Origin of the sequence: Brevundimonas sp. (assembly GCF_046299595.1) — a bacterium.
Taxonomy (GTDB): Bacteria; Pseudomonadota; Alphaproteobacteria; order Caulobacterales; family Caulobacteraceae; genus Brevundimonas.
Genome location: NZ_JBKBHQ010000001.1, coordinates 975,119 through 1,031,719 on the forward strand (window position 1 = coordinate 975,119; position 56,601 = coordinate 1,031,719).

Sequence of the window (56,601 nt, forward strand, 5' to 3'; positions counted from 1 at the left end):
CAGCAGGCCATAGCTGAGCGCCGCAAAGGCCGCGCCCAGCACGAACAGGATGAAAAAGCCCGCAACGCCTGCGGGCGGGCGCGTCATCAGCCGCGCGACGGGCGCACCAAAGGCCAGGGCACCGACCGCATTCATGCCCGCGTGCAGCCAGTTTCCGTGGAGCAGGGCGTGGGTGAACAGCCCGCCATAGGCCCCGCGATCCAGATCGGCGGGGCGAAAGCCATAGCTGTATATGAGCGCCATCTCATCGGCGCTGCGCGACTGGAACCAGTAGGACGCCAGTATGGCCGCGGCCACCAGCAATGAAGCCACGGGTGCATTGAACATGCGTTCGCGCGGCGGGCGCGGCGGGCTGTAGCCCGATTCGCCCCTGGGACTGCCCCTGGGACTGCCCTTGGGATCGCCCCCGGAATCGGAGAGCTGGGGGCGTGCAGCCTGCCTGTCTGGCCTGTTGTCGGGGTCAGGTGATGTCATCAAATCTCAAATGAGGACGAAAGGGCGGAATCTCAAGCGGTTCTTAACGACCCTGTCTCACCTTGGGGCCCACGATGCTTATCGCGCGTCAAGCTTAACGACCGCGCGCAACCGGAGGCCTGAGACGTCATGGCACACCATATATATGCATTTACCGCGCGCAGAGCCCTCTGGGTGGTGTCTGCGGCGCTGATTGCGGCGGGTGCAGGCCCGGCGATGGCCCAGTCGAACGGCTCTGGCACGGCGGGCCAGTTCCAGGCCGGCTACGGCGGCGCGCGCTACACCACCGCCAGCCCCCAGCGCTACGGAATGCGCGACGAGAACGGCAACCTTCTGGTGGTCAACGGCCTGATCCAGGCGGGCGCCAGCGCCTATTCCAACACTTCGGGCGGCGCGGGCGTGTCGGGCGGGCGCTGGGGAATCAACAGCTCCACCGCCATCGGCAACAATCTGAATGTCGTGGTCCAGGGCAACTGGAACACCGTGATCGTCAACTCCACCCAGATCAACAATGGCAACGTCACCGCCGGAAGAGAGCTCAATGGCAGCGTCAACATCGACTAGGCGCTCTCTGGCGCGCCCCATCGCCCTCGCCTGTGCAGCGGTGCTGGCCCTAGGCGCCTGCGCCAGCCCCTCGGCGGGGCCGGGCGGGCTCTATGCCACGCCCATCGGCAATGCCCCGGTGACGGCGAACCCGACGCCCTACTCCACGGCCCTGTTCTGCCTTGCGGACTATGCCCGGCGCTACAACCTGCCCTCGCCGCGCATCGCGGTCGGGCGCATCAGCGACTACACGGGCACGGTATCGAGCGACGGCGGGCGACAGATCACCCAGGGCGCGTCGCTCATGGCCATCTCGGCGCTGGGCAAGTCAGGTGCGCGGGTGGTCGAGCGATTCGACACCTCGGTGTCCGAGCTGGAGCTGCGCTACGCCAACAACCGCCTGATCGGCGACGGCGTGCATCCCGAGACGCCCGACGATCCGGGCTACCGGCGCATTCTGGCCGGTCAGGTGCCGGGGTCGGACTTCTACATCGTCGGCGGCATCACCGAGGTGAACTACAACATCCGCTCGTCCGGTGCCGATCTGGGCGGCGGGCGCGCCGACGGCGCAGGCTTCTCGGGCGTGTTCCGCGGGCGCACCTTCGTGATGAACATCGCGCTGGACCTGCGCCTGGTGCAGACCACCTCGATGGAGGTGGTGGACGTCATTTCCTATCAGAAGCAGATCGTCGGGCGCGAGATCAGCGCCGGTGTGTTCGACTTCCTGAACGGCAACGTCTTCGACATCTCGGCAGGCTCCAGCGGCTTCGAGCCGGTGCAGCTTGGCGTGCGCGCCCTGATCGAGCGTGCCGTGCTGGAGATGATGGCCAATCTGTATGGTGCGCCCGGCCCGCAGGTGTGCCTCGACGCCGCCAACGACCCGCTCGGCACCTTCGGCGCTACGGGCGGCTACTACCCTGCTTACAACAACACGGGGACGAACAATGCCCAGACCCGCTCCGATCCTTCGCGCTGGCACGATCGTCGCGACGGCAATGTGCGCCGTGGTCGCTACTAGCGGCCCTGTCAGCGCCCAGGAAGCCCCCTCCCGCGTTCTCAACAACCAGCTCCAGCTCGGTGATGTCATCGCCGGGCAGAGCCTCAATGTGGTCGGCAGCGACGATCAGATCACCACCTCGACCAATGCCAGCGGCAATGCCGTGTTCGCGTCCACTGACAACGAGGACATGGACGTCGAGTCCGATCAGGCGCTGGAAGGCGACGTGCGCGCCGAAACCCGGCTGGAAGGCTCAGGCACCTTCGAGGGGCCCGTGACGCTGGCCACCCAGGCCACCGGCAATACCGCCCAGATTTCCGCCTACAACGGCGAGGTGAACGCCAGCGTCAGCCAGAGCATCGGCGATGTCGAGGTCAGCGCCACCACCGAGATCGACGCACCTTCGGGCCGGTTTCTGGGCGGAGCCTCCGTCACGACCACGGCCATCGGCAATGTCACGGCCATGGGCACCAGCTATGGCCGCAACGAGAGCACCATCGACCAGAGCAGCGCGGCCGTGACCCAGGCCGTCACTGGCGTGAACATCCAGTATGCCCCGGCCCCGATCAACTTTACCTCGACCGCCATTGCCAACAGCACCACGGCCACGGGCGAGGTGGCCTATCAGGATCTGACGGTGCGCCAGAGCGCCACTGGCGAGCGGACCCAGGCATCTACCTACATCTCGGTGGCCAACGGCTGGCAGCTTCATTCGGGCGCGAGCGCCACGGCCAATGCCGTGGGCGTGTACAACCGCGGCGGGGCCCTGCTGGTCACGACGGACCAGAACAACGACACCTATGTGCGCGCGGGCGCTACCGCCTTTGCCTATGACTATGGCGGGGCCACGGTGTCGGCGTTCGGCGCGGGCAACAGCGCCGAGGTGGGCAACAACGACATCTATCTGCGCCTCGACAACACCCAGGTGAACTCGGGCGGGGTCGATGTGATCGCAGGCTTCGAGGGCGCATACGGCTATGACGTGGCCGTGGGCGCGACGGCTGTGGGCAACAGCGTGACGGGCTATGTCTGCGCGGACTGCCCCGCCTATATGGACGTCACCAACAGCCAGACGAACAACGGACACATCTCGGCGACGTCGAACGTGGCGATCACCGGATCGAACCGGGCGCTGATCAATGCCACCAGCGCGGTGGGCAACTCGGCCACCTTCTACGTCACGCGCCCGGGCCAGCAGGGCTCGGGACACTGACGAGGCCGCACGGCACCTCGCCCTCACCCCACCACATCAGCCGTGCAGGATCGACCGGGCCGGGCATGACCGGGCCGTGGACGCTGCGAAATCCGAAGCGCGAGAAATAGGGCGGATCGCCCACCAGCAGCACACCGCAGACGCCCTGATCACGCGACCACTCAAGGCAGGCCTCGACCAGCATGGCCCCGACGCCTGCGCTTCGCTCGGCGCGCTCGACCGCGATGGGTCCGAGAAACAGGGCCGGATGCGCGCCAATCGTGATGGGCCACAGACGCACCGAGCCGATCACCCGCCCGCCCTCGCGCGCCACGAAGCCCGCCACCGGGCGCGAGCGCTCGCGCAGGCGCTCGGCCGTCTTGGCATAGCGCCCCGGCCCGAAGGCCCTGAGCACCACCTGATCGATGGCGCGGGCGTCAAAGGGGGTCTCGACACCGATGAGGATCGGCGCGGGGCTGGAGGTGGCGTTCATGAACGGGTCGCTCAGCTCCGAGAGAAATCAGGCGCGCGCTTCTGGGCAAAGGCCGTGAAGGCCTCCATGGCCTCCGCGCTGAGCATCTGGGCACCAAAGGCCTCGCCCTCGCTCTGCATCTTGGCCCACAGCGCAGCCGCATCGCGCATCAGGCGCTTGGTGGCCCGCAGCGAGCCGGGCGCACGCGACGCCAGGGCCCCGGCCAGGCGCTGGGCCTCGGCCTCGACATCGGCGGAAGCCACGGCGCGGTTGGCCAGCCCCCAGGCAAAGGCATGATCGCCCGTGATCGGCTCGCCCAGTGCGAACATCTCGAAGGCACGCTGATGGCCGATCACCGCGGACAGCAGGATCGAGGAAGCCGCCTCGGGCGCCAGCGCCAGATTGACGAAGGGCACCGACAGCAGGGCGTCGTCGGCCACCACCACCATGTCGCAGTGCAGCAGCAAGGTCACGCCGATGCCCACCGCGCGCCCGCGCACGCCCGCCACGACCGGCTTGTCGAACTCGGCCATGGCCTTGAGAAAGCGGAACACGCTCATCTCCGCCGGTGCGGTTCCGCCCGATGCGATGGCGATGAAATCGCCGATGTCGTTGCCCGCACAGAAGCTGTCACCGGCACCCAGGAACAGGACCGCGCGCACCGCGCTGTCGAGGGCGGCCTCCTCCATGGCCTCGGCCAGAGCCTGATACATGGCCTGGGTGATGGCGTTCTTCTTCTCGGGGCGGTTCAGCGTCAGGCGAAGGACGCCCGCATCGAGGGATTTCAGGACAACATCGCTCACGAGCTTGCCTCACTCCATGTCTGAGGGCGGGGCAGATGCACCTTTCACCTGCCACCAGTCAACGCCGTTCTGATCGCGCCGGCGCAAGATGCGCCCGGCCCGCTCCAGATGGTTCAGATGGGCGATGGCCTCGCCCGTGGCCATGGCCAGCAGGCCGCCGCTGACGGTGCGCGCGAACAGGGCACCGAACACGTCCACTGCGCGGCGCGGCTGCTCCAGCCGCCGCTCCAGCCGCCTCAGCGACAGATCGTGGCCCCGGATCAGGGCATCGAGGCGCGCGGCCACGCCATGAAAGGGCTCGCCGTGGGAGGGCAGCACCAGCAGCCCCTCGTCCAGCTCGCCGCGAAGGCGCGCCAGCGAGGCCAGCCAGTCGCCCAGCGGATCGGCCAGAGGCTCGGTCGGCCAGACGGACACATTCGAGGAAATGCGCGGCAGGATCTGGTCGCCCGCGATCATCACGCCGTCCTCATCGCGGATCAGACAGACGTGTTCAGGCGAGTGGCCCTGCCCGATGACGACGCGCCAGCACTTGGCGTCGATGCTGACGACGTCGCCTTCCACCAGCCGCTGATAGCTGTCGGGCATGGGCGCGACGGCCATGCCGAACTGGCCGTAGCGCTCGCGAAAGCGCTGAAGCTGGTCCTCGTCATAGCCTGCCGCCACATAGAACCGCTCGGCGTCCTCAGGGGCGCGGCGACCGGTATCGGCCAGCAGCATCCGCGCCGTGACATATTCGGTGCGCGACATCAGCAGGGGCGCACGGAAGCGCGCGCACAGCCAACCCGCCAGGCCGATGTGATCGGGATGCATATGGGTGCAGATCACCCGCGTGAGGGGCCGCCCCTGCATCGGCCCTGCCAGCAGCGCCTCCCAGCTGTCGCGCGAGGGTGCAATGTCGAGCCCGCAGTCGACCACCGCAAAGCCCTCGCCATCGCGCAGCAGCCACACGTTCACATGATCGAGCGCCATGGGCATGGCGAGGCGCGCCCACAGCACACCCTCGGCCACCTCGATGGCCTCGCCGTCCGCAGGCAGACGACCGGCGAGGGGATAATGCAGCGCCCGCGCGTGCGAGGGGGAGCCCGGCCCGGCCTCATCCGCAAGCGCATCTTCGACCTGCACATCCACCTCGGACAAGTGCGTCTCCATTGAAAACGCGCCGAGGATGCCCGGATTTGTCGGGCCGGTCCAGCCACAACCACGCCTTAACACCGCCGACTTCGGTGCTAAGGTAGCCGCCATCCATGCCGTGCGCGCACTTGACCCCACCCCCTGATCGGGCGAAGTCGCTGTCATCGGTCAACTTTGGTCGCTGACCAGAATGCAGTTCGAGGAACCCGTGCGATGATCAAGAAAACGCTTCTGACCCACGCGGTCGTGGCCCTGACGGTCGTGGCCTTCTATCCGGTGGACGTGGATGCCCAGTCGCGCACGCGCGGTGCCCGCTCGTCCAATGCGCCGCCGCCCTCGGCTGCGGCCCTGCAACAGAAGGCCGAAGCCGCCCTCGCCTCGCGCAGCGTGACCTGCGGCATCGCGGGCAGCCGCTGGATTTCCTATGCCAATATGCCCACGCCCCAGACGCGCGACCTGCCCGTCGCCCAGCGCGAGAACGAACAGGTCGAGATCTTCGAGGTCGCCTGCCAGACCGGTCCCGGTTACGTCATTGCCGACGGCGAGCGCAGCGGCGCGACCCTCTACAACTGTCTGGCCCTGAACGCGGCCGCGCCCCAGGAGCAGCAGGGCGGCAGCCGTGCCCAGCGCACCGCCCAGGTCGATCTGCGCTGCGAACTGCCCCAGAACACCGATGTCACCCGCGTGGTGCAGGGCTATGTCCAGGCCGCCAACCTCGACTGTCAGGTCGATCAGGCCGTATGGCTGTCGAGCCTTGTCGATGGCAACGAGCGCTATGAAGTGTCCTGCGCCGGTCGCACGGGCTACTGGATCGAGGCTGCGGTCGACAGCACCTCGCCCGCGCGGGTCGTGGACTGCTTCGAGAACCTGCCCCAGGGTGCCACCTGCCAGTTCACCACGCCCGAGCGCGTGACCGGCAACATCTCGCGCCTGATCGCCGAGGCGCCGCGCACCTGCGAGGTCAGCAACGGCCGCTTTGCCGGCGCCAACGACCGTGGCCGCTTCTATGAAGCCGCCTGCGCCGAGGGCTCGGGTTTCATGTTCCTGTTTGCCGAGGGTCGCGTGCAGGAACAGTGGGACTGCGTGGATGCCCAGCGCATCGGCGGCGGCTGCACCCTGACCCCGCCCGCCGTCATCCAGGCCAGCGCCACCGAGCGCCTGACCCGCGTGGGTCTGTCGTGCAGCTATCAGGGCCACAACCTGATCGGCAACGACAGCCGTGGCCGCCAGGTGGTCGAGTACCGCTGCTCGGACCGTCCCGGCGGTCTGGTGGCCTTCATCGGCGCGGACGCCGCCTCGAGCGAGGGCATGACCTGCGAGCAGGCCGCGCCGTCGGGCGTGCGCTGCACCCTGCAGGACTGATCAGGGGCCAGAACTGATCAGGGGCCAGAACTGATCAGGGGCCAGAACTGATCAGGGCGGGAGCGATCCTGCCGGACCACAGGACAAAGGGCCGGGGCGCAGTGTCCCGGCCCTTTTTTCATGCGCGACCTCCGCCGCTGGGCTATGGTCCCGCCATCGCCATCGGGGGCCTGTCATGAGCTTCGTACGACCTGTTGCCATCATCAGTCTGGTTGTGCTCGCCGCTGGCTGTGAGCGGCGCGCGGAACAGGAGCCCGGGGCCGAGCAGGCGCCTGATGCCGTGTCGGAAAGTGCCGAGAGCGCAGGGGCCGCGCCCGTCCTGCCCGCAGACAGGCCACGCCTGCGCGCCGGACTGTGGCGGGTCAGCACCTCGGACGGCGAGCGCATCTCCACCACCTTGATGTGCGTCGATGCCGCCTCCCAAGACCGCATGGGCGCTCTGGCAGCCCAGATGGTGCCCAGTGCCTGCAGCCAGCACGAGATGCGCGACATGGGTGGGGGCGCGTGGTCCAGCCGCATGGTCTGCGATCTCGGCAGCGCCGGGCGCATGAGCAGCGAGAGCGTGGCCCAGGGCGACTTCGAGCGCCGCTATACGGTCGAGACACGCTACACCACCACCGGCGCGGCCATGGAGAGCATGAACCGCTCGGGCACCACGGCGGCGGAGTCCGTCTATCAGGGGCCGTGCCCCGATGGCATGCGCCCAGGCGAGATCGAGCTTGAGGGCGGCCTGCGCTTCAACATGCTCGAGGTCGAGGCCCGCCCGCGCGGCTGAGCGGCCCCGGATTTACGCCATCGGGCGCGAGTCCATCACCCGCACAAGGCCCACGACGCTTCTGACCACGAACCAGATCGCCAGCACCAGCATGGCCACGCCCGCCGCGATCAGGAACGGAATCCCGATCAGGATCAGGCTGAACAGCGCCGAGACGATGATCACTGCGGTCAGGATGATGAACCAGACGATCACCGACCAGAACAGGCGGATCTGGGCGTCATAGTGCGTGCGTGCCCAGCCCGTATTGCCCTCGCGCAGGACATAGGCGGCAATGACCCCCACCACGGCGAACAGGTTGGCGCTGGGAATGGCCAGCAGATAGAGCAGCCACACGACCGCCGCGCCTGCCCGGCCCTCGTTGTCCGAAGTGGGCGGCGTGGCCGCGATCTGCTCGGGGGGGACGTGGCTCATGGAGGGGCCCTTTCTTCAGAACAGCCAGCTTCTGGGGTCGCGGATCGGCTGACCAGCCGACAGCCTGAGCGCCCCGTGGATGCCGCGCGCCAGCATCCACAGCGCCAGAACGAACGCGATGAAGATTCCGATCCCGACCAGCAGCAGGATCACCGCCACCAGGCCCACGATCACCGCTGCGATCAGGGTGCGGATCAGATAGGTGTAATGGGTCTGGAGCCACGGGGTGGCACCGCCCCTGAACAGCCATGCCACGATCAGGCCCAGCACCAGACCGACGCCGAGGGTCGGAATGGCTCCGATGGCCAGGGCATAGCTGGCGAACAGCGGAACGGTCTCGCCGCGTGATTCCTCGGACAAGTCGTGCCCCTTTCCTGATCTGATCGGCTCGGCTCTGGCGGGCGCGTCCCGGGTGCTGGCAACATCGTTGCCGGCGATTTGGGCGCGAGCGTTCTGCACCACCGCTGCGGCGGCGGACGCGTGGACGCTTTCGGGCGCAAGGACTTCGGACTCAGGCGATTCCGGGCCAGACGATTCTGGCATCAGATGAGCAGGCGCGGGAACTTCCGGCTCCGGCGCTTGCGGGACCATGAAGGAGACGGGTTCGGATACCGGCTCGGGCCGGACTTCGAGACCGGCACCGGATATTGCCTCCAGCGCACCGTCCTGCGGCCCGCCATCCCCGGCAAACAGGGCTGCATCCCCTTCGAGCTGCGCCCCATCATGGCGCGCCGCCTGTGCAGGGCGCGCCGAAAGGCTGTGAGCCGAGCAGAAGCCCACCTGCTCATCAAAGGCCAGGGCATCGTCATCGAGGGGCGGGGCGTCACCGCTGCGCGCATCCCCGGCGGTCAGGGACTCTGGCGCAGCCTCCTGCACCCGCTCGCCCGCAGGCTCGCGCGCATCGGAAGTCAGTTCATCGGGTTTCGACATCAAGGGCCGTAGTCCTCACGCGCGTGCACCGGCTGCGCAGCCGCCCGCACCATAGCCAGCACCCGCGCGCTTCACCAGAGCGCACACGCGCAAGGCGCCCGGGCGCGCGCCGATTCGTCACTCGGCCGATTCTCACTCGCCGGATGCGGACCCGCCGTCTTCGGCCTGGGGCGCGCTGTCCGCTGGCACGCAGGTTCTCAAGGTGACCTCGCCCGCGAAAAGTCCGCCGCGCACGCGAATCTGGCGCGGGGTCGCATCGGGCACCTCGGTGATCACCACCGGCTCGGTGGAGCTTGTGCCCTCGGCCTCGCAACGCACGCCTATCAGCCAGCCGGTCTCGGTGCGCTGTGCCCCTGCCCCGTCCAGCGCGCAGCTGGTGCCACCCGCCGTGACGATCTGCTGTTCACCAATCTCCCAGCCCGCGCGCTCGCACATATCGGTGCTGACCGCCCAGCGGCCCACCAGAGCGGCATCCACATCGGCAGGGGTCTCGATCACGCTTGCGGGCTCCTCTGCCACAGGCTCGGGACTGACGGCCTCGCGCTCGCCGCAGGCTGCCAGGGCGAAAAACGCCGCAGCCACAGACACCATCGGCACGGACCGATCAGGAAAACGGATCATGGGCAGGCTTCCTCCGACGTGTAGCGATCTTTCATCCAGCCCCGCCAATGGGGCGATCTCATGGTCAGGCGGCGCGGCATCGAATCATGAACTGCGCGCCAGGCGCACCTCGCAGCCCGCGCCGTCGGCCTCCTTGAGCGCCTCGGGTTTCTCGACCCGCACCACCACCTTAAGCACCGGCCCATGCTCCAGGCACGCGCGCGCAAGACGCAGGGCAAAGGTCTCGACCAGCGCCACATGGCCCTCGGCAGCGATCTGGCGGGCGGCCTCGGCCACGCGCTCGTAGTTCAGGGTATCGGACAGACCCTCGACACTGGCGCCTTCCAGCAGGGCCTCGATGTCGATGGTCAGCGGCTGGGTGCGGTCATACTCGTCCGCGTGCACGCCGATGCGTGCGCCCACGCGCAGGCCCCGCACGAAAACCGTGAAACGCGCCAAACGCTCAGCCCCGGCGGCGCAGGTTCAGCGTCGAGACGCCGAAATCGTTGATGGTGTCGTCGGCCCGATCGACCCAGACGCCCGCCTGCCAGGCGACGTCCATGGCCTCGATGTCGGCGCGGTGCACGCTGACGGCATTGGTGGGCGTTTCCTCGACGCTCACGCGCTCGACCACGAAGTCGGGAGCATCCTCGCGCAGGAAGGCGCTCAGCTTGGCGTGCAGCGCCAGGGCCAGCGCCTCGGTGGTCGGATCGCCCGCAAAGGTCATGATGCGCGACAGCCGCTGGGGCTCGTGCCGTGCGAAGAACTCGACCAGCGGATCATCGAGGCGCAGCTGCAGGGCGTGATCGACGCTGTGATCGATGAAATGATGCCAGCGCGACTTCAGCCGCTCGAAGGGCGCGACCATGTTCGAGCCGCCAAGATCAGGGCGCGCGCGCGCGCGCAGCTCGACGCGCACGATCTCGTTGTGACCGTGAGGCGTGGCGCATTTGGACGCCGGATCGGCCAGCAGCCGATGCGCCATGGAAAACCGCCGGGTAAACTCGATCCGCACCATAACCGGGCTCTTTACTGCCTAAGCGCGCCCAAGTCACCTTTGAGGACGGCACGCACCTGATCGAGCGCAGGTGGGCCGCTGGTGCCCTCGCCGACATCGGCAAACAGCTCGGGCGCCTCGGCCAGAAACGCGCGCAGCATGAACATCAGGTCCTGGGCGAAATAGAGCTGTTCGGCGCTGTCCCACAGGAACTCGCGCGAGACGAACTTGCCGCCGACCAGGCACACGAAAGACGCCCCGTCGATGGTGCGCGCGATGGGCTCCTTGAGAAAGGCATAGCCGGTGTGCAGGCGATCGTCCCCCTCGTCCGGCCTGCCTGCGCCTGCGCCCTCGAGCGTATGGGCAAAGCGGCGCGCCAGAGCGGCAGGCCGCTTCAGGGCGGGGGTGACGAGGTGGCGCGGCACACACAGGTTGAAGTTGATGCGCCCCACATTGACCTCGAGACGGAACACCACGGCCTTCCACACGCCCGCGCAAGGCACCAGCACCACGAAGTCGGCGTGGCACTCGCCGTGCACGGCGTTGGTGAACACCGGCGCGCTGGCGGCGGGCTGCGGCGGGCGCCTGCGCGGCTCTGGCGCATAGAGGGGCTGGGGGGATTCACAGATGCGCGCCAGAACGGACGGGATCACGCTCAGGTAAAGGATTTCCGTGCGCCGGCGCAGGCCTGCCACCCCGCTCTCGGCGCGCGCCAGCACGGCCACCAGCAGGATGATGGGCAGGAGCACGCCGAACATCTGGATCGTGGCGGTCAGCAGATCGCTGCGACCGTTCATGACCCCCATGACGAACAGGGCGATGTTCATACCCGCCGAGACCAGCAGCACCAGCAGCACGAACAGCTTGGTCGACCACGGCAGGGTCAGGGTCTTGAGATCGCGCAGCACGTTGGGGCTAAAGCTCATCGAAGGCGACGTCCCGCGGGCGGCGCACCAGGGCCTCGCCGCCGTCCACCACCAGAATCTGTCCGCAGAACGAAGGGGTGTCGAGCGCAAAGCGCAGGGCGCGCGCCACGTCGTCCAGACTGCTGGTGATGCCCAGCGGCGTGGCGGCGGCGGCCTTGTGGAAATCGCTCTCGGACTGCGGCCCGCTGGGCAGGGTCACGCCCGGCGCAATGGCACAGACCCGCACCTGGGGCGCACAGGCCATGGCCAGCGGCGCAATCATGCCTGCCAGTCCCATCTTTCCGGCCGTATAGCTGAAATAGTCTGGATTGGGGCTGGTGACCTTGTGATCCAGCAGATTGACGACCACCGCCCGGCCCGGCGCCAGGGCAGAGGCTTTGTCAATATTCTCGGCGCGCACATGGCGGGCAAAGTCGCGGGTCAGGAACAGCGGGGCCTTCAGATTGGTGTCGAGATGGACCTGCCAGCGCGCTTCGGCCAGGGTGTCGAGGGTGTCGTACTCGAACAGGGAGGCGTTGTTGACCAGCGCATCGAGCCCGCCCAAAGCCTCGGCGGCGCGCGCGATCAGGCTGTCACGATCCCCGGCATCGAGAAGGTCGCAGGCGATCGCCTCGCAGCGATGACCCTGCGCGGTCATCTCGTCGCGCAGCGCGCGGGCCTCGCCTTCGGATCGGCGATAGCTGAACACCACCGCATCGCCCGCCGCGCAGAGGCTGCGCACCAGATGGGCGCCCACCCGGCGCGAGGCCCCGGTGACGAGCACGCGGCGCATCAGCCCTCGCGCCAGCGGGTCAGCTCGACGCCCGCGCCTGCGGTCTCGGCAAAGATGTCGGGCTTGGAGATGGAAATGCGGCAGCCCGCCACCTGCTCATCCGTCAGGATGAAGTCGGCCAGCCCTTCCAGCAGGGTTTCGAGCAGCTCGACGTGGGGTCGGCCCGCCCAGCCCAGAACATGGGCGCGCACCCGGTCGTAGTCGACGAAAGCGTCTCTTGCCCCCAGCGGCCAGGGCGCGAACATCTCGACATTGACGATCAGGCGGTTGGGCCGCTCGGGATGGCGCTCCCACGGGTGCAGGCCGCAGGCGACATCGACGGCGATGTCACGCAGGAAGATGCGATAATGACTGCGCTCGGCGAGCCCTGCGCCCATCAGTCGACGCGGCCGAACTCGAGATAGTTGATCAGCGCCATCACACCGACGAAGCCAAGCACGATGAACAGGGGGGTCATGGGTTACTCCGCAGGCTCTGGGACCATTACAGGGATGCTGGCTTAAAGGGCTCCGCGACGCGGTTCAAGAGACTGCGCTTTTCAGGCGATGCGCGAGGCACTAGTCAGGAGCCATGAACCCGACCGCCTTCGCCTTCATCGCCGTCATCATCGGCGGCGCCCTGACCGCCCTGCAAGGGCCGACCAATGCGCGCCTGGCCTCGGCCACGGGCTCTGCGGTCAATGCGGCCCTGATCTCGTTCGCGGTCGGCACCGTGGCCCTGCTGATGCTTGCCGCCGTGCTCCAGACGCGCGTGGACATGGCCGCGACCCGCGCCCTGCCCGCCTATGCGTGGCTGGGCGGGCTCTATGGGGCCGTGTTCGTGGTCGCCTCGGCCTATGCGGTGCCCAAGCTCGGCGTGGCCACCACCATCGTGCTGATGGTGGCGGGCCAGATGCTGGTCAGTCTGGTGCTGGATCATTTCGGTGCCATGGGCGTGCCGCGTCAGCCGATCAGTCCCCTGCGCGTGCTGGGCGTGGCCATGCTGATCGGCGGCGTGCTGCTGGTGCGGCGCGGCTGAGGGCGGCGTCGTGACGCCCGAGGCCCTATATTGGCTGTCATGAGCGCGCCGCCCGAAATCCCACCTTCCGAAAGCGAGCCCGCCACGGCGGCGTCGCTTGGCCTCACCGGGCCGGAGGTGATCCGCAGCGAGGCGCGCCGCGCGCCCGAAAAGCCGGGCGTCTATCGGATGTATGGCGGCGATGGCGAGTGCCTCTATGTGGGCAAGGCGCTGAACCTCAGGAAGCGCATCACCCAGTATGCGCAAGGCCGCCTCCACAGCCAGCGCATCGCCCTGATGGTCAATCTGACGCGCACCATGGAGATCGTGGTCACAGCCAGCGAGACCGAGGCCCTGCTGCTGGAGGCCAACTACATCAAGAAGCTCAAGCCGCGCTTCAATGTGCTGCTGCGCGACGACAAGAGCTTTGCCGCCATACTGATCCGCCGCGATCACCCCGCCCCGCAGGTGTCCAAGCATCGCGGCGCGCGCACCATAAAGGGCGACTATTTCGGCCCCTTCGCCTCGACATGGGCCGTGAACCAGACGCTCGACACCCTGCAGAAGGCGTTCCTGCTGCGCACCTGCACCGACGCGATCTACGAATCGCGCGAGCGACCGTGCATGCTGCACCAGATCAAGCGCTGCTCGGCGCCCTGCACGGGCGAGATCTCGCTGAAGGACTACGGCGCGCTGGTGCGTCAGGCCGAAGGCTTCCTGAAGGGGCGATCGCGGGCCATCCTTGCCGAGCTGTCCGAGCGGATGCAGCAAGCCTCGGACGACATGCGCTTCGAGGAGGCCGCCGCCCTGCGCGACCGGGTGCGCGCGCTCTCGACCATCGGCATGGCCCAGAACATCCAGGCCGTGCGGCTCGACGAGGCCGATGTGATCGCGGTTCACGCCGATGGCGGTCAGGCCTGCGTTCAGGTGTTCTTCTTCCGCGCCGGTCAGAACTGGGGCGGACGGGCCTATTTTCCGCGCGTGGACAGGAGCGATGACGAGGCGGTGATTCTGGGCGCCTTCCTCGCCCAGTTCTATGAGGACAAGGCGGTGCCGCGCCTGATCCTGTGCTCGCACGCGCCCTTCGAGACCGAGCTGCTGGCCGAGGCCTTCTCGATGAAGTCCGGGCACCGCGTCGAGATCGCCGTGCCGGTGCGCGGCGAGAAGCGCACCCTGACCGACCACGCGCTCAGCAATGCGCGCGAGGCGCTGGGCCGGAAACTAGCCGAAAGCTCGGCCCAGTCGAAGATCCTGGCCGAGATCGCGGAGATCTTCGAGCTGCCTGCCCCGCCCCGGCGCATCGAGGTCTATGACAACAGCCACATCCAGGGTGCCCAGGCGGTCGGCGGCATGATCGTGGCCGGGCCGGACGGCTTCATGAAGACCGCCTATCGCAAGTTCAACATCGACAGCGACGGCCTGACCCCCGGCGACGACTACGCCATGATGCGCGAGGTCATGGCGCGGCGCTTCTCGCGCCTGATGAAGGAGGAGGCCGCCGGAGAGAGCCCGCCGCGTCCTGATCTGGTGCTGATCGACGGCGGCGCGGGCCAGCTCAAGGCCGCCGAAGAGGCCCTGGCGCAGATCGGCCTTGAGGGCATCCGTCTGGTTGGCGTGGCCAAGGGCCCGGACCGCGATGCGGGCATGGAGCGATTCTTCATGCCGGGGCGCGCGCCCTTCATGCTGCCGAAGAAGAGCCCGGCGCTCTATTATCTGCAGCGCCTGCGAGACGAGGCCCACCGCTACGCCATCGGCGCCCATCGCCAGCGGCGCAAGATCGACATGAAGAAGAACCCGCTGGACGGCATCGAGGGCATCGGGCCCAAGAGAAAGCGCGCCCTGCTCCAGACCTTCGGCTCGGCGCGCGGCGTGTCCCGTGCCACTGTGGCGGAACTGATGCGCGTCGAGGGCGTCAATGAAGCCATGGCCCGGCGCATACACGATTTCTTCCGCCAGGGATAAGCACGGGCCGCTGGCCAGCGGCGCAAACTTCGCTATGAGCGGGTGCCCTGTCATCGCCATCGGCGCTATGGCTGGTGCGCCAAAGTATCAGGAGGCTGTCATGGACGAGATTCTCAACGGCTACCGGCGCTTTCGCGAGCGGACATGGCCCGAGCAGAAGGCGCGCTTCGAGGCCCTGGCCGCCAGGGGCCAGACCCCCTCGACCCTGGTGGTGGCCTGTTCCGACAGCCGCGCGGACCCGGCCATGATCTTCGATACCGCGCCGGGCGAGCTGTTCGTGGTGCGCAACGTGGCCAATATCGTGCCGCCCTACGAGCCCGACGGCCAGCGCCACGGCGTGTCAGCGGCGCTGGAGTTCGGCGTGCGGGTGCTGAAGGTGAAGCGCATCGTGGTCATGGGCCACGCCCACTGCGGCGGCGTCGCCTCGGTGGTCAGTGGCGCGCCCGAGCTGTGCCGCGATTTCGTCGAGCCGTGGATGGCACAGGCCGCCCCGGCGGTGCGCCATGCGCTGGAGGGCTGCGCCGACAATGAGGTGGAGCGCTGCGCCGAGGAAGCGGTGGTGCGCCTGTCGCTGGCCAATCTGCGCACCTTCCCCTGGATCGCCGAGCGCGAGGCGAAGGGCGATCTGGAGATCATCGGGCTTCACTTCGGCATCAGGGAAGGTACGCTCAGCCGCCTGGGGGCCGATCAGACCTTCCGCCCCGTCGACTGAACCGGAGCGCTCGCGTGACCCATCCCCGCTTTCTCGATCACGTGCCCAATCTGCTGACCGGCCTGCGGCTGGTGGCAGGGGTGGTGATGTTCCTGCTGCTGGCCGGGGCCATGGGCGGCGTGCCGATCCTCTCGGCCTACCTCAGCATCGAGGACCAGTTCGCCCTGCAGCGCACGGCCTTCGTGATCTTCGTCATCGCCGCCTCGACCGACTGGGTGGACGGGTGGCTGGCGCGGCGCTGGAACGCCACCAGCCGCTGGGGCGCGATCCTCGATCCCATTGCCGACAAGGTGCTGGTGACCGGCACGGTCATCGGGGTGCTGGCATCGGGCACCACGCCCACCACCATCATTCCCTTCGGCCTGATCCTGTTCCGCGAGTTCGCCGTCTCGGCCCTGCGTGAGAGCACCGCCGGGCGCGTCGAGCTGCCCGTCACCCTGCTGGCCAAGTGGAAGACGGCCCTGCAGATGATCGCCCTTGGCCTTCAGTTGCTGGTGGTGGTGCTGCGCGAGCGCTTCATCGAGGAAGCCTGGTATCCGGGCTTCACTACCGCAGCGGACCTGTTCCTGTGGTTCGCGGCGCTGGTGACTTTGTGGACGGGCTGGCAGTATTTCTCGACCGCCCGCAAGGCCCTGCGCCAGCCCTGACACCCCAACCCGTGAGCACGACCGGGGGCTCAGTGCCCCCCGGTCAGCTCCGAGACCAGATCGGGCATGTCGTAAAGCTCGGCCAGCGCCGCCGTGATGATCTCGGCCGTGACCGTCACCGTGCGGTTGACGCTGGCATCGAAGCCATAGGCCCCGCCCAGCGAAGGCAGGTTGCCGTCGAACACCGCCCCCACGACTTCTCCGCGCTCGTTCAGCAGGGGAGAGCCGGAGTTGCCACCGATGATGTCGTTGTTGCTGGCCACCGTATAGACCGCGTCGCGCTCCAGCCTGTCACCGCGCTCAAGCAGACGGGGCGACAGGTTGAAGGGCGGGGCACCCGTGGCGCGCTCGAACAGGCCGGCCACCGTCACCATCGAGGGCACGGTGCGCCCGCCCTCGCTCCAGCCCGCGATGCGGCCATAGGACAGGCGCAGCGAGCCGGTGGCGTCCGGATAGCCCTCGGTGCCATAGATGGCGAGGCGGGCCTCGGCGATGCGCGATGCCGCGCGGCTGGTCGGCCCGGCCACCTCGGCCTGCCACTGCTGGCGGATGGTGCGGGCATTGGCGTCATTGGCCAGCACGAAGCGGATAAGCGGATCGTCCGACGCCTCGATGGCGACGCGGCCCCCTTCCCACAGCTGGCGGCGGAAGTCGGGATCACCAAGGCGCGTGCCCGCCACCAGCCGCTCGGCCAGTGCCTCGGGGCTTTCGCGGCCCAGCATGGTCTGGACCTCGGGGGCATCGGTGCCCAGCGCCTCGCGCGTCTTGTTGAGCCAGAAGGCCAGATAGAGCACCTCGAGGTCATTGGAGATATTGCGGGCATCCAGCACGCTGCGCTCCAGCGCGCCGAGGCGGCTGTCGGCATATTCGGGCAGACGCTGGCCACTGGGGCGCTCGCGCTCCAGGCCTGCGCGCACCAGACTGCGGGCATAGCCATAGAGCACCGAGCCAAAGCCCGCGCCGCTCTCGAGCCAGTCATGGCGGTCCATCAGCTCGGGGCGGCGGTCCTGAGCCGCCTGCATCTCGGCAAAGGCGTCGGCAAGGGATGGATCGCGCGCCAGCGCCTCGGCCATGAAGGCGTATTCAGCATCGACCAGACCGTTCCAGAAGCTGCGGTCGGCCAGGGCGCGCTGCATGCCGTAGAAGCGCTTCAGATTGTTCTCGACCCCGCGCAGCACGTCGCGGGTCACGCGGGCGTTCTCGTCACTCTGGGCGGCGAAAATGATCATGCGCCCGCGCAGCTCGGCAAAGCGCTTGATCTGATAGGGCAGCGTCCAGTCCCGCTCGGCACGAAGCTGGGCGATGGTGTGCAGGCGCGAGGTCGAGCCCGGATTGCCCGAGACGAACACCGGCTGGCCATCGCGCAGGCGCTGGGGGTTCCAGCGCAGGAAGTGCGGCGTCATCGCCGGCACCCCGTCCTCATAGGCGCGCAGGAAGGCGGCATCGAGCGCATAGCGGGGGAAGTTGAAGTTGTCGGGATCGCCCCCGAAGATCACCGCCTGATGCTCGGGCGCGAACACGAGGCGCACGTCGGTGTAGCGGTAATAGCGATACAGCTTGAACTCGCCGCCCTGATAGAAGCTGATGACCTGGCAGCGCTCGCTGGCACGCCCGGCACAGGCCTCCTGCTCGATGGCCGCAAAGGTTGCCTCGCGTGCGCGGGCGAACTCGCCACCGGACAGGCCGCGGGTGGCCTCGCCGATGCGCGCGGTGACGTCCTGTATCTCCAGCAGCACCTCGGCACTCTGGCCGGGGCAGCGCAGCTCGGCCTCGCGGGTACGCGCGAACACGCCCTCGGCCAGCAGATCCTGACCGGGCGAGGCATTGGCCTGGATGCAGGTGCGGATGCAGTGCTGGTTGGTCAGGATCAGGCCTTCGGGCGACACGAACGAGGCCGAACAGCCGCTGATGCGCACCGAGCCCATCCGCACGCGGTCCAGCCACGCCTGATCCAGCCGCGTGCCCAGCGCCGCATTGGCCTGTTGCAGCGGGAAGTTGTCGAAGGTCCACATCCCCTCGTCGGCGCGCGCGCTGAACGCACTCAGGGATGACAGGGCCAGGGCGGCGGCGGTTATGGCGATCAGTCTCATGGCGCTGTCAGTTCCCGTGATCCACGCCCAGCTCTTCGAGCAGGTGAGGCATGTCGTAGATGTTGCGAAGCGCCTCGGTCATGACCTGGGCGGTCACGATCACACTGCGGTTGACGTTGATGTCATAGCCATAGGCATTGCGCTGGGTCAGGACCGTGGAGTCGAAGTTGGCCCCGATGATCTCGCCTGCGGCATTGATGGCCGGAGAGCCCGACGAGCCGCCGATGGTGTCGGTGGAGACCGACATATTCACCACCGCATTCATGTCGATGCGCTCGCGCGCGGCCTCGATGCGCGGGGCGACGTTGAAGGGCGGCGCGCCCGTGGCCCGCTCGAACAGGCCCGAGAAGAAGGTGCGCGGCTCCACGGTGCGGCCATCATAGGTCCAGCCCTCCACCCGGCCGTAGGACAGGCGCAGCGTGCCGGTGGCATCGGGATAGATGTCAGTGCCATAGACCGCAAAGCGCGCGCGCGCGAGGCGCTCGGACGCCTGATCGGTCGGGGCCTGAACGCGCTCCTGCCACTCGGTGCGCACAGTGCGCAGGATCGGCTCGATGCGCAGCACGAACTGGATCATCGGATCGTCGGAGGCCTCGATGGCCGCCATGCCGCCCTCGAACAGGGCGCGGCGATAGTCGGGATCGCCAAGGCGCGAGCCGCTGGCCAGACGCGCGGCCATGGCCTCGGGGCTCTCGCGGCCGAGGATGGCACGCACGCGCTCGTCGTCCACCGTCAGCACCTCGCGGGTCTTGGACAGCCACCAGCTGAGCTGGATTTCATTGAGCGAGGCATAGACGGGCGTGGCCGCGAACAGGCGCTGGCGCAGCAGGGGCAGGCGGCTGTCGGCGAACTCGGGCAGACGCTCGGCGGAAGCACGCGGCAGTTCCTGGGCGGCGCGCACCAGCGTCAGGGCATGGGAGAACAGGGCCGAGCCGCCGCCCGCGCGCTGGTCCAGCATGGAGGCAGCGGGATAGAGCTGGGCATATACGGGCTGGATGGCTTCCAGCGCCGCCCACGGATCGCCGACCTCGTTCACCAGAGCCTGATCGGCGCGAACGCGGGCGCGGAACTCGTCCTCGGCGGCCTGTCGGCGGCCCATGAAGTCGGCGTCGATCAGGGCGCGCATCCGCCCGGTGAAACGCTTGAAGTTGTTCTCGACCCCATAGAGGGCCGTGGCGGCGATGAAGCGGTTCTCGTCGCTCTCCTCGGCAAAGCGGATCAGACGCCCGCGCAGCTCCGAGCTGAGGATCTGGTCCATCGGCATGGTGATGTCGCGGATGGTGTAGAGCTGGGCCTGGGTCAGCAGGCGCTGGGTCGCGCCGGGCGTGCCCGAGACGAACACCGGCTGATCGGGCTGGGGCGCACTCGGATTCCAGCGGAAGTGGTTGGGCGTGACGGCAGGCTGGCCGTTCTCGTAGGCGCGCAGGAAGGCACCATCGAGCGCATAGCGGGGGAAGCTGAAATTATCGAGGTCGCCACCGAAGGACGAGGCGATCTCCTCGGGCGCAAAGGCGAGGCGCACGTCCTCGTACTTGCGGAAGGTGTAGAGCATGAACTGACCGCCGCGATACAGGCTGACCACCTGACAGCGCAGCTCGTCGCGCCCTTCGCAGGCCTCGGCCTCGATGCGCGCCGCCTCGGCGTCGCGCGCGCGGGTGAACGCCTGGCCATCGAGGCCCGCGCCCGCCGTGCGCATCTGTTCGGTCACGTCCGAGATGTCGATCAGCACTTCGGCCTGCATGCCCTGACAGCGCTGTTCCTCGTCGCGGCTGCGGGGAGTGAAGCCGGTCTCGTTGTACTGCACCTGGGGCGTCGAGAGGTTCTGGACACAGGTGCGGATGCAGTGCTGGTTGGTGAAGATCAGCCCCTCGCCCGAGACGAAGCCCGCCGAGCAGCCCGTCGTCAGCCTGACCGACGAGAGGCGCACCCGGTCCAGCCACGCCTGGTCGATGCTGGTGCCCATCTGCTGGTTGGCGCGGCTGATGGGGAAGTTGTCGAAGGTCCACATGCCTTCTTCCGCGCTGGCGGCACCCGCCATCATGAGAGCTGCGGCCGAGACACCGAGAGTGAGAAGGCGCATGACGATCCCTCCGATAAAAAATGATCCGTGGCCGGGCCTTGCATGAAACGTTGTGGCCGGGCCGTAACGAGAAAAAAGAAGGGACCGGAGAGCGCATGCCCCCCGGCCCCGGTTCAGGCCCTATTCGACGCCCAGCTCGCGCAGCAGGCGCGCGTTGCCATAGACCGTGCGCAGCGCCTCGGTGATGGCTGCGGTCGAGACCGAAACCGTCCGGTTGATGCTGCCGTCATAGCCGTAGGCACCGCCCAGCGAGTGGATGTTGCCGTCAAAGGCAGTGCCGATGACCTCACCGTCGGCATTGATGACCGGAGAGCCGGAGTTGCCGCCGATGATGTCGTTGGTGGACACGAAGTTGAACACCAGATCGCCGTTGACGCGACCTTCCGCCTCGGCCCAGCGCGGTGCGAGCGTATAGGGATCGGCCCCCGTGGCGCGCTGGTACAGTCCCGAGATCTGCGTCGTGGCAGGCACATCGGTGCCGCGATAGCTCCAGCCCTCGACCGCACCGTAAGAAAGGCGCGGGGTGAAGGTGGCGTCGGGATAGATGCTGTCGCCGAACACGGCGAAGCGGGCCTGGGCGATGCGCTCGGCGGCCTGTTCGGTCGGAGCCGTGACGCGCTCGGACCACTGGCGCTGCACGTCGCGGCCGAGACCCTCGGTGGCCAGCACGAACTGGATCATGGGGTCGTTCGAGGCGCGCACGGCCTCGATGCCGCCGTCCAGCAGGGCGAGGCGCGCGGCCGGATCGGCCAGGCTGGTGCCCGCGACGATGCGCGCCGCCAGGCCCTCGGGGCTCTCGTTGCCCAGCAGGGTGCGCACGCCCGGATTGTCCACCGTCAGCAGCTCGCGGGTCTTGGACAGCCAGAACTCGAGCCGCAGTTCCTCAAGGCTGGCATCGACGGGCGTGGTCGCGGCCAGGGCGTTGCGCACCGCAGGCGAGACATTGCCGCTGCTTGTGGCACGCACGATGGTGCGGGCATAGCGATAGAGCATTGAGCCCTCGCCCGCATTGGCCTCGAACTGGCGATAGGGCAGGAACAGCTCGGCCATGGCGTCCTGGGCCTCGGCGATCTGGCTCCACGGATCGCCGATGCGCTGGGCCAGAGCCCGGTCGGCGGCGACGCGGCGGCGCAGGTCCGCTTCTTCCTCGCGCTTGATATCCATGAAGGCGCGGTCGTTCAGCACGAACTGGCGACCGAAGAACACCTTGTAGGAGTTCTCAAGGCCGAACAGGGCGTTCAGCGCCACGCGGCGGTTCTCGTCGTTCTGCTGCGAGAAATTGATCAGCCGCCCGCGCAGCTCGGCGCGCATCAGCTGGCCGATCGGGATCGAGAGATCACGCAGCATCTCTAGCTGGCGCACGGTCAGCAGGCGCTCGGTCGAGCCGGGATTGCCCGAGACGAACACCGGCTCGCCGACCACGGGCTCTCTCGCGTTCCACTCCAGATAGGCGGGCGTGGAGGCGGGCTGGCCGTTCTCGTAGGCGCGCAGGAAGGCGGCATCGAGATTGTAGCGCGGGAAGTTGAAGTTGTCGGGATCGCCGCCGAAGAAGCCGGACTGGAACTCGGGCGCGAACGCGAGGCGCACGTCCGAATAGCGGCGGAAGGTATAGAGCTTGTACTGGCCGCCGCGATAAAGGCTCACCACCTGACAGCGCAGGTCCTCGCGGCCCTGGCAGGCCTCGCTCTGGATGCGGCCGATCTCGGCATCGCGCGCGCGGGTGAACGCCTCGCCCGACAGGCCCTCGCCGGCGGCGCGCACGCGCTCGGTGACATCGGCGATGCCCTGAAGGATTTCCGCCTCGGTGCCGACGCACTGGCGCTCATCCTCGCGGGTGGCGGGCACCCAGCCGTTGCGCACATAGTCGTTCTGGCTGTCCGACAGGTTCTGGATGCAGGTCAGCACGCAGTGGTGGTTGGTCAGCAGCAGCCCTTCGGACGAGACCACCGAGGCCGAGCAGCCGCTGGACAGGCGCACGCTGGCATTGCGAACCCGGTCCAGCCAGGCCTGATCGATGCTGGTGCCATAGGTCTGGTTGACGCGCGCGGCAGGGAAGTTGTCGAAGGTCCACATCCCTTCGTCGGCCTTGGCGAGGGTGGCGGCTGACAGGCTCAGCACGGCGACCGACGCGCCGAGCAACAGCGAACGCAGGCTCATTGTGGGGTTTCTCCCGATGGGGTTATGTCATGGCCGAGCCCGCCTGGAGCGGGGATCAGTGCCCCCTGACGCCCCTCGTCGTCGCTCGGTGACCGAAACTGTTACAGGATAACCGGGCAGGAGAGCAAACGCCTGATGCGGGCGCGTAACGCGATCTTAGGCCGCCCATGACATCGTGGCGCCACCTGTCCAGAGCGTTGCGAGACCATGGCCGCAGATTTCTTCATGACACGGGCCTTCATGTCAGGGGCCTTCATGTCACGGGCCCGGACCCTGTGGTCCGACCTGTCCCTGACCCGCAAGCTGCTGCTCGGCATCCTGGCCATATCGCTGCTGGTGATGGGGCTGTCCTTTGCGGGAGCCTTCGGCGCGTTCCGTGACCGGTTCGAGGCCCAGAAGCTGGCCGACATGGAGCTCTATGCGCGCGAGCGCTCGCGCACCGAACAGGATCTGTTCCGCTCGCTCGAGAGCCGCCACCTTGCGGCCAGCACCATCTTCGCGCGCCTGCACGACGGGCTGGTCATGGAGCGCGCCTCGCCCATGTTCGAGCGCATCTTTCCTCTGCAACCCGATGGCACGCGCCGGTCCATCGACGCCCTGTTCGAGGGCTTTTCCGATGGCACGGGGGCGCAGGTCTACGGCCTGGCCGCCTTCATGGCCGATGGCGCCGAGATCAGCGAAGCGCAGCAACGCACCTTGCTGGCGGCCACGCGCACCGTGTTCGCCATGGGCCAGACCGAGCGCGATCTTTATGACAACTTCTATTTCCTGACCCCTGACGAGCATCTGGTCATCTATGGGCCCGAGCGCGAGGACCGGCTGATGTTCTATCGCCGCCATGCGCCGGCGGACTCGGTGTTCTTCCATGCCGAATACGCGCCCCTGCTGGCGCGCTCGCTCGAAAGAGGCAATGGCCTCGAGTGCACGCCCCTGCGCAGGCTCGCCTCGGACGATGCGGGCGTGCGCTCGCGCATCGCCTGCATGACGCCCGTGAGCGTGGACGGCAGCGTGGTGGGGGTGTGGGGAGCCAGCCTGCATGTCGGTGACTATCTGTCCAATGCGATCAGCAGCGCGCCCGAAGGCGCCACGGGACTCGTCGTCTCTGCGGAAGGCGACCTGCTGGCCTGGCCCGGCTTTCTCAACCCCGGTCTCGCCAGCAGCAGCGAAATCCAGCGCTATCATCAGGACATGGGCATCTCGGCCGTCATCGCCCACATTCGCGACAGCGGGCGCGCGCACGGCGTGCTGGTCTCGCCGGACGGTGCGAACTTCATCGCCTATGGCCACATTCCCGGCCCCGACTGGTATTTCCTCGTCACGCGCCCGCGCGCCGAGATCGCCACGGCGGCACGCGAGGCCGCGTCGGGCATACTGTTCCTCGGGCTGCTGGCCCTGCTGCTGCAAACCCTGCTGGTGGTGGCCCTGGCGCGTCGCCTGATCGTCAAGCCCATCGCGCGCATCGTGCGCCACGGGGAGGATACCGTCGCCGAGGACGGCAACGCTGCGGACATCGCGGACATCGAGGGCAAGGGCGACGAGATCGGCGCGCTGGCCCGCGCCCTTTCGACCGAGCGCGCGCGGGTGCGCGAGGGCGTCGAGACGCTGGAGGCGCGTGTGCGCGAGCGCACGCTCGAGCTTGAGCGCGCCAACGAGGCCAAGTCCGCCTTCCTCGCCAACATGAGCCACGAGCTGCGCACGCCCCTGAACGGGGTCGTGGCTCTCGCCGACCTGCTGCACCAGCGCCAGAGCGAGCCCGAGAGCCGCGAGATGGCCGGTCTGATCTCGTCATCGGGACGCCTGCTCGAACAGGTCATCAACGACATTCTGGACGTCTCCAAGATCGAGGCGGGCCAGTTGCGCCTGGAGAGCGCCCCCTTCGACCTCGAGGAGGCCATTGCGCGCATCGCGGCCCTGCACGGCGCGGCCGCGGCGGCCAAGGGCATCCGCCTGTCATGGAGCGTGAGCGCAAGGGCACGCGGCCAGTATCTGGGCGATGCGACGCGCGTAACCCAGGTGCTGTCGAACCTGCTCTCCAATGCCGTCAAGTTCACCGAGCACGGCAGCGTGCGCCTCAGCGCAACCCTTGGCCAAAAGGGGCTGCGCCTGGCGGTGCGCGACACCGGCATCGGCTTTGACGCCGAGGTGGCACGCCGTCTGTTCCGCCGCTTCGAGCAGGCCGATGCCTCCATGACCCGGCGCTATGGCGGCACGGGGCTCGGACTGTCGATCGTGGTCTCGCTGGTCGAAATGATGGGCGGGCGCATGGACGTGCGCTCCACGCCCGGAACGGGTTCGGTGTTCGCGGTGGTGCTGCCGCTGGAGCGCATCGAGGATGCGGGTCACGTCCCCGCCCCAGCCGAGCCTCACGCCCCATCGAGGCCGCTCGAGGGGCTGCGCGTGCTGCTGGCCGAGGATCATCCCACCAATCAGCGCGTGGTAAGCCTTATCCTTCAGCCCCTCGGCGTGCATCTCACCATGGTGGACAACGGGCAGGACGCCCTCGACCTGGCCGTGCGCGAGCGCTTCGATCTGGTGCTGATGGACGTGCAGATGCCCCGCCTCGACGGCCTCAGCGCCACGCGGGCCATCCGCGCGCACGAAATGGCCGAGGGCCGGGCGCGCGTGCCGGTCATCTCGCTCACCGCCAACGCCCTGCCCGAGCACGTGCGTGACTCTCTGGCCTCGGGCGCAGACCTGCACCTGGCCAAGCCGATCCGCCCCGACGCCCTGATCAATGCGGTGGTCGGCGTGCTGTCGGGCATCGAGCCCGGCACAGAGGTTGGCGCAGAGGCTGGAGTAGTGGGTGGCGCAAAGGTTGGCGAGGCGGCCTGAGGCGTCTGCGGGCCGATCATGATGTCTCGCAGTTGCGAAACGGCACAGGCGTGAACATCTAGGGCGCACCTGTACGCTCAAGGACCGCCCGCCATGGTGCGCCGCTTCTTCAACATCCCCCTCTGGCAGCGCGTGGCCCTGGGCTTTGGCCTCGGCATCATCGCAGGCCTGATCGTCGGTCCGACGTCCGAAGTCTGGTTCAAGCCCATCGGCGACATCTACCTCGCCCTGATCCGCATGGTGGTGATCCCGCTGGTGTTCTTCACCATCGCCGCCTCGGTCGCGCGACTGTCGGAGGTGGGCAATGTGGCGTCGCTGGGCCTGCGCACCCTGTTCTGGTTCGTGGTGACCTCGGTGCTGGCGGTGCTTGTGGGCCTCGCCTTCGCCCACCTGATCAATCCGGGGCTGGGGCTGTCGAACCTGCCGCTGGGTGAGGTGCGCGAGCGCGAGATCCCCACGCCCATCGAGGTGCTGATCAACATCGTGCCCAACAATCCGGTCGCCGCCATGGCCGAGACCCGAGTGCTTCAGGTGCTGTTCTTCGCCGCCCTCGTGGGCGCGGCCCTGTCGGTTCTGGGCGAGCGCACCGCCGCACTTCGCAATCTGGTCGAGGAGGGCTCGGCGCTGATCTTCCGCATCACGCGCTGGGTGATCCAGCTGACGCCCTTCGGCGTGTTCGGTCTGATCGCCTGGGTGGTGGGCAGCTATGGCTTTGCGGCCCTGCTGCCGCTGGGCAGGTTCGTGGTCGCCATCTATGTGGCCTGCCTGTTCCACATACTCGTGGTCTATGGCGGCCTGCTCAAGCTGCACGGGCTCAAGGTGCTGTCCTTCTTCCGCGGCGCCTTTGCCGCCCAGCAGACCGCCTTTGCCACCTCATCGTCCCTGGCGACCTTGCCCATCACCCTGCGCCAGAGCGTCGAGCGCCTCGGTGTGCCCCAGACCTATGCCGCCTTCGCCGTGCCCCTGGGGGCCAACGTCAAGATGGACGGGTGCGGTGCCATCTATCCAGCCATCGCCGCCGTCTTTATCGCCCAGTATTTCGGTATCGAGCTGACATTGACCCAGTATGTGCTGATCGGTCTGACGGCGGTGCTGGGCTCGCTGGGTACCGCAGGGGTTCCGGGCACCTCCATCGTCATGCTGACGCTGGTGCTCTCGACCGTGAACCTGCCGCTGGAAGGCATCGCCTACATCATCGCCATCGACCGGGTCATCGACATGATGCGCACGGCCACCAATGTCACCGGACAGATGCTGGTGCCGGTGCTGGTCGCGAAGGAGGAGCGCATCCTCGATCAGGACATCTATGACGGCCGCGTCGCCTGGCTCCCCGGCGATCCGGCAGCGCTCGAGGACACCGGGGCCGTCCGCGAGCCTGCGACCAGGGCCTGAAGCCAAGTCGAGCCCGAGATCAGCCGGGCGCATCGGCGTACAACGGGAGTCCCCCGACCCGCTCCCATCCCGGCAGGCGGCGCTTCACGGTGTGGGCGCAGGGAGAAAGTCACGCAAGAAAAAGGGGCGGCTGATGCAGCCGCCCCTTCCCGTATTCAGATTGTACGCTCTTTGATCAGGGCGTGAAGGGCGTGTCGTCGCTGTCGTCATTCTCGGCGAGAAGAGCGATCAGCACACCGAGGCCGAGGCCGAGGGTGCCCAGCACGAAGGTGTTGTTGAAGGTGCCGCCGGTGCCGCCCATCTGGACGTAGGCCGCGCGCTCGACCATCGAGGCGTCAACGCAGGGCGAGGCCGCCAGAGCCGCCATCGGGGTCGCCGAGGCCACCTGCACCGAGCAGCCGTCGCCATAAACCAGTTGCGTGTCCGAGGACGCCATCACGACGTCGCCAGCGCGCAGCATGGCAACGGCACCAGCCGATTCAAAGCCGTTGCCACGATCGACCATCAGGCTGGCATCAGCGGCGGCGACGCGGGCCACCGGAGCCTGCACGTCCGTCGCAGGCGTGGCGCTTCCACCGGAAGCGAGGGCAACGCCGGACGCCGAGAGGGCGCCAACGGCAACGAGACAAACCAACTTCCGCATAATTTATAGTCTCCAAAAAGAGCACATCTGAACGTGGTGGCTACCTATCACGCAGCGGTGAAGCGGACAACCCCCGGAGAGGTGACGGAACCGAGCCAGTAACACCCCAGCGGGTGAATCGTTCCCGTCTCAAACGGGAGACGAAATTCCATCATACGGCCACGCTGGCAAGGCCATTATTTTTGAGATCAATGCGACGGAAATTTCTCATTCGCATCTGTGGCGTTCCTCAAGGCCGCCGTGAGTAATCGGAATATTGTGCGACACCGGACAAATGCCCAACTTTTTTCCGTTTCAAATTTGGGCCTTATCGGATGGATAATACTTTGTTCAGCATGCCGCGAAAACATGACCAGGCTACCGCCATGGTGCGCGAACACCGTATTCGCGTCAGACGTGACCGCCTTTCCTTGAGACGAGGCTTGAGACCGGGCTTGAGGGGTGCACCAGGCTGAACATTGATAAGGCAGCCGGAACGCCCTCGCCCGCCCATCCGGCGGCCTTTGCGGGCCGGTTAGGGAAGATGCATTTCCACCTTGGCTGTGGCGAATGTGAAACACTCTGTTACGAAGCCGGAGCGGGCGGTGCGGCGTTGGCCTGCCAGTGTCAGGTGTCAGCGTCAGGTTCGCGCCCCGAAACGCCGCACCATCCGCATCCAGACCCTAGCCGGACAGGAGATCCAGCCATAAACGCACCCGCCTCCCTCGCGCCCCTGCCGGAGCCGCCGCCTCTCGCTCCGAACCACGCCCTGTTCCTCGATCTGGACGGCGTGCTCGCTCCGATCATGGAACGCCCCGAGGATGTCGGCCCAGAGCCGTGGCGAGCGCGCGTGCTGGGGGCGCTGGGCGCGCGGCTTGGGGGGCGGGTGGCGGTGCTTTCGGGACGCACGCTCGATGAGGTCGATCGCATACTGGAAGGCTGCGTGGGCGTCGTTGCGGGCACGCACGGGCTCGAGCTGCGCCTGCCCTCGGGCAAGAGCGATCGCACCGCCCCCGCCAGGGGCCTTGCGGCTGCCCGCCAGGAGGCAGCGGCCCTGACGGCGGGGCTGGCGGGCACCTTCATCGAGGACAAGCCCACAGCCATGGCCCTGCACTATCGCCAGAACCCTGCGTCGGAGGCCGCCCTCGTGGCCGGGGCCGGCGCGATCGCAGCGCGCCACGGCCTGGAGCTTCAGCCCGGCAAGGCCGTCATCGAGATCAGGACGCCCGGTGCCAGCAAGGGCCAGGCACTGTCGCGGCTGATGGAACTGCATCCCTTCGCGGGGCATTTGCCGGTCATGCTGGGTGACGATCTGACCGATGAAAGCGCCTTTGCGGCGTGCGAGGCGCTGGGCGGTTACGGCATTCTTGTCGGCGAGCCGCGCGAAAGCCTGGCTCGCTATCGTCTGGACGGTCCCGAGCGGGTGCGCGACTGGCTCGAGGCCATGGCGGGCGGGCGCGAATGAACGCGGCCTGCACACCCGAGTTCACGCCGAATCTTGCCCTCTGGCCAATCGGCAACTGCGCCGTCAGCGCCCTGATCGACGAACAGGGCTCCTATGTCTGGGCCTGCGCGCCCCGCATCGACGGCGACCCGGTGTTCTCCGCGCTCATGGACGGTGATGCCCCCACGCACGGTTTCTGGAGCGTGCGCCTGGAAGGCCAGAGCCGCGTTCACCAGTCCTATCTGCGCAACACGCCCATCCTTCGCACCGTGCTGACGGCGCTGGATGGTGCTTCGGTAGAGATTCTCGACTTCTGCCCACGTCACGCTAAGCATGACCGCACCTATCGGCCCATCGCCTATGCGCGCATAATCCGGCCGCTGTCAGGCTCTCCGCGCATCTGCATGACCCTGAGGCCCGCCCGCCACTGGGGTGCGGAGGCTGCGCCCACCACCTCGGGCTCCAACCACATCCGCTATCGCTGCACCGATGTGACCTTGCGCCTGACCACCAACTGTCCGGTCAGCCATATCCTCGGCGGGCGCACCTTCCGGCTGGAAGGCGAGATGGCCTTCTTCCTCGGACCCGACGAGAGCTTCGATCAGGAGGTGCGCGCGGGCGTCCACGCCATGCTGGAGCGCACCACCGCCTACTGGCGTGACTGGGTGCGGACCCTGTCCCTGCCGCTGGAATGGCAGGATGCGGTGATCCGCGCGGCGATCACGCTCAAGCTGTGCGCCTACGAGGAGACAGGCGCCATCGTCGCGGCCCTGACCACCTCGGTGCCCGAGTTCCCCGAAAGCGGGCGCAACTGGGACTATCGCTACTGCTGGATCCGCGATGCATATTACACGGTGCGGGCGCTGAACCGGCTGGGGGCGGCGGACATCCTCGAGAACTATCTGGTCTACCTGCGCAATCTGGTCGACCAGTCGAAGGGCGGTCACGTCCAGCCGGTCTATGGGGTGGGGCTGGAGCCCGGCATCGGCGAGCGCATTGTCGAGAGCGTGAAGGGCTATCGTGGCATGAAGCCGGTCCGCGTGGGCAATCAGGCGCACGAGCACCTTCAGCACGATGTCTATGGCCAGATCGTCCTGCCACTGGTGCAGTCCTTCTATGACCTGCGCCTGCTCAGGCCCGGCAATGTCGATGACTTCCATGCGCTGGAGAAGGTGGGCGAGCGGGCCTTTGCGGTGCACGACCAGCCCGACGCGGGCCTGTGGGAGTTCCGCACCATCGCGAGGGTGCACACCTATTCTGCGGTCATGTGCTGGGCGGCCTGCGACCGGCTGGCCAAGGCTGCCGAGGTCATGCGCCTGCCCGAGCGCGCCAGGGTCTGGGCCGAGCGTGCCGCGGCCATCCGGGAGCGCATCGATGCGGAGGCCTTCGTCGCGGACGAGGGCCGCTATGGCGCCAGCTTCGGCGGGCACGAGCTGGACGCCTCGCTACTGCAACTGACCGATCTTGGCTATCTCGACATCGACGATCCGCGCCAGAAGGCGACATTTGCGGCCATCGAGCGCGACCTGAAGCGCGGGCCGTATCTGTTCCGCTACATCGAGGCCGACGACTTCGGCGAGCCGGAGACCGCCTTCAACTTCTGCACCTTCTGGTTCATCGAAGCCCTGCACCTGAACGGCCGGTCGGATGAGGCACGCACCCTGTTCGAGGAAATGCTGGCGCGGCGCACGCCCGCAGGCCTGCTGTCCGAGGACATCGCGGTCGATACCGGCGAGCTTTGGGGCAACTACCCCCAGACCTATTCGTTGGTAGGGATCATCAACTGCGCGGTGCTGCTCAGCCGCCCCTGGACATCCGTCAGGTGAGGCACAAACCATCATGAGCCGACTGATCGTCGTATCGAACCGGGTCAATGCGCCAAAGGACAGCGGTGCGGCGGCCGTGGGCGGCCTGGCCATGGCCATGGCGGCGGCGCTGCGCAAATACGACGGCCTGTGGTTCGGCTGGAGCGGCGAGACCTGCGAGAGCTATTCGGGCGATGTCAGGGTCGAGACCATCGGCGGCGTCACCGTGGGCACGCTCGATCTCGAAGCCCAGGACGTCGAGGAATATTACAACGGCTATGCCAACCGCACCTTGTGGCCGCTGTTCCACCACCGGGTCGACCTGACCGCCTATGACCGCCAGTTCGGCATGGGCTACGAGCGCGTGAACCGCCGCTTTGCCGAGGCCCTGGCCCCGCTGATCCAGCCCGGCGACATCATCTGGATACACGACTATCACATGATCCCCATGGCCCGCGACCTGCGGCGCCTCGGCATCACCAACCGCATCGGTTTCTTCCTGCACATCCCCTGGCCGGCCCGCCAGCTTCTGGTCACCCTGCCCTATCACCAGCGGCTGGTGGAGACGCTGTTCGACTATGACCTGATCGGCTTTCACACCGAGGAATGGTTCGATCTGCTGGCCGACTACGTGATCTGCGAGGCGGGCGGGGCGCGCAGCGGCAACACCCTGTCGGCGTTCGGCAAGAGCGTCGAGGGCGGCGTCTTTCCCATCGGCATCGATGTCGAGGGCTTCGAGCAGGCGCGAAACTCGCCGCTGGGCGTGCGCACCTATGACCGCATGGCCGCCTCGGCCGCCTTCCGCCAGATGCTGATCGGGGTGGACCGTCTGGACTATTCCAAGGGGCTGGAGGAGCGCCTGCACGGCTTCGAGACCTTCCTGCACCGCCACAGCGAATACCACCGCCAGGTCTTCATGCTTCAGGTCGCGCCCCTGTCGCGCGAGCAGGTGGAGAGCTATCAGCATATGCGCGAGCGGCTGGACGCTCTGGCCGGGCACATCAACGGCGAGTTCGGCGACATGGACTGGGTGCCCGTGCGCTATCTCAACAAGAACTACCGCCGAGACCAGCTGGCCGGGATGTATCGCGCGGCCCGCATCGGGCTGGTCACCCCGCTGCGCGATGGCATGAACCTGGTCGCCAAGGAGTATGTGTGCGCCCAGTCGCCGGACGATCCGGGCGTGCTGGTGCTGTCGCGCTTTGCGGGCGCGGCCGCCGAGCTGGATGGAGCCCTGATCGTCAACCCCTACAGCCGCGACGAGATGGCCGAGGCGATCCTGCGCGCGCTCGAAATGCCGCTGGCCGAGCGCATCGCGCGGCACACCAGCATGATGAAGGCGGTGCGGGCCTCTGACGTGTCGCTGTGGCGCGACCGCTTCGTGGCGGCCCTGTCCAGGCCCACGCAGGGCAACGATAACGGGCAGGAGGCGGCATCCTTCGTGCCTGCCGCCTGAGGCGGGTCAGGCCGCAGCGGCCCTGAGGCCGGAGCGGATCGCGTCCAGCTCGCGCAGCCACAGCTCCAGCGCATAGGGAGCGAACACCTCGCGGAACCACACGGCGCCCGAGCTCGCGCAGTAGCGCCCGAACTGCTCCAGATAGCCGGCACGGTCCACCAGTCCGGCCCCATAGACCCGCGCATCGGGGGCGGACATGACCTCCAGCACGTCGGACTTCAGCGCGCCCTTCAGCCAGTCGTCCTGCGGATTGACGAAGCCCTTCTTGTCCTTGCGCCACGCGATGGAGCGCGGCAGGTCATCCGCAAAGGCGCGGCGCAGGGCGTATTTGGTCCAGCCGCCCGACAGCTTGAGATCTTCGGGCATCCGCAGGCCCATCTCGATCACACGATAGTCCAGATAGGGCGAGCGCACCTCTCTGGACCACGCCATCGACATGCGATCCTCGTAGTGACACAGCCACGGCACCGAATAGCGGCTGATGTCGGCCCACTGTCGCCCCGCCAGCGTGCCGATGTGCGACAAGGGCTCCATGGTCAGGGCCTCGGCCACCATGGGGCCGAGCACCGCACGGTTCGAACCGCCCATGTAGCGCTTGGCCTCGCGCAGGTTGAACTCCGGCAGCAAGGTGCCATTGGCGATGAAGCCCGCCGCAAGCCTCGCCGCCGAGGCCAGCTGGCGCGCCTGAAGGCGGCGCTTGATCTCGAGGATGGGATATTTGCGATAGCCGCAGAAGGCCTCGTCCGCCCCCTGCCCGGTCAGCACCACCGTGATGCCAGCGTCACGCGCGCTTTCCATCAGCTTGTAGAACAGCACGCTCGAGAACGATGACAGCGGCCCGTCGCCATGGCGGATACAGCGGCGCAGCAGGCTGGCCAGTCCCTCGCCCTCGCCCGGATCGAGGCGGTATTTGCGCACATTCGCCCCGATGTGCCCGGCCATGGCGTCGATATGGGCGCTCTCGTCATCGCGGGAGCCGGGATTGACGGCCGAGAACAGCGTCACCTCGTGCCCGGCGCGCCGCGCGGCCTGAAGCGCGATGATCGAGGAATCGAGGCCGCCCGACAGGGCCACGCCCACGGGCACATCGGCATGAAGGCGCAGGCGGACGGAATCCTCGACCAGGGCGCGCAGGTTCTCGATCAGATCGTCACCGCCCGCCAAGGGCGCATCCAGCGGTGGCTGCCAGAAGCGGCGCAGGCGCACGATCCCGGCACCGGGGTCCGAGACATCGATCTCGCCGATGCTGGCGGGAGGAAAGGCGCTGATGCCCGCGATCCAGCTTCGCTCATCGGCGTTCTGAAGCGACTGGGCCAGATAGCGCGCCGCCACGGCAGTGTCGGCCTCGAGGCGCACGCCCTCCAGCCCCAGCAGGCTGTGCATCTCGGAGGCCAGATAGACCCCGCTGTCATCGGCGAACACATAGAGCGGCTTCTTGCCGAAGCGATCGCGCGAGATCAGCACGCGGCCCTCGCGCCGGTCGTGCACCACCATGGCCCACATGCCGTTGAAGTGGCGGCAGGCCTCGTCCATGCCGAGGCGCTCGATCAGCTCAAGGGCGACCTCGGTGTCCGTGCCGGAGCGCGGAGTTACCCCCCCCCAGATTCCAAATTGAGCCGCAAGCTCTTGATAGTTATAGATTTCTCCGTTGAAAACGATCCGGTAGCGGCCGGATGCGCTGTCCATCGGCTGGGCACCGTTGTCGCTCAGGTCGACGATGGCAAGGCGCTGGTGCGCCATGGCGATATGGGTGTCGCCCACCTGCTCGCTGCTGATGCCCTCGCCGTCCGGGCCGCGATGGCGCTGGCGGGCATGGGCGGCGCGGATGAAGCCCGGCACGGGGCGCCGCGTCGCCGAAAAGACGAAACCGCACATCCTAGGCTCTCCGTACCGCGCGAGACCCTGGCATCAGGCGTGACAGCATTCCGCGCCTGCGCTGTTCGGGCACATGGGGGCGCGCGCGGCCCATTGTGGTCAGGGCGATGTAGAAGGGCACGAACACGCTGATGAAGAAGCCGAAGGCGAACAGGGATTCCAGCACGGCCCCGAACAGGGCGAGACGCCCGGCCTGTTGCAGGAACGAGGCCTTGTTGATCGGCGCGAAGAAGGCGCGCCACAGCACCATCAGCCAGAGGGCAAGGCCCAGCAGGCCGAACTTTGCCACGATAGCCAGCGGCGTGAAGTGGGCATTGGTGATGTCGCCCTTGTCCTCATAGCCGATGTAGGACCAGAAGGCCGCGTCCAGCTCGTAGCGGAATCCGAAGCCGTTGCCGAAGGCGAGCTGCCAGCCGGTCAGGTGGGGCCTTAGCGAGACGTATTCGGCAAAGCGCGCCGGATCGATACGCATCAGGAATTCGAGGAAATCGCCCGAACTGGCATAGGCGGACTGCACGCGCTCAAAGGTCAGTATCAGGCGGTTCAGGATCGGGGACTCGATGCCCGCGATCATGGGCAGCAGCACGAACACCACCGGCACCAGAACAAGGGCGACGGGCAGGATCTTGAGCGTCGCACGCCGGATGCGCCCATTGGCCAGCGATGCCAGCAGCCCCATGCCGATCACGCCCACCATGACCATGCGCTTGCCCGCCAACAGGGCCAGAACGACAAAGCCGGTGTAGGCCAGCACATGCCCCTTGGCGAGCACATAGCCCGAGGCAAAGATGATCTCGGCAGGGGCCTGATAGAGAAACCGCACCCCTGCCCCAACGAGCAACAGGGCCCATGCCAGCGCCAGAACGGCGAACAGGCCGCTGAAAAACACAATACGCCGGGCATGGCGGGCAAAGGCCGCATCGATACCCGCCACGTCATCGACCCGCCTCAGCACGGTGCGGAAGATCACGATCTTGGCCAGGAACAGCCAGTAGATGGCGATGTCGTTGAAATAGGTGAAGGTGAGCTGTCCGCGCCCCAGACCGATCAGCATCGGATAGGTGGCAAACACGATCAGCAGCACGTCCTCGAAGCGCATACGCAGCAGCGGGCGGCAGTAGATCAGGAAGGTCAGCACCACCATGACATCCAGCACGCGATAGGACGTCAGCAGCAGCGGCGCGATGCCCTGGGTGCCGGTCAGTCGCAGGATGGCCAGCAGTTGCAGGGCGCAGAAGATAATCATGGTCACGGCGGCCACGGCCAGCACGCGCAGCTCGCCGCGGATGGCCCGCACATTCGGCGGTGCTCCCGCCCTGCCGGGCGCGGCCATGTCCATGTCCGTGGTGATGCTGCTCATGCCGTGATCCCAGACCCGCCCCCGCCCTGCCGGGCCGCGCGGGGCGAACGATAGTCCAGAGCCTTCCCTGATGCCACGCTCATCTCACGAACTTTCGCGGCGCAAGGTGACGATCAGCGGAGCCGCGGCGATCACGCGCCCGACCGTTATGGCTGCGGCCACCAGAGCGAACAGGGCAAAAGCCTCGGCCGCTGCGCCCCCGGACAGCACCATCACGAAATAGGCCGCCATCACGATCAGGGCCGCGCCATAGATCATGACGAAGCTCACATCGCGCCGCCGCGCATAGACCAGATAGTGGAACGGCAGCGATGCACTGATCAGGAAGGCGCCCAGCAGGATGAGCGGAAACCAGGTCAGCCCGGCCTCGTAGTCCGGCCCCAGCGCGCCGCGCACGATCAGGGGCACGGCGATGGCCGCCAGGGCGCAGAGCAGGAGCGCGCTGAGGGCATTGGCAATGGCGAAATCGCGAAGGCGCCGCAGGGCCAGGGCCTTCTCGCCCCGCAGCACCGCCTGCACCAGCTTCGGGTAATGCCAGGCTGACACTCCGGCCTCCAGCACCGACACCAGCCCCAGACCGAACGAGACATAGAGCGCATAGACACCCGCCGTGGCCAGGTCCGTGCCGCTGCTGACCAGAAAGCGGTCCAGTCCGAACAGGGCGCGAAACAGGATGGTCCCGGCAAAGAACAGGGCGCAGCCCCTGATGACCGCCCAGGTCCAGCGCGCATCGAAACCGCTGATGAAACGCCATGGCCGCCCGCGCGACAGCCAGACCATGCTGGCCGCCGTGATCGCCACAGAGAACGCGGCCAGCACCATGACGATCTCGACCAGACCGAGGCCCACGCCCGCCAGATCGGCGATCAGCAGGGCCGCGACCGGCGGCACCTGGCGGATGAACAGATAGGCGCTGGCCCACAGGGGGCGTCCCAGCGGCGCAAGAAAGCGGCCCACATCGTTGGCGAGGGCTTCGGATACCACCAGTGCGGCCACCAGCGCATAGACGATCACGCTGGCGCTGCCCTCATGCAGATAAAGTCCTGCCGCCGCCAGCGGGGCGGCCACCACGGCAGCCAGCAGCAGGAACGAGAAATGGCGCGACAGCACCTGATCGCGCCCGCCCTCCTGCGCAAGAAACAGGCGCGTCGTCTCGGCATAGACATCCATGGAGGCCATGGCCGAAGCCATCTGCACCGTGACCAGCAACAGCATGAACAGGCCGAAGGCGTCCGGCGGCAGCAGTCGCGCGACCACGATCGCCAGCAGGAACCGCGCCAGCAGCGAGCCCGCCCTAAAGCCCAGCGCCGAGCCGCGGCTCAGCACGCGCTGGAGGGCTGCGGGCACGGGCGGGGCCATCAGGTTCCGCTCTCCGAAAGGTCGATCTCGCGCAGGAAGTCCGCCAGCGTAAGCCCCGCGAACAGGTGCTGTGCCAGAGCCGCGCTGTCTGCGGCGAGCTGTTCGCGAGCCATGATCCGCGTCCCGATCTCGTCCAGGCTGCGGGCGATGGTGCCCCCGCCATCCGCAGCGCCCTTGCCGGGCAGATAGTCGGCGCTGATGGCCCGGTCGAAGTCCGAGATCAGCACGTTCAGCACCATCTTGCCAGACGCCAGCGCCTCCTTGGTCACGGACGACGTGCGCGTCACGCACAGATCGAGCCGTGCGATCAGATCGGACAGAGGCTCGCCTTGCGACAAGGTGCACAGCCCCCCGTGGCGCGCCATGACGGCGGCATAGGGCGCAGGGGTGTCGCGCGGGTGCAGGCGCAGCACTACCTCGGCCCCGATGCGCGCGGCCGTCTCGCACAGGCGCTCGAGAACCCTTGCTGACAGGTCATGCTCATAGGGCTGGGTGAAAAAGCCGATGCGCTTGATCGTCGCCTGCGCCTGCACGGGCCGCACCGCGAAGGGCGGCCCGGCATAGACCACGCGGCCCGGCGCCTCGGCCCCCACATCCGCCAGCAGTCGGGCATTGGGGGCGCTGTCGACGAAAAAGCGGTCGCTGCATGGAAACAGCGGGATGGAGCGGCCCTGCACCAGCACGGACTGGATGGTCATGGACGACAGGCCAAGGCGCCTCGGCTCACAGCCCTCGATCCAGGCGAAGGGCCCCTGCACCTCAAAGCCCGCACAGGCACGAAGGTCGGGATAGTCGCGCAGGCTGGCGCTTATCAGGGCGCGCTGAAAGGCGAACAGGCGCGTGGCGTGAAGATCGCGCTGCACGCTGTCGAGGCTGACGCGACAGGTGAACCCGGCACAGGTCATGGCTGCGCTGGCACCGGGAGCAGACCGGCGCGAGGGCAGCAGGGCCGCAGCCAGCGCCTTCAGCGTGGCCGCAAGGCTGGGGAAGGCGGCGGGCACGGCATCGCCCAGCGCATCGAGAATCCCGCGCGCGCCGCCCTGGGTGAACTGGGGCGTGATCAGGGCCGCGACGCCCTCCTGCCCACCGAAGATGCGCGCGCAATGGCGGGCGTGTTCGCGGGTGCGCACGAACACCAGGGTGCGCACGGCATCGCGCATGACGCTCCGGCGTGTGATGCGCCCTGCCATCAGCTTCAGCGCGCTGAGGCCCACCAGCGCCGTGGTGGCCGCACGCATCAGGGGCCTGCGGATGCGCAGGTTCATCATCAGATCGCCAGAGAGGGGTTCGATGCGGACCTTGCAGCCGGTAATCTGTCCTTCCAGCACGCCCGCCACAATGGCACCGATCAGATCGCGGCTGCCTGTGGCCGATTCCGAATTGGCAAAGCCGACGGCGGGCACGGGCTCATGCGAAGGTCCGGCCGAAAAGATCAGCACCTCGGCGGGCTGGTGCTCATCGATCAGCCGCGACACCGCTTCAAGCTGGGCGGCCACGGCGAGCACGCCGTAGAGATAATGCTTGTTGGCCAGGGCGCGGGCGAAGTCCTCTCCCGCCGACATTCCTGTCGAGGCCCACAAGGCGGCATACTGCGACAGGAGCGGAGCCTCGTCGCGGGGCAGGCGCGGCAGCACCTGCCATGGCCCGGTGCCGGGCGGCGCGTCGGTGTCAGGCCCGCGCCACAGGATGTCGCCCGCGCGCAGCAGGTCGGCATGGGCGCGCTTCCAGCGCCCCGAGAGATAGAGGATCAGGCGCGGACGCGCTTGCGCAGCCATGGTCTGTGTCACCCGCACCCTTCAGCGCGCCATGGGGGCGCTCCTGAGCCATAGCGACACGCCCTCGCTCACAGAAGCCCCGAAATGCCGCCCATATCGACTTTCTGGCTTCAGTAACGAACCAGCCTCCGGCAGCGCATGCACCGCTTGTGCGCGTGAAACCTGCGCGAGTGCGTCCAGCGGTGGCCACTCACCAGGCAGAGAAGAAACGCAAAGGGGTTGAACATAGGCGGCTCCCGACGCGGCGCACCTGAACACAATCGCTGGAAAAATCAACGCCTCGCGCTTAGGAAGGGCAAGCGTGAGGGGGCGAGCATGAAGCGCATCGAGTCCATCGACCATCTGCGGGGCGTCATGGCGCTGGCCGTCATGATCTATCACTTCGTGGCGTGGTCTGGCTGTTGCCTGATGGCCAACGGCGAGATGGCCGCTACCGGCACCCTGAGCCGCCTCGGCATCTATGCCGTCTCCATGTTCTATGTGATCAGCGGCGTGAGCATCGCCATCGCCTATCGAGACAAGCTGAACCGAGGCAGCGATTTCGCGGCCTTCGGGATCAAGCGGTTCTTCCGGCTGGCCCCACTGTTCTGGCTGGTGTGTGTGCTCGGGCTGGCGCTGGGCTATCTCGACCATCTGGTGCGCGGCGGGGTCTATGTGTTCCCGCTTGAGAAGGCGATCCTGTCCTTCACCCTGACCTTTGGCTTCGTGGCCCCGTCGCAGTATATCACCACGGGCGCGTGGTCGATTGGCAACGAGATCGTGTTCTACACCCTCTTTGCGGGTGCCTGCTTCCTGCTGCGCTCCATGCGTATGGCCATTACCGCCATGCTGGCCCTGACGGCGGCAACGGCGCTGATCTATGCCTATCGTGTGATCGAGCCCGGCGCCGACCTGGCCTCCCAGTGGGCGCACTACGTCAACCCGTTCAATCAGGCCGTTCTGTTCTTCGCTGGCGCCATGATCGGCTACCATGCCGAGGCCGTGCGACGGCTTCTCCCCTCGCGGCTGCTCTGGCTGGGCGTGGCCGTGGTGGCGGCGGCAGTGTTCGTGCTCTGGCCGACTGCACCGGAGCGGGTCGAGCTGGTGTCATCACACGCCCGCGTCGTCTTCACCGTGTGCTCGGTCCTGTTCGTCGGTGCCTTCGTGTTCATGCGACCGGAGGCCCCGCGCGTGCTGGCAAGGCCGCTCAACGCGCTCGGCGAGTCCTCGTATTCGATCTATCTGCTGCATCCCATCGTGGCCGCGCCGCTGGTCTATGCGCTGTCAGTGTTCGGCGTGGCCGCGTGGGTGTCCTACAGCATCGCGGCGGTCGTCACGGTCGTGGGCTCATATCTGACCTACCGCCTACTAGAGACCCCGTTCATGAACATGGGCCGCACCATCGCCAAAGGCGGCCAGCGGCCAGAGCCCCAGCCCGCACCGTAGTCAAGCTCGACAAGGGGCGAGAGCCTAGCGCCCCGTGGCCTGCTGGAGGCGCTGGCGCTGTTCGTCAGCGTCGCGGCGCTTCGCTTCTTCAAGAGCCTGCTGGCGGGCGACATACTCACGCTCCTGGCGCACCAGCTCCTGATTTTGCCGACGCGAGGCCTCCTCGCGGCTCTCGTCGGGCGCGCGGTTCTCGATGTTGGGCACGTACACCGGACGGGCGCAGACGCGGCTTTCCTCGTCGTACCAGCCGCCCTCGCGCACGCAGCGCTCGGCGGGCTCCATCACGAGATGGTCGTAGAGCCGCACCCCGCCCAGAGCCAGGGCGAACAGCACCAGGAACAACAGGCTGAGGCGTTTCATGCTGCGGTCCATCCGGGCCGCTCCTTTCTGGGTCAAGCTCACGCTGCGTTACGTTGACACGGTGGCCTTCACGCTCCATGTGCAGGCGCTATCCTCTAAGGGTTTTTCCATCAGCTTCAACGTCAGGCAGATTCGATCATGAAGGTTCTGGTCCCGGTCAAGCGGGTGATCGATTACAACGTCAAGGCCCGGGTGAAGGCCGATCAGTCAGGTGTCGACCTGGCCAATGTCAAGATGAGCATGAACCCCTTCGACGAGATCGCCGTCGAGGAAGCCGTGCGCCTGAAAGAGGGCAAGGAGCATCACGCCGCGGGCACCGCGTCCGAGATCGTCGCCCTGTCCATCGGCCCGTCCCAGGCGCAAGAGACGCTGCGCACCGCGCTCGCCATGGGTGCGGACCGCGCCATCCTGATCGAGACCGGCGATGATCTGGAGCCGCTGGCCGTGGCCAAGCTGATGGCCGCCGTGGTCAAAGAGGAAAACCCCGATCTGGTGCTGATGGGCAAGCAGTCCATCGACGGCGACAACAATGCCGTGGGCCAGATGCTGGCCGCCCTGCTCGACTGGCCCCAGGCGACCTTCGCCTCCCGGCTGGAGGTCAAGGATGGCGAGGCCCATGTCACGCGCGAGATCGACGGCGGGCTGCAGACCCTGGCGGTGAAACTGCCCGCCGTGGTGACGACGGACCTGCGCCTCAACACCCCGCGCTATGCCTCGCTACCCAACATCATGAAGGCCAAGAAGAAGCCCATCGACGTGAAAGCCCCCGGTGACTACGGCACCGACACGGGCGCGCGCCTCAAGGTGCTCAAGGTCACCGAACCGCCCAAGCGCCAGGCTGGCATCAAGGTGGCCGACGCCGCCGAACTGATTTCCAAGCTCAAGACCGCAGGAGTGCTGTAATGGCCATTCTCGTCATTGCCGACCACGACAACGCCCACCTGCGCGACACCACCCACAAGACCGTCACCGCGGCGGGCAAGCTGGGCGCAGACATCGACATTCTGGTGGCGGGCAAGGATGCGCGCGCCGTGGCCGATCAGGCCGCCAGGATCAAGGGCGTGCGCAAGGTGCTGCTGGCCCAGTCGGACGCCCTTGGCCAGATGGTGGCCGAGGCGCTGGAAGCCACCATCATGAAGCTGGCCGACGGCTATGAGGCAATCCTCTCGCCAGCCACCTCGGCGGGCAAGAACTTCGCTCCGCGCATCGCCGCCAAGCTGGATGTGGCGCCGATCTCGGACATCATCGAGGTCGTGTCCGCCGACACCTTCGTGCGCCCCATCTATGCAGGCAATGCGCTGGAGACCGTGCAGACGTCCGATGCGCGAAAAGTGATCACCGTGCGTCCCACCGCCTTTGACGCCGCCCCCGAGGGAGGCTCGGCCAGCATCGAGGACGCGGCGGCGGGCGAGGCTGCGGCCACGCGCTTCGTTTCCGAGGAAATGGTCGCCTCCGACCGGCCCGAGCTGGGCGCGGCCAAGGTGGTGGTCTCGGGCGGACGCGCGCTCGGCTCGGCCGAGGAGTTCGCCGCCGTCATGGAGCCGCTGGCGGACAGGCTGGGCGCTGCCGTGGGGGCCAGCCGCGCGGCGGTCGATGCGGGCTATGCGCCCAACGACTATCAGGTCGGCCAGACCGGCAAGGTGGTCGCGCCCGAGCTCTACATCGCCATCGGCATCTCGGGCGCCATCCAGCATCTGGCAGGCATGAAGGACTCCAAGGTGATCGTGGCGATCAACAAGGACGCCGATGCGCCGATCTTCCAGGTGGCGGACTATGGCCTCGTGGCCGACTACAAGACCGCCGTGCCTGAACTGATGAAGGCGCTGGGCTGAAGGCACGCGGCCTTCGTCAACGCCGGGATGCGGGCATCGACATGAAGGGCGGGGAGCGATCCCCGCCCTTTTGTCTAGCGGTTCGATCAGGTCTTTTGGCCGCAGGCGATCTGGCCTAAGACTGAGGCCGAGCGGGCCAGCCCGCCGCAAGGACCGGCGTGCGCGCGTGCCCCCTTGCGCCCATCCGCATGACGCAGGCCCCAAGAGCAGGAATGAGCACCCTTCGCACCATCGGCATCATCGGCACCGGACAGATGGGCGTGGGCATCGCCCATGTCTGCGCCGTCAGCGGCTATGAGGTGCGCCTGTTCGACATCGACGAAAGGCGCCTCCAGGCGGCGCTGGAGGCCCTCGACCAGAGCCTGGAGCGCAAGGTCGCCCGCGAGAAGCTGTCGCCCGGAGAGGCGAAGGCCGCGCGCGCGCGCGTCAGTACCGGCGACTCTCTGGAAACCATCGGCAAGAGCGATCTGATCATCGAGGCGGCCACCGAGGACGAGGGCGTCAAGAAGGCCATCTTCGAGGGCCTGACGCCGCACCTGAGCGATTCCACCCTGCTGGCCAGCAACACCTCCTCGATCTCGATCACGCGGCTGGCCTCGGTGACGGACCGGCCCGAGCGCTTCATCGGCCTGCACTTCATGAACCCGGCGCCGGTGATGCGCCTGGTCGAGGTGATCCGCGGCATCGCCACATCGGCCGAAACCTACGAAACCATCAAGGCCTTCGCCCACTCGCTGGACAAGACCACCACCGACGCCGAGGACTTTCCCGCCTTCATCGTCAACCGCGTGCTGGTGCCGATGATCAACGAGGCCATCTTCACCCTCTATGAGGGCGTCGGTTCGGTCGAGAGCATCGACACGGCCATGAAGCTGGGGGCCAATCATCCCATGGGCCCGCTGGAGCTGGCCGATTTCATGGGGCTGGATGTGGTGCTGGCGATCATGAACGTGCTCTATGAGGGGCTGGCGGACTCCAAGTACCGCCCCTGCCCGCTGCTGGTGAAATATGTCGAGGCCGGCTGGCTGGGCCGCAAGAGCGGGCGCGGCTTCTATGACTATCGCGGCGAGAAACCGGTGCCGACACGATGAGAGCCTATCTGCAGGAGGACGACGCGGTCAGCCGCATTCCCGGCCAGAGCCGCGTGATGCTGAAGGACGGCGCGCCCGTCTGGCTGCTGCTGGCCTGGGCGGTGGGCATGGCCTGGCCGCCGCTGTGGGCCACCATGCTGACCGCACCGCCCACCGTGATCGAGCCCAGCGCGCACACGGACTGGCGCATTCTGGCGGTGCTGCTCTCGGCCCTCGGTATTGCCCTGGCCATCGCCCTGATCCTGCGCGAGCTGAAGCGCACCAGTCGGCCCTCCACGCGCCTCGGCATCATCTGGCGCTTTCTGATGTACGGCGCGGTCATCGCCGCTGCGTCCCAGACCCTGCTCATGGTGGCCATCGGCGTCGAGAGCCTGCTGACGTCCGCGCCCCTGCAACAGAAGCTGGGCGGGCTGGAGACCATCGTGCTGATCTACGGCGTGGCCGGGCTGCCGTTCGCCATGCTGGTGGGCATCAGCCATGCCCTGTGGGCGGGACTTTTCGTGGCCCTGATCGCCTTTCGCAAGCGGCCCGAGCGCCTCTCTACTCGCTATGGCGTGGGCGAAGAGGCCGCACCTGTCGCCGGCGACTGACGCCCCGCCGCAAAGGCCGCTTCCCGGCACCGGAAGGCGTGCGTTACCCAAAAGTCATTTGCCCTTGTACGCGCGCGCGATCACTGTGCGCCGATCTCGGCTGGGGAGGGCTGAACCATGGCTGCCATCGAACAGGATTCCATCGCTGCACCGCAGGCGCAGCTCGGGCCGGTCAGGCCCCTTGACCGCATCTTCACGCTCGATCTGGTGCGCGGTCTTGCCGTTCTGGGCATTCTGGCGGTCAATGCCATCACCTTTGCCCAGCCCCTGCCCGTGATCATGAACCCGTCATTGCAGACGGGCTTCGAGGGCGAGGCCGTCAGTGCCTGGCAGGTGATGCACGTCTTCTTCCAGGACAAGATGCGCACCCTGTTCTCGATGCTGTTCGGGGCCTCCATCTTCCTGATCGGCGGGGAGCGGTCCGACAAGGCGCGCGGCAAGCTGCTGCGGCGCAGGCTGTTCTGGCTGGCCCTGTTCGGCCTGCTGCACGGTCTGGCCTTCTGGTTCGGCGACATCCTGCTGCTTTACGCCTGGACGGGCCTTTTCGTGATGCTGGCGCGCTCTTGGCGGGCGCGGACCCTGATCATCACGGGCGTGGTGCTGAACGTGATCTGCTCGGCGCTCTATGTGGGCCTGATGATGTCGCTCAGCTTTGCGCCTCCCGGCACCATGGATCAGGTCATGGCCGACATGGGCTATAACGCCAGCCCCGAGCAGATCGCCGGGATGATCGCAGCCATGCAGGGCGATGCGCTCAGCGTCACGGGCCAGGTGGTCATGAACTGGCTGCAGAGCGTGCCCTTCATGCTGATCTTCATGATGCCGGCCACGGCAGCCCTGATGATGATCGGCATGGGCCTTTACAAGACCGGCTTCTTCTCGGGCCGCGCGCCCGTGGCGGTCTATGGCGCACTGATCGTGCTGGGCGCAGGCGCGCTCTATCTGATCTGGCGCGAGAGCGAGGCGATCATCGCCAGCGGCTTCGACTTCATGACCCTGATGCCGCGCCCGGCTATCACCTTCCTCGCCCCGCTGGCCTCTCTGGCCTATGCCTCGGCCCTGATCCTGCTGGTGAAGTTCGGCCTGCGCTTCATCCTGACCCCGCTGGCCAGCGTGGGCCGCATGGCCTTCACCAACTATCTGAGCCAGACCCTGATCATGACCACCATCTTCTATGGCGGGCGCGGGCTGGGGCTGTTCGGTCAGGTCGCCTGGCCCGAGCTGTGGCTCTATGTGATCGGCATCTGGATCGTGCAGCTGATCTGGTCGCCCCTGTGGCTGTCGCGCTTTTCCATGGGGCCGCTGGAGTGGCTGTGGCGCAGGCTGACCTACGGGCGCGCGCTCAAGGCCTGATCCGGCGCCAGAGCCGCAGGCGGGATCGACGGAGTCTGCCTCGGACGGATGATGTTGCGGGGGCAATGTTGCGGGCGTGGGGGCTTTGGCTTAAGCGCCCCTCATGACCACAACGCCCGAGACCAAGACTCCCGAGACCACGGCACCCGAGCCTGCCACCCCCCGCCCCGAAGCGCGCGCGCCGCGCGGCTTCGCCGACCGCCGCGCCGCCGATCTGGCGCTGGAGCGGCATATCGTGGACAAGGTGTCGGCGGTCTATGAGCGCTGGGGCTTCGAGGCCCTGGCCACGCCCGCGTTCGAGTATGCCGATGCGCTGGGCAAGTTCCTGCCCGATGCCGACCGGCCCAACGAGGGCGTCTTTGCCCTGGCCGACGACGACGAGCAGTGGATGGCGCTGCGCTATGACCTGACCGCGCCCCTGGCCCGCTTTGCCGCCCAGAACTGGGAGACCCTGCCCAAGCCCTTCCGCCGCTATGCCTTCGGGCCGGTGTGGCGCAACGAAAAGCCGGGACCGGGGCGCTTTCGCGAGTTCATCCAGTGCGACGCCGACACGGTCGGCAGCGCGCGGCCCGAGGCCGATGCCGAGATCATCGCCATGGCCGCCGAGGGGCTGCGCGCGGCTGGACTAGGCGCGGACCAGGCCGTGCTGCGCATCGCCAGCCGCAAGCTGGTCAACGGCGTGCTGGAGGCCGCAGGCGTCACCTCTGCCGCCCAGACCCTGAGCGTGCTGCGCGCCATCGACAAGCTGGACCGGCTCGGCCCTGAGGGCGTCAGCGCCCTGCTCGGCGAGGGCCGTCTCGATGATTCGGGCGACTTCACCAAGGGCGCGGGTCTGACGCGCTCGGGCATTGATGCGGTGCTCAGCTATCTGGCGGTCACGGCAGACAGCCGCACAGCCGTGCTCGATGCGCTCGATGGCATCATCGGCTCTACGCGCGCGGGCGCCGAGGGGCTGGCCGATCTGGCACGCATCACCGAGGCCCTGAAAGCGCTGGGCGTGGGCGAGACGGCGGCGGTGATCGATCCGTCCGTTGTGCGCGGACTGGAATACTACACCGGCGCGGTGTTCGAGGCCGAACTGCTGCTCGTCACAACCGACGAGAAGGGCCGCGCGGTGCGCTTCGGCTCCATCGGCGGGGGCGGGCGCTATGACGATCTGGTCGCGCGCTTCACGGGCGAGACCGTGCCGGCCACGGGCTTCAGCTTCGGGGTGTCGCGCCTCGGTGCGGCCCTGCGTGCGGCAGGGCTTGGCGATCAGTCCGCCGTGCGCGGCCCCGTCGTCGTCATCGCCTTCGACCAGGGCGACATGGCGCACTATTTCGCGGCCGCATCTGAACTGCGCAGCCATGGCATCGCCGCCGAGGTCTATCTGGGTCAGGCCGGCATGAAGGCCCAGATGAAATACGCCGACCGGCGCAGGGCCCCCGCCGCCATCATGCTGGGCGGCGACGAGATTGCGTCGGGGCGCGTCACGATCAAGGATCTCGATCTTGGCCGGGCCCTGTCGGCCAAGGTGGCGGACAACCAGACCTGGAAGGACGAGCGGCCCGGCCAGATCAGTGTGCCGCGCGATCAGATGATCGCCGAGGTGCGCCGGATACTGAGCGCCGCCCAGGCTGACTGAACAGCGATCACCTTGAGTTTGCTCCGCTTTTGACCATGCCCGCGATTGACAGAGGCGGGATTCTGACGTTGTATCGCCCCACGTGAGGCGTGATCTGCGCGCGCATCCTGATGCGCGAGCCGTTTGCCCTCCGGCGTTTCGGGGAGGAAACGCTGCTCGGAAATGAGCAAAAAAGAAGCCCGTCGCGATGTATCCCCCGCGGCGGGCTTTTTTAATTGCGCCCGTCATCAGTGACCCACAGCCACCGGCCCCAGACCGCATTCTGGCCCGCATTCTGGCCCGCATTCTGGCCTGCACTCTGCGTCGCCCGGGGCGATGCCCGGACGCTGAAAGCATGAAGCTGAAAGCGGGAGCCAGATAAACGAAGGGCCGGATGAACGAAGGGCCAGATAAACGAAGGGCCGGGCGCGAGCGCCCGGCCCCCAGATTCAGATCATGGCGCTCAGATCACCACAGGCGCACGCGCTGGTCGGGCGCGACCCAGTAGCGATCGCCCTCCTCGACGCCAAAGGCCTCGTACCAGGCGTCGATGTTGCGCACCGGACCGATGACGCGGAAGATGTTGGGGCTGTGCGGGCCGGTGGCGAGCTGCTGGCGCAGGGCATCGTCACGATACTTGCCGCGCCACACCTGGGCCCAACCGAGGAACACGCGCTGATCGCCCGTGAAGCCGTCCAGCACCGGCGCCTCGGCCCCGTTCAGCGACATGCGATAGCCTTCCAGCCCCAGGGTCACACCGGCCAGATCGCCGATGTTCTCGCCCATGCTGAGGCGCCCGTTGATGAACTGGCCGGGGATGGGCTCATAGCTGTCGTACTGCGCGCCCAGGATCGTGGCCTGAGCCTCGAAGCGCTGGGCATCCTCGGCGGTCCACCAGTCGCGCAGAACGCCGTCGCCGTCGGACTTGCGGCCCTGATCGTCGAAGCCGTGGCCGATCTCGTGCCCGATCACACCGCCGATGCCGCCGTAGTTGATGGCCGGGTCCGCGTCGGGATCGAAGAAGGGCGGTTGCAGGATGGCCGCCGGGAACACGATCTCGTTCTTGGTCGAGGAATAGTAGGCGTTCACCGTCTGGGGCGTCATGCCCCACTCGTTGGGATCGACCGGACGGTCGAGGCGCGCGAGCTGATAGTTCCAGTTGAAGCGGCCCGAAGCCAGCATGTTGCCGAACAGGTCGTCGGGGCGGACTTCAAGCTCTGAATAGTCGCGCCACTCGTCCGGGTAGCCGATCTTGACGCCGAACTTCTCCAGCTTGTCGAGGGCCTCAACCTTGGTCTCATCGCTCATCCAGTCGAGGTTCTGGATGCGCACGGCCATGGCCAGGCGCAGGTTCTCGACCAGCTCTTCCATCTGGGCGCGATACTCGGGCGGGAACCAGCGCGCGACATAGAGACGGCCCAGCGCCTCGCCCATGCGGCTCTGGGCGAAGCCCACGGCGCGCTTGTTGCGCGGGCGCTGTTCGAGCTGACCGGCCAGTTCGCGCGAGCGGAACTCCCACTGGGCGTCGGAGAAGCGCGACGACAGGAAGCTGGCCGCCCCGTCGATGGTGTTGAACGCCTGCCAGGCGCGCAAGGTGGCGATGTCGGTCTCGGCAAAGATCGCCGCGATCGCCGGGAAGGCGGTGTTCTGGCTGACGATGAAGCGATCGCGGTTGCCGACGCCCGCCGCCACGAAATAGCGGTTCCAGTCAAAGCCCGGCGCCTGGGCGATCAGGTCGGCCTGGCTCATGGGATTGTAGGTGCGGTCGCGGTCGCGGCTCTCGGCGCGGGTCCAGTGGGCCTGGGCGATGCGCGTTTCCATCTCGACGATGGCGCGGGCATTGGCGGTCGGGTTTTCCCAGCCCGCCATCTCGAGCATGCGCGCGACATAGACCTCATAGGCCGCCAGCTTGTCGGCGAAGGTCTCGCTCAGATAGTAGTCGCGGTTGGGCAGGCCGAGCCCGCTCTGGGACATATAGAGCGCATAGGCCTCGGGATTGCGTGCATCGTCGCTGACGCCCATGCCGAAGAAGCCGCTGCCCGGACGGCCCTGGGTCGAACCCATATAGGCCGCCATCTCTTCGTGGGTGGAGATCGCGCGGATGTCCGCCAGCATCGGCTGGAGCGGGGCATCATCGAGCGCCTCGATGCGCGCCACGTCCATGTAGCTGTTGTAGAGGTCGCGGATCTTGGCCTCGTCCGAGCCTGCGGCCAGATCGCCGCTGGTGGACAGCTCGCCGATCAGCGCTTCCATCCGGTTTTCCGAAAGCTGCGCCAGGATGTCGAACGAGCCATAGCGCGTGCGGTCGGCCGGGATGACCAGATTGTCGTAGTCGGTGCCGTTGGCGTAGCGGAAGAAGTCGTCGCCTGCACGCACGCTGCGGTCCATGCCCGCGATGTCGAAGCCCCAGCTGCCGTAGCGCGGCGCCTCGATGCCCGTGAAGCCCTCGCCCCCTTCGGGATTGGTGATGCCGAACAGCGAGATGTTGTGGCACAGCTCGTCGAGGCACACCGCGTCCTCGCTGATGCGTGCGGCCGGCTCATGGGCGGTGACGGTGGCGGGCAGGATCAGGGCGCCGAGCGCGGCCCCAAGCAGCAGTTTCCTCATTCGAGCGTCCTCACGTCTCTGATGCCGCGACCCATCTGGCGGGGTCTTGCGGCGGTGGCATCGGGGGAGCGGGCTCCCGGATCATTGGCCTGACAGGCACTTACATAGCCAATGCAGGCGACAAGGTCAGTCCCATCCAGACACGGTATTAAGGGGTTTGGGCGTGGCTGTGGCTTAAATATCGTTCATCTGAACCAGTCTGCGCAGGCCAGATCAGCCGACACACGCTCAGTTCTGGTCGATGAGCGGAGACGCCTGGCGCTCCACCACCGCCTTGGCCTCGAGCATGGCGCGCTTGAAGCCCAGCGGGTCGGTGATGGTGTAGAGCCGGTTCACCCCCTGCTCGCTGGCCGTCAGGATCACGATGTCGCCAAAGCCCAGAATGCGCCCGATCAGGGACTGGTGGGTCTGAACGTCGTTGAGCTTTTCGAGCAGGGAATCGGACACCCGCTTGTTGAGCACGCCCTCCATCTGGATGACGCGGATCGAGGTCATGACGTTCTTTTCGTTCAGCCAGACCAGATGCTCCCAGAACCACATGAATCCCGGAATGAGGGCCGCGCCCGCCAGCCAGAGCCATATCTGGGAGTCCGGCGGCTCGTTCAGGAAGAACCACACGCTGGCTCCCGCGATCAGGAAGAACAGCACCATCCACCAGAAGGTCTTGACGAACCAGATGATCCAGTGCCGCCGCGTCAGGCGCAGGATCTGTTCGTCGGCGGTAAGCACCTTGCGAAGGTAGCCGCTGGGCCTGTAGCTGCCGTATCTGTCGCCGCCGTTCAAAGGCTCCCCTCCCCTGCTGGGTCCGCGCACAGGTGATCTGGCCGACCTTTCCGGTACGCCTCAGCGGTACCCATGCGCGCTCGCCACCGCACCCTAGTCGCAAATCCACCGGCATGGCTACGGCGTTCGCCTGTGGCGCGGCGACAGCGTTAACGTCCTGCGCCCATGACGGGTTGCGGCGTCGTGTCGCAAGCAAACGGCGAACAATGTTCGCGGAACGGCAAAGCTGAAACCTATTTCGGCCAAGATTTGCTGATCTAAAGACTGGGCTTGGCTCCTTGCGAGCCCCACAATTCGAAGAAACTCCTGCACAATGAGCGCACTGACTTCTCCTGCCGTGAACGGGCAGGGACACGAACACATGGACGAGACCGCGATGCTGGCCGCCGAGCTGCGCGGCCTGATCGACGACCTGAAATCGGCAGCAGCCGACGGGCGCTTTCTGGCCCGCAAACAGGCTGAACTGTTAACCGAGGCCGTCGATGAGTACTGCGGCCAATTCGAGCGCCGTGCCGAGAGCGTACTGGCGCGTCTTGAAGCCATCCAGTCCGAGTAAGCGTATGAACGAGTCCAGTCTCAAAGCCCCCTACACCGCTGTCGACAGCCCTCCTGCCCGGCTCAACCGCCGCCAGGAAGCCAAGCAGAAAACGCGCCTGCGTGTGCTCGAATCAGCCCGCAGCCTGTTCGCCCTGCACGGCTATGACAGCGCCACCATCCGCGACATCGCCTCGGGCGCGGGCATGTCAACGGGGGCTGTGTTCGCCAACTTTCAGGACAAGGCCGACCTGTTCGAAGCGGTGCTGACCGAAGACATGGAAGAAACGGCCAGCGCCATGCGCCGGGGCGCCGAACAGGCCCGCGGTGAGGGGCTGCGCGCCCAGATCATCGCCATGTTCCGCGAGGGCTATGCCCACGGCCTCGAGCGCCTGCCGCTGGTGCAGGCCACGGTGGCGCGCCTGTGGTTTCAGCCGGTCGATGCCGAGCTGCGCACCCGCCAGATCGTGCGCGAGGCCATGCAGGTGGTCTCCGAGACCCTGCGCGACGGTGTGCGACGCGGCGAGTTGACCGAAGGGGTCGACCTCAAGCTGCTGTGCGAGACGCTGTGGGATCTCTATCTCGTGAACTATCGCAAGGCGGCCTATGAGAGCTGGTCGCTGAGCCAGATCGTCACGCGGCTGGAGACCCAGGTCGACATGGTTCTGGCCCAAGGTCGGGCCTGACGCGACCGACTGCCCAATGATCCGGGCCTGAGATCCGGGCCTGAAGCGGCCGACTGCTGAACGAGGCGCGCCGCTAGCTGCGCCAGCGCAGGACCGTCGGCTCGACCGGATTGCTGAACGCCCGGCCTTCCTCGCGCGACCTGATCCATTCACGCTTGAGCTGCTGATACCATTTGGCCTGACGGTCCGCGTCGTCGATCCAGATCAGGCCGGGGCGATAGCGCAGGCCTTCGTTCTGCAGGTTCACCATGTCGCCGTCCTGCTTGAGGAAGGCGCGCGCGCCCATGCGCAGGAAGGGGCGCACCAGATTGAACACCGGGTGGTCGGACCAGAAGATCTGGGTGATGCGCGTGCGCGTCTCGTCCAGCGGCGTCAGGCAGGTGAGCGCCAGAACCTGGCGCTGGCCGACCACGATGTGCTCCCAGCGATAGCCCGGCAGGCGGAAGGTGATCTCGGTCTCGGGACGCCCGCCCAGCAGGGCATAGGCGCGGCTGTTGGATGAAGGCGCATGGCGCGCCATGGCAAAGCCCAGCTCGCGCGGCTCGAAGGCCTTCTGCTTGTCGTGCTGGCTGTGCTCGCTGCGCCACCACCACTGCCGGTGGACATAGGGGCCGTGGGCCGGGTCCATCAGGCCGACAACCGCGTGGTCGATGTGGGCCTCGAACACCATGCGCTCGACCAGCTTTGGCGCGCCGCCGACCACGCCGGGAAAGGCGGGCGGAGCGGTGTCGGGCTCATCTGTGGGCGCATCACCCATAAAAACGAACACCATCCCCTGGCTCTCGCGTACGCAATAGCGGCGCACACGGATACGCTCGACCTCCATGGCCTGATCGCTGACCAGCGAGGGGATGGCGGCACAGGCTCCGTCGGCGCGGAAGCGCCAGCCGTGATAGGGGCACTCGATGGTCTCGCCCTCGCCCTCGCGCCGCACCATGCGCCCGGCCGACAGGGGCGCGGCACGGTGGGGGCAGATGTCGCGCAGGGCATAGATCTGGCCGGACGGCATGCGCCCGATCAGCACCGGCTCGCCCAGCAGTTCGTGGCGCGCCATCTTGCCGGGCTTCACCTCACAGGACAGGGCGGCAAAATACCAGCAGTCGCGCAAGAGCCCCTGACCGAAGGCGGGGGCGCGGCTCTTGGGGGCAGCGGTGTCGGCAGGGCTCATCGCGCACTCGTCGAAGTCGGTTCCGGCATGAAGCTATGGCGCGCTCGGAGCATTTGCAAAAGCGCCCATCTGGCACAAAGCACTTTACGTCGCAAAGTGTATGGGCCATACCGGTATCAGTCCGGCTTGATCGTGTCCCTGCGCCATGATCAGTCTGACGACGAGACCCCTTCCGGCCCCGCGCGGGCCTGCACGAACAGGATCGCCCATGCCCATTCGCTTGCTTCTCGGTCCGCTTGCCCTCGCGCTGGTCCTTGCCACCTCGGCCTGCACCGGCCACGCCATCATGCCGTCCCAACCTGCATCCACCGCCAGCGCCTTCGTATCAGACCGGATCGGCGTGCTGGTCGAGGGCGAGGGCCCGGACGTGATCCTGATCCCCGGCCTCAGCTCCTCACCCGAGGTGTGGGAGGGCACGCTTGCCCACCTGCGCGGGCGCTATCGCGTGCACCGCATCCATGTGGGCGGCTTTGCCGGTCAGCCCGCAGGTGCCAACAGCCAAGGCCCCGTGGCCGCCCCTGTGGCCGAGGAGATCGCCCGCTATGTGCGCGAGAACGGCCTTGAGCGCCCGGCCCTGATCGGTCACTCCATGGGCGGCACCATCGCCATGATGGTGGCGGCGCGCCACCCCGATGCAACGGGCGGGATCATGGTGGTGGACATGATTCCCTTCGTGGGCGCGATGTTCGGCGCGCCGGGCGCCACGGTGGAGGACATCCGCCCGATTGCCGATCAAATCCGTGCCATGCAGGCCGGATCGCCACGCGCCCTGTGGGATGCCCAGGCCGAACAGACCATCAACGGCATGATCAACACCGAGGCCATGCGGCCCATGGCCCTGCGTCACAGCCGCGCCAGCGACCAGCAGGTCTCTGCCACCGCCTTCCATGAGCTGGCCACCACCGATCTGACGCGCGAGATCAGCGCCATCACCGTGCCGGTGAGCGTGCTCTATGTCACCTTCAACGATGCGCGCATGACCCCCGAGATGACCGACGCCATCTACAGGGCCAGCTATGCAAACCAGCCGAGTGCCCGACTGGTGCGCATCGAGGACTCGGCGCACTTCATCATGTTCGACCAGCCTGCGCGCTTCTACGCCGAAGTCGACAGCTTCCTTGCCGGGCTGGAGCGCTGAGCGGCGCGGCCTGCGCCATTGTTTCGGCGGAAACGTCCGGCAAGTCTGTCTCCTGGTGAATACCCCTGTCGGCTGCAAGCCGTTGGACGGTGTTAATCACTTGCGGCATAGGACGCTCTGACGGTCATTCGCTGCGATGGCGGCTCGCGCCTTGGGGTCGCATCGCCAGAGGGCTGACCCACAGGGCTGATTAAGTGGCCGGGACGTCTGGCGGGATGCGCGCGCATCCCTGATCTTGAGGGTGGCAATGGCAGGTCGCGCAGCGGGTTCAGGCAGCAGGGGCTCTCGCCCGCCCATGAACCGCTTCCTTTACTGGTCCGCCGTTGCGGGCGTATGGGGCCTTATCTTCCTGGTGGTGTTCCTGGCCGTGTTCGCGCGCGGCCTGCCCAGCACCGCCTCGCTCTATGACGTGGAGCGGCAGGCCTCGATCACCTATCTGGACCGTAACGGCGCGCTGATCGCCATGCGCGGCAGCCAGCAGGCCCCGCCCGTCGATGTCGATTCCCTGCCCGACTATGTGCCCGCCGCCTTCATCGCGGTGGAGGACCGGCGCTTTTATCATCACCCCGGCTTCGACCCCATCGGCATGGTGCGGGCCATGCTGGCCAACATGCGCGCCGGGCGCGTGGTGCAGGGCGGCTCGACCATCACCCAGCAGCTCGCCAAGAACCTGTTCCTGACGCCCGACCAGAACATGAGACGCAAGGTGCAGGAGCTGATCCTGGCCGTCTGGCTGGAGATGCGCTTTTCCAAGGACGAGATTCTCGGGCTGTATCTCAACCGCGTCTATTTCGGGGCCGGGGCCTATGGCATCGAGGCCGCGTCCCAGCGCTATTTCGACAAGTCAGCCTCCGAGCTGAGCGTGGGCGAGGCGGCCATGCTGGCGGGCCTGCTGAAGGCGCCCTCGCGCTACAGCCCCCTGTCCGAGACCGAGCGCGCCGCCGGGCGCGCCACGGTGGTGCTGAACGAAATGGAGCAGGCCCGGGTCATCACGCCCGAGCAGCGCGAGGCCGCGGTTCTGGAACCGGTGCGGGTGTCGCGCACCCTCGCCTCCCAGCACGCCCAGTATTTCGTCGACTGGCTGGACCGCGAGATCCGCACCCTGGTGGGCTCGGAGCCGGGCGAGGACCTGATCGTCGAGACCACGCTGGACCTGACCATCCAGACCGCCGCCGAGCGCGCGGTGCGCCAGATCATCGAGAGAGACCGGGGCCGGGGCGTGGAGCAGGCCGCTCTGGTGGCTCTGGACGGCGAGGGCCGCGTGCGCGCCCTGATCGGCGGGGCCTCCTATGCCGACAGCCAGTTCAACCGCGCCGTCGATGCGCGCCGTCAGGCCGGATCGGCCTTCAAGCCCTTCGTCTATCTGGCCGCCCTGGAGGCAGGCTATACGCCCGACACGCCCGTGGTGGACCAGCCGATCCGCATCGGCAACTGGTCGCCGTCGAACTACACCAACACCTTCATCGGCCAGACGACGCTGTCCAATGCGCTGGCCCAGTCGGTGAACACCATCGCCGCAGGGCTCGCCGACGAGATCGGGCGCGATCATGTGGCACGCGCCGCGCGGCGCCTTGGCGTTACCTCGCGCATCGGGCTGGAGCCGGCCATGGCGCTGGGTGCCGTCGAGATCAGCCCGCTTGAGATGGCCGGAGCCTATGCCGCCTTCGCCAATGGCGGCCGCCGCGTCGAGCCCCACGCCATCACGCGCATCCGCACTGTCGATGGCCGCATCGTCTATCAGCGCGCCCAGGCCGACAGCCGCGCCAATCAGGCCATCCAGAACCCGGCGCTCTACTACCTCAACCAGATGATGCGCGGGGTGATCACCTCGGGCACGGCGCGCTCGGTCGCCATCGCGGGCCGCGATCTGGCAGGCAAGACGGGCACCACCAGCGATTACCGCGACGCCTGGTTCGTGGGCTATACCGGCGGCTTCGCCGTGGCGGTATGGGTGGGCAAGGACGACAACTCGCCCATGCGCGGGGTGACCGGCGGTCAGGCCCCGGCCGCGATCTGGCGCGCCTTCATGCAGGCCGCCCTGCCGCGCCTGAACGTCCAGTCCATCCCCAACGGCCCGCCCCTGCCCGAAGGCTGGGTGCCGCCCGATCCCATCGGCGATGTCATGTCGGGCGCTGGCGAGTTCTATGACGATGCTGTGATCGGCCCGGAAATCCCCGCGCCATCGCAGCCCGCGCCCCAGCCGATGCCCCAGCCGACGCCCGGTCGTCAGCCCGATGTGATCGAGCCCCAGCCTGCCCAGAGGCCCGAACCGGAACCGGCAGAGCCGCCGCGCGCCAACCCGCTGTTCTTCTGATCAGCTTTCCCGCGCGGTCACGTCTGCGAGCGACCGACAGCGTGAAGGCGCGCACCCTCGCGCCGCAGCCAGGCCCGCGCCTCCTCCCATGGGCCGTAGAGGCGCTCGACCTCGGCCCAGAACGGCGGCTGGTGATGGGGGTGGACGAGGTGCGCCACCTCGTGG

Annotated in this window: 50 protein-coding genes (2 of these 50 only partly in view); 25 read left to right on the top strand and 25 right to left on the bottom strand. The window is 67.3% G+C overall.

The genetic code is table 11. The annotated features are described in order from the left end of the window. A protein-coding gene (locus ACK4E3_RS04890; RefSeq protein WP_409697147.1) for a rhomboid family intramembrane serine protease crosses the window boundary here: on the bottom strand, positions 1–474 show its 5' portion. Its footprint begins 315 nt before the window's first position; only the first 474 of its 789 coding nucleotides appear in the window; it begins with the start codon at positions 472–474; its stop codon lies off the left edge, out of view. Positions 475–603: 129 nt separating this feature from the next. Between ACK4E3_RS04890 and hfaA the strand changes: the two genes are divergently transcribed. Genes hfaA through hfaD form a run of 3 tightly spaced genes read left to right on the top strand, consistent with a single transcriptional unit; the run spans position 604 to position 3,227 of the window. Next, the gene (gene hfaA / locus ACK4E3_RS04895) at positions 604–1,038 is read left to right on the top strand and encodes a holdfast anchoring protein HfaA (RefSeq protein ID WP_409697150.1); all 435 of its coding nucleotides are present in this window, start codon (positions 604–606) and stop codon (positions 1,036–1,038) included. After that, the gene (gene hfaB / locus ACK4E3_RS04900; RefSeq protein ID WP_409697153.1) at positions 1,016–2,035 is read left to right on the top strand and encodes a holdfast anchoring protein HfaB; all 1,020 of its coding nucleotides are present in this window, start codon (positions 1,016–1,018) and stop codon (positions 2,033–2,035) included. The genes hfaA and hfaB overlap by 23 nt, the downstream gene beginning before the upstream one ends. Continuing rightward, entirely contained in the window at positions 1,962–3,227 is a 1,266-nt protein-coding gene (hfaD, locus tag ACK4E3_RS04905; RefSeq protein WP_409697156.1) for a holdfast anchor protein HfaD, read from the top strand. Before hfaB ends, hfaD begins: the two co-directional genes overlap by 74 nt. On the opposite strand, the gene ACK4E3_RS04910 is transcribed toward hfaD, so the two are convergent. From ACK4E3_RS04910 to ACK4E3_RS04920, 3 genes are read right to left on the bottom strand one after another with little or no spacing between them, the layout of a single operon-like run. Then, entirely contained in the window at positions 3,193–3,699 is a 507-nt protein-coding gene (locus ACK4E3_RS04910) for a GNAT family N-acetyltransferase (RefSeq protein ID WP_409697159.1), read from the bottom strand. The genes hfaD and ACK4E3_RS04910 overlap by 35 nt on opposite strands. Before the next feature lie 11 nt (positions 3,700–3,710). Further along, positions 3,711–4,481 (bottom strand): enoyl-CoA hydratase, encoded by a 771-nt coding sequence (locus tag ACK4E3_RS04915; RefSeq protein ID WP_409697162.1) that lies wholly within the window; start codon positions 4,479–4,481, stop codon positions 3,711–3,713. A gap of 9 nt (positions 4,482–4,490) precedes the next feature. After that, positions 4,491–5,609, bottom strand: coding sequence for an MBL fold metallo-hydrolase (locus ACK4E3_RS04920; protein WP_409701081.1), 1,119 nt, complete (start codon positions 5,607–5,609; stop codon positions 4,491–4,493). Positions 5,610–5,825: 216 nt separating this feature from the next. On the opposite strand from ACK4E3_RS04920, the gene ACK4E3_RS04925 reads away from it, so the two are divergent. Together ACK4E3_RS04925 and ACK4E3_RS04930 are read left to right on the top strand one after the other, a co-directional pair. After that, entirely contained in the window at positions 5,826–6,974 is a 1,149-nt protein-coding gene (locus ACK4E3_RS04925; protein WP_409697165.1) for a hypothetical protein, read from the top strand. A 175-nt stretch (positions 6,975–7,149) separates the two neighbouring features. After that, the gene (locus ACK4E3_RS04930; protein WP_409697168.1) at positions 7,150–7,749 is read left to right on the top strand and encodes a DUF3617 domain-containing protein; all 600 of its coding nucleotides are present in this window, start codon (positions 7,150–7,152) and stop codon (positions 7,747–7,749) included. Positions 7,750–7,761: 12 nt separating this feature from the next. Here ACK4E3_RS04930 and ACK4E3_RS04935 read toward each other — a convergent pair whose 3' ends face one another. The 8 genes from ACK4E3_RS04935 to ACK4E3_RS04970 all read right to left on the bottom strand — a co-directional run bounded on the left by ACK4E3_RS04935 (position 7,762) and on the right by ACK4E3_RS04970 (position 12,765). Then, positions 7,762–8,163, bottom strand: a complete 402-nt coding sequence (locus tag ACK4E3_RS04935) for a hypothetical protein (protein WP_409697171.1) — start codon at positions 8,161–8,163, stop codon at positions 7,762–7,764. Between the two features lie 15 nt (positions 8,164–8,178). Continuing rightward, on the bottom strand, positions 8,179–9,093 hold the full coding sequence (locus tag ACK4E3_RS04940; protein ID WP_409697174.1) for a DUF4870 family protein: 915 nt from the start codon (positions 9,091–9,093) through the stop codon (positions 8,179–8,181). 132 nt (positions 9,094–9,225) lie between these two features. Beyond that, entirely contained in the window at positions 9,226–9,714 is a 489-nt protein-coding gene (locus ACK4E3_RS04945) for a hypothetical protein (RefSeq protein WP_409697177.1), read from the bottom strand. Between the two features lie 84 nt (positions 9,715–9,798). Then, the gene (locus ACK4E3_RS04950; RefSeq protein ID WP_409697180.1) at positions 9,799–10,152 is read right to left on the bottom strand and encodes a dihydroneopterin aldolase; all 354 of its coding nucleotides are present in this window, start codon (positions 10,150–10,152) and stop codon (positions 9,799–9,801) included. A gap of 4 nt (positions 10,153–10,156) precedes the next feature. Next, positions 10,157–10,711 carry a 6-pyruvoyl trahydropterin synthase family protein gene (locus ACK4E3_RS04955; protein WP_409697183.1) on the bottom strand — a complete coding sequence of 185 codons (555 nt, stop codon included), beginning with the start codon at positions 10,709–10,711 and terminating at the stop codon, positions 10,157–10,159. A gap of 11 nt (positions 10,712–10,722) precedes the next feature. Further along, positions 10,723–11,616, bottom strand: a complete 894-nt coding sequence (locus tag ACK4E3_RS04960; RefSeq protein WP_409697186.1) for a hypothetical protein — start codon at positions 11,614–11,616, stop codon at positions 10,723–10,725. Further along, the gene (locus ACK4E3_RS04965) at positions 11,606–12,388 is read right to left on the bottom strand and encodes an SDR family NAD(P)-dependent oxidoreductase (protein WP_409697189.1); all 783 of its coding nucleotides are present in this window, start codon (positions 12,386–12,388) and stop codon (positions 11,606–11,608) included. Before ACK4E3_RS04965 ends, ACK4E3_RS04960 begins: the two co-directional genes overlap by 11 nt. Continuing rightward, positions 12,388–12,765 carry a dihydroneopterin aldolase gene (locus tag ACK4E3_RS04970; protein WP_409697192.1) on the bottom strand — a complete coding sequence of 126 codons (378 nt, stop codon included), beginning with the start codon at positions 12,763–12,765 and terminating at the stop codon, positions 12,388–12,390. Before ACK4E3_RS04970 ends, ACK4E3_RS04965 begins: the two co-directional genes overlap by 1 nt. Positions 12,766–12,958: 193 nt before the next feature. Between ACK4E3_RS04970 and ACK4E3_RS04975 the strand changes: the two genes are divergently transcribed. The 4 genes from ACK4E3_RS04975 (at position 12,959) to pgsA (ending at position 16,705) form a co-directional block, all read left to right on the top strand. Continuing rightward, positions 12,959–13,405: a DMT family transporter gene (locus tag ACK4E3_RS04975; protein ID WP_409697195.1), complete on the top strand. Its 447-nt coding sequence runs from the start codon at positions 12,959–12,961 to the stop codon at positions 13,403–13,405. 39 nt (positions 13,406–13,444) lie between these two features. Further along, complete coding sequence (uvrC, locus tag ACK4E3_RS04980) at positions 13,445–15,346, top strand: excinuclease ABC subunit UvrC (RefSeq protein WP_409697198.1); 1,902 nt, start codon at positions 13,445–13,447, stop codon at positions 15,344–15,346. 100 nt (positions 15,347–15,446) lie between these two features. Beyond that, on the top strand, positions 15,447–16,058 hold the full coding sequence (locus ACK4E3_RS04985) for a carbonic anhydrase (RefSeq protein ID WP_409697201.1): 612 nt from the start codon (positions 15,447–15,449) through the stop codon (positions 16,056–16,058). Between the two features lie 86 nt (positions 16,059–16,144). Then, a complete protein-coding gene (gene pgsA / locus ACK4E3_RS04990; RefSeq protein ID WP_409701084.1) occupies positions 16,145–16,705 on the top strand; it encodes a CDP-diacylglycerol--glycerol-3-phosphate 3-phosphatidyltransferase in 561 nt (186 codons plus the stop codon). Between the two features lie 29 nt (positions 16,706–16,734). Here the strand turns inward: pgsA and ACK4E3_RS04995 are convergent, their stop codons facing one another. From ACK4E3_RS04995 to ACK4E3_RS05005, 3 genes are all read right to left on the bottom strand, one after another. Continuing rightward, positions 16,735–18,795, bottom strand: a complete 2,061-nt coding sequence (locus ACK4E3_RS04995; protein ID WP_409697203.1) for a S46 family peptidase — start codon at positions 18,793–18,795, stop codon at positions 16,735–16,737. A gap of 7 nt (positions 18,796–18,802) precedes the next feature. Then, positions 18,803–20,875, bottom strand: a complete 2,073-nt coding sequence (locus tag ACK4E3_RS05000; RefSeq protein WP_409697206.1) for a S46 family peptidase — start codon at positions 20,873–20,875, stop codon at positions 18,803–18,805. 120 nt (positions 20,876–20,995) lie between these two features. Then, the gene (locus tag ACK4E3_RS05005) at positions 20,996–23,032 is read right to left on the bottom strand and encodes a S46 family peptidase (protein WP_409697209.1); all 2,037 of its coding nucleotides are present in this window, start codon (positions 23,030–23,032) and stop codon (positions 20,996–20,998) included. Between the two features lie 255 nt (positions 23,033–23,287). On the opposite strand from ACK4E3_RS05005, the gene ACK4E3_RS05010 reads away from it, so the two are divergent. Together ACK4E3_RS05010 and ACK4E3_RS05015 are read left to right on the top strand one after the other, a co-directional pair. Then, positions 23,288–25,864: an ATP-binding protein gene (locus ACK4E3_RS05010; protein WP_409697212.1), complete on the top strand. Its 2,577-nt coding sequence runs from the start codon at positions 23,288–23,290 to the stop codon at positions 25,862–25,864. Positions 25,865–25,957: 93 nt separating this feature from the next. After that, on the top strand, positions 25,958–27,256 hold the full coding sequence (locus ACK4E3_RS05015) for a dicarboxylate/amino acid:cation symporter (protein WP_409697215.1): 1,299 nt from the start codon (positions 25,958–25,960) through the stop codon (positions 27,254–27,256). Between the two features lie 175 nt (positions 27,257–27,431). Here the strand turns inward: ACK4E3_RS05015 and ACK4E3_RS05020 are convergent, their stop codons facing one another. Further along, complete coding sequence (locus tag ACK4E3_RS05020; protein ID WP_409697218.1) at positions 27,432–27,899, bottom strand: hypothetical protein; 468 nt, start codon at positions 27,897–27,899, stop codon at positions 27,432–27,434. 712 nt (positions 27,900–28,611) lie between these two features. Between ACK4E3_RS05020 and otsB the strand changes: the two genes are divergently transcribed. Genes otsB through ACK4E3_RS05035 form a run of 3 tightly spaced genes read left to right on the top strand, consistent with a single transcriptional unit; the run spans position 28,612 to position 32,583 of the window. After that, complete coding sequence (gene otsB, locus ACK4E3_RS05025; RefSeq protein WP_409701087.1) at positions 28,612–29,343, top strand: trehalose-phosphatase; 732 nt, start codon at positions 28,612–28,614, stop codon at positions 29,341–29,343. Further along, complete coding sequence (locus ACK4E3_RS05030) at positions 29,340–31,148, top strand: glycoside hydrolase family 15 protein (protein WP_409697221.1); 1,809 nt, start codon at positions 29,340–29,342, stop codon at positions 31,146–31,148. The genes otsB and ACK4E3_RS05030 overlap by 4 nt, the downstream gene beginning before the upstream one ends. A gap of 13 nt (positions 31,149–31,161) precedes the next feature. Further along, positions 31,162–32,583 carry a trehalose-6-phosphate synthase gene (locus ACK4E3_RS05035; RefSeq protein WP_409697224.1) on the top strand — a complete coding sequence of 474 codons (1,422 nt, stop codon included), beginning with the start codon at positions 31,162–31,164 and terminating at the stop codon, positions 32,581–32,583. A 6-nt stretch (positions 32,584–32,589) separates the two neighbouring features. Here ACK4E3_RS05035 and asnB read toward each other — a convergent pair whose 3' ends face one another. The 4 genes from asnB to ACK4E3_RS05055 all read right to left on the bottom strand — a co-directional run bounded on the left by asnB (position 32,590) and on the right by ACK4E3_RS05055 (position 38,952). Next, the gene (gene asnB / locus ACK4E3_RS05040) at positions 32,590–34,458 is read right to left on the bottom strand and encodes an asparagine synthase (glutamine-hydrolyzing) (RefSeq protein ID WP_409697227.1); all 1,869 of its coding nucleotides are present in this window, start codon (positions 34,456–34,458) and stop codon (positions 32,590–32,592) included. A gap of 1 nt (position 34,459) precedes the next feature. Then, positions 34,460–35,818 carry a hypothetical protein gene (locus ACK4E3_RS05045; protein ID WP_409697230.1) on the bottom strand — a complete coding sequence of 453 codons (1,359 nt, stop codon included), beginning with the start codon at positions 35,816–35,818 and terminating at the stop codon, positions 34,460–34,462. 84 nt (positions 35,819–35,902) lie between these two features. After that, entirely contained in the window at positions 35,903–37,177 is a 1,275-nt protein-coding gene (locus tag ACK4E3_RS05050; RefSeq protein WP_409697232.1) for a lipopolysaccharide biosynthesis protein, read from the bottom strand. Beyond that, the gene (locus ACK4E3_RS05055; RefSeq protein ID WP_409697235.1) at positions 37,177–38,952 is read right to left on the bottom strand and encodes a hypothetical protein; all 1,776 of its coding nucleotides are present in this window, start codon (positions 38,950–38,952) and stop codon (positions 37,177–37,179) included. Before ACK4E3_RS05055 ends, ACK4E3_RS05050 begins: the two co-directional genes overlap by 1 nt. A gap of 315 nt (positions 38,953–39,267) precedes the next feature. Here ACK4E3_RS05055 and ACK4E3_RS05060 point away from each other — a divergent pair, with 315 nt between their 5' ends. Beyond that, on the top strand, positions 39,268–40,377 hold the full coding sequence (locus tag ACK4E3_RS05060) for an acyltransferase family protein (protein WP_409697238.1): 1,110 nt from the start codon (positions 39,268–39,270) through the stop codon (positions 40,375–40,377). A gap of 24 nt (positions 40,378–40,401) precedes the next feature. On the opposite strand, the gene ACK4E3_RS05065 is transcribed toward ACK4E3_RS05060, so the two are convergent. Next, on the bottom strand, positions 40,402–40,749 hold the full coding sequence (locus tag ACK4E3_RS05065; RefSeq protein WP_409697241.1) for a hypothetical protein: 348 nt from the start codon (positions 40,747–40,749) through the stop codon (positions 40,402–40,404). A 126-nt stretch (positions 40,750–40,875) separates the two neighbouring features. On the opposite strand from ACK4E3_RS05065, the gene ACK4E3_RS05070 reads away from it, so the two are divergent. From ACK4E3_RS05070 to hisS, 6 genes are all read left to right on the top strand, one after another. Further along, positions 40,876–41,640, top strand: coding sequence for an electron transfer flavoprotein subunit beta/FixA family protein (locus ACK4E3_RS05070; protein WP_409697244.1), 765 nt, complete (start codon positions 40,876–40,878; stop codon positions 41,638–41,640). Continuing rightward, the gene (locus ACK4E3_RS05075) at positions 41,640–42,569 is read left to right on the top strand and encodes an electron transfer flavoprotein subunit alpha/FixB family protein (protein ID WP_409697247.1); all 930 of its coding nucleotides are present in this window, start codon (positions 41,640–41,642) and stop codon (positions 42,567–42,569) included. The genes ACK4E3_RS05070 and ACK4E3_RS05075 overlap by 1 nt, the downstream gene beginning before the upstream one ends. 212 nt (positions 42,570–42,781) lie before the next feature. Next, a complete protein-coding gene (locus ACK4E3_RS05080; RefSeq protein ID WP_409697250.1) occupies positions 42,782–43,660 on the top strand; it encodes a 3-hydroxybutyryl-CoA dehydrogenase in 879 nt (292 codons plus the stop codon). Further along, the gene (locus ACK4E3_RS05085; protein WP_409697253.1) at positions 43,657–44,250 is read left to right on the top strand and encodes a phthalate transporter; all 594 of its coding nucleotides are present in this window, start codon (positions 43,657–43,659) and stop codon (positions 44,248–44,250) included. The genes ACK4E3_RS05080 and ACK4E3_RS05085 overlap by 4 nt, the downstream gene beginning before the upstream one ends. A 117-nt stretch (positions 44,251–44,367) precedes the next feature. Beyond that, a complete protein-coding gene (locus ACK4E3_RS05090; RefSeq protein ID WP_409697256.1) occupies positions 44,368–45,603 on the top strand; it encodes a DUF418 domain-containing protein in 1,236 nt (411 codons plus the stop codon). 103 nt (positions 45,604–45,706) lie between these two features. Beyond that, positions 45,707–47,227 carry a histidine--tRNA ligase gene (gene hisS / locus ACK4E3_RS05095; protein WP_409697259.1) on the top strand — a complete coding sequence of 507 codons (1,521 nt, stop codon included), beginning with the start codon at positions 45,707–45,709 and terminating at the stop codon, positions 47,225–47,227. Between the two features lie 447 nt (positions 47,228–47,674). On the opposite strand, the gene ACK4E3_RS05100 is transcribed toward hisS, so the two are convergent. Both ACK4E3_RS05100 and ACK4E3_RS05105 read right to left on the bottom strand, forming a co-directional pair. Further along, complete coding sequence (locus ACK4E3_RS05100; RefSeq protein ID WP_409697262.1) at positions 47,675–49,813, bottom strand: M13 family metallopeptidase; 2,139 nt, start codon at positions 49,811–49,813, stop codon at positions 47,675–47,677. 228 nt (positions 49,814–50,041) lie between these two features. Continuing rightward, complete coding sequence (locus tag ACK4E3_RS05105) at positions 50,042–50,596, bottom strand: PH domain-containing protein (protein WP_409697265.1); 555 nt, start codon at positions 50,594–50,596, stop codon at positions 50,042–50,044. Between the two features lie 313 nt (positions 50,597–50,909). Between ACK4E3_RS05105 and ACK4E3_RS05110 the strand changes: the two genes are divergently transcribed. After that, positions 50,910–51,152, top strand: a complete 243-nt coding sequence (locus tag ACK4E3_RS05110; protein ID WP_409697268.1) for a hypothetical protein — start codon at positions 50,910–50,912, stop codon at positions 51,150–51,152. A gap of 4 nt (positions 51,153–51,156) precedes the next feature. Then, positions 51,157–51,816: a TetR family transcriptional regulator gene (locus tag ACK4E3_RS05115; protein WP_409697271.1), complete on the top strand. Its 660-nt coding sequence runs from the start codon at positions 51,157–51,159 to the stop codon at positions 51,814–51,816. 73 nt (positions 51,817–51,889) lie between these two features. On the opposite strand, the gene ACK4E3_RS05120 is transcribed toward ACK4E3_RS05115, so the two are convergent. Then, positions 51,890–52,984: a Rieske 2Fe-2S domain-containing protein gene (locus tag ACK4E3_RS05120; RefSeq protein ID WP_409697274.1), complete on the bottom strand. Its 1,095-nt coding sequence runs from the start codon at positions 52,982–52,984 to the stop codon at positions 51,890–51,892. A 208-nt stretch (positions 52,985–53,192) separates the two neighbouring features. Between ACK4E3_RS05120 and ACK4E3_RS05125 the strand changes: the two genes are divergently transcribed. Further along, entirely contained in the window at positions 53,193–54,122 is a 930-nt protein-coding gene (locus tag ACK4E3_RS05125) for an alpha/beta fold hydrolase (RefSeq protein WP_409697277.1), read from the top strand. A gap of 247 nt (positions 54,123–54,369) precedes the next feature. After that, positions 54,370–56,436, top strand: coding sequence for a transglycosylase domain-containing protein (locus ACK4E3_RS05130; protein WP_409697280.1), 2,067 nt, complete (start codon positions 54,370–54,372; stop codon positions 56,434–56,436). A 17-nt stretch (positions 56,437–56,453) separates the two neighbouring features. Here the strand turns inward: ACK4E3_RS05130 and ACK4E3_RS05135 are convergent, their stop codons facing one another. Further along, a protein-coding gene (locus ACK4E3_RS05135) for a M48 family metallopeptidase (protein ID WP_409697283.1) crosses the window boundary here: on the bottom strand, positions 56,454–56,601 show its 3' portion. The gene runs 572 nt beyond the window's last position; only the last 148 of its 720 coding nucleotides appear in the window; its start codon lies off the right edge, out of view; its stop codon occupies positions 56,454–56,456.

Bases quoted from the DNA above. Each gene is read 5' to 3' on its own strand.
- ACK4E3_RS04940 (WP_409697174.1), bottom strand. From the start codon at position 9,093: ATGTCGAAACCCGATGAACTGACTTCCGATGCGCGCGAGCCTGCGGGC.
- ACK4E3_RS05050 (WP_409697232.1), bottom strand. From the start codon at position 37,177: ATGGCCCCGCCCGTGCCCGCAGCCCTCCAGCGCGTGCTGAGCCGCGGC.
- hfaD (WP_409697156.1), top strand. From the start codon at position 1,962: ATGCCCAGACCCGCTCCGATCCTTCGCGCTGGCACGATCGTCGCGACG.
- ACK4E3_RS05030 (WP_409697221.1), top strand. From the start codon at position 29,340: ATGAACGCGGCCTGCACACCCGAGTTCACGCCGAATCTTGCCCTCTGG.
- ACK4E3_RS05070 (WP_409697244.1), top strand. From the start codon at position 40,876: ATGAAGGTTCTGGTCCCGGTCAAGCGGGTGATCGATTACAACGTCAAG.
- ACK4E3_RS05060 (WP_409697238.1), top strand. From the start codon at position 39,268: ATGAAGCGCATCGAGTCCATCGACCATCTGCGGGGCGTCATGGCGCTG.
- ACK4E3_RS04955 (WP_409697183.1), bottom strand. From the start codon at position 10,711: ATGGTGCGGATCGAGTTTACCCGGCGGTTTTCCATGGCGCATCGGCTG.
- ACK4E3_RS04945 (WP_409697177.1), bottom strand. From the start codon at position 9,714: ATGATCCGTTTTCCTGATCGGTCCGTGCCGATGGTGTCTGTGGCTGCG.
- ACK4E3_RS05085 (WP_409697253.1), top strand. From the start codon at position 43,657: ATGAGAGCCTATCTGCAGGAGGACGACGCGGTCAGCCGCATTCCCGGC.
- ACK4E3_RS04975 (WP_409697195.1), top strand. From the start codon at position 12,959: ATGAACCCGACCGCCTTCGCCTTCATCGCCGTCATCATCGGCGGCGCC.
- hfaA (WP_409697150.1), top strand. From the start codon at position 604: ATGGCACACCATATATATGCATTTACCGCGCGCAGAGCCCTCTGGGTG.
- ACK4E3_RS05100 (WP_409697262.1), bottom strand. From the start codon at position 49,813: ATGAGGAAACTGCTGCTTGGGGCCGCGCTCGGCGCCCTGATCCTGCCC.
- ACK4E3_RS04970 (WP_409697192.1), bottom strand. From the start codon at position 12,765: ATGGGCGCAGGGCTCGCCGAGCGCAGTCATTATCGCATCTTCCTGCGT.
- hfaB (WP_409697153.1), top strand. From the start codon at position 1,016: ATGGCAGCGTCAACATCGACTAGGCGCTCTCTGGCGCGCCCCATCGCC.
- ACK4E3_RS05130 (WP_409697280.1), top strand. From the start codon at position 54,370: ATGGCAGGTCGCGCAGCGGGTTCAGGCAGCAGGGGCTCTCGCCCGCCC.
- ACK4E3_RS05125 (WP_409697277.1), top strand. From the start codon at position 53,193: ATGCCCATTCGCTTGCTTCTCGGTCCGCTTGCCCTCGCGCTGGTCCTT.
- ACK4E3_RS04960 (WP_409697186.1), bottom strand. From the start codon at position 11,616: ATGAGCTTTAGCCCCAACGTGCTGCGCGATCTCAAGACCCTGACCCTG.
- ACK4E3_RS05010 (WP_409697212.1), top strand. From the start codon at position 23,288: ATGTCACGGGCCCGGACCCTGTGGTCCGACCTGTCCCTGACCCGCAAG.
- ACK4E3_RS05065 (WP_409697241.1), bottom strand. From the start codon at position 40,749: ATGGACCGCAGCATGAAACGCCTCAGCCTGTTGTTCCTGGTGCTGTTC.
- ACK4E3_RS05020 (WP_409697218.1), bottom strand. From the start codon at position 27,899: ATGCGGAAGTTGGTTTGTCTCGTTGCCGTTGGCGCCCTCTCGGCGTCC.
- ACK4E3_RS04935 (WP_409697171.1), bottom strand. From the start codon at position 8,163: ATGAGCCACGTCCCCCCCGAGCAGATCGCGGCCACGCCGCCCACTTCG.
- ACK4E3_RS04995 (WP_409697203.1), bottom strand. From the start codon at position 18,795: ATGAGACTGATCGCCATAACCGCCGCCGCCCTGGCCCTGTCATCCCTG.
- asnB (WP_409697227.1), bottom strand. From the start codon at position 34,458: ATGTGCGGTTTCGTCTTTTCGGCGACGCGGCGCCCCGTGCCGGGCTTC.
- hisS (WP_409697259.1), top strand. From the start codon at position 45,707: ATGACCACAACGCCCGAGACCAAGACTCCCGAGACCACGGCACCCGAG.
- ACK4E3_RS05000 (WP_409697206.1), bottom strand. From the start codon at position 20,875: ATGCGCCTTCTCACTCTCGGTGTCTCGGCCGCAGCTCTCATGATGGCG.
- uvrC (WP_409697198.1), top strand. From the start codon at position 13,445: ATGAGCGCGCCGCCCGAAATCCCACCTTCCGAAAGCGAGCCCGCCACG.
- ACK4E3_RS04930 (WP_409697168.1), top strand. From the start codon at position 7,150: ATGAGCTTCGTACGACCTGTTGCCATCATCAGTCTGGTTGTGCTCGCC.
- ACK4E3_RS05090 (WP_409697256.1), top strand. From the start codon at position 44,368: ATGGCTGCCATCGAACAGGATTCCATCGCTGCACCGCAGGCGCAGCTC.
- ACK4E3_RS04965 (WP_409697189.1), bottom strand. From the start codon at position 12,388: ATGCGCCGCGTGCTCGTCACCGGGGCCTCGCGCCGGGTGGGCGCCCAT.
- ACK4E3_RS05035 (WP_409697224.1), top strand. From the start codon at position 31,162: ATGAGCCGACTGATCGTCGTATCGAACCGGGTCAATGCGCCAAAGGAC.
- ACK4E3_RS05005 (WP_409697209.1), bottom strand. From the start codon at position 23,032: ATGAGCCTGCGTTCGCTGTTGCTCGGCGCGTCGGTCGCCGTGCTGAGC.
- ACK4E3_RS05075 (WP_409697247.1), top strand. From the start codon at position 41,640: ATGGCCATTCTCGTCATTGCCGACCACGACAACGCCCACCTGCGCGAC.
- pgsA (WP_409701084.1), top strand. From the start codon at position 16,145: ATGTTCCTGCTGCTGGCCGGGGCCATGGGCGGCGTGCCGATCCTCTCG.
- ACK4E3_RS05115 (WP_409697271.1), top strand. From the start codon at position 51,157: ATGAACGAGTCCAGTCTCAAAGCCCCCTACACCGCTGTCGACAGCCCT.
- ACK4E3_RS04985 (WP_409697201.1), top strand. From the start codon at position 15,447: ATGGACGAGATTCTCAACGGCTACCGGCGCTTTCGCGAGCGGACATGG.
- ACK4E3_RS05055 (WP_409697235.1), bottom strand. From the start codon at position 38,952: ATGGCTGCGCAAGCGCGTCCGCGCCTGATCCTCTATCTCTCGGGGCGC.
- ACK4E3_RS05110 (WP_409697268.1), top strand. From the start codon at position 50,910: ATGAGCGCACTGACTTCTCCTGCCGTGAACGGGCAGGGACACGAACAC.
- ACK4E3_RS04925 (WP_409697165.1), top strand. From the start codon at position 5,826: ATGATCAAGAAAACGCTTCTGACCCACGCGGTCGTGGCCCTGACGGTC.
- ACK4E3_RS05015 (WP_409697215.1), top strand. From the start codon at position 25,958: ATGGTGCGCCGCTTCTTCAACATCCCCCTCTGGCAGCGCGTGGCCCTG.
- ACK4E3_RS05080 (WP_409697250.1), top strand. From the start codon at position 42,782: ATGAGCACCCTTCGCACCATCGGCATCATCGGCACCGGACAGATGGGC.
- ACK4E3_RS05045 (WP_409697230.1), bottom strand. From the start codon at position 35,818: ATGAGCAGCATCACCACGGACATGGACATGGCCGCGCCCGGCAGGGCG.
- ACK4E3_RS05120 (WP_409697274.1), bottom strand. From the start codon at position 52,984: ATGAGCCCTGCCGACACCGCTGCCCCCAAGAGCCGCGCCCCCGCCTTC.
- ACK4E3_RS04910 (WP_409697159.1), bottom strand. From the start codon at position 3,699: ATGAACGCCACCTCCAGCCCCGCGCCGATCCTCATCGGTGTCGAGACC.